General features: G+C 42.3%; 29 protein-coding genes. 16 read left to right on the top strand and 13 right to left on the bottom strand.

The genetic code is table 11. The features are described from left to right. Positions 1 to 223: 223 nt before the first annotated feature. Positions 224 to 1,234 (top strand): chemotaxis protein CheB, encoded by a 1,011-nt coding sequence (locus VB740_RS23680; RefSeq protein ID WP_323202326.1) that lies wholly within the window; start codon positions 224 to 226, stop codon positions 1,232 to 1,234. 125 nt (positions 1,235 to 1,359) lie between these two features. Here VB740_RS23680 and VB740_RS23685 read toward each other — a convergent pair whose 3' ends face one another. The 6 genes from VB740_RS23685 to xseA form a co-directional block, all read right to left on the bottom strand. After that, a complete protein-coding gene (locus VB740_RS23685) occupies positions 1,360 to 5,502 on the bottom strand; it encodes a PAS domain-containing protein (protein ID WP_323202327.1) in 4,143 nt (1,380 codons plus the stop codon). Positions 5,503 to 5,872: 370 nt separating this feature from the next. Continuing rightward, positions 5,873 to 8,758 (bottom strand): response regulator, encoded by a 2,886-nt coding sequence (locus tag VB740_RS23690; RefSeq protein WP_323202328.1) that lies wholly within the window; start codon positions 8,756 to 8,758, stop codon positions 5,873 to 5,875. Positions 8,759 to 8,760: 2 nt separating this feature from the next. Beyond that, a complete protein-coding gene (locus VB740_RS23695; RefSeq protein ID WP_323202329.1) occupies positions 8,761 to 9,234 on the bottom strand; it encodes a response regulator in 474 nt (157 codons plus the stop codon). Continuing rightward, positions 9,231 to 11,492 (bottom strand): ATP-binding protein, encoded by a 2,262-nt coding sequence (locus tag VB740_RS23700; RefSeq protein WP_323202330.1) that lies wholly within the window; start codon positions 11,490 to 11,492, stop codon positions 9,231 to 9,233. Before VB740_RS23700 ends, VB740_RS23695 begins: the two co-directional genes overlap by 4 nt. A gap of 244 nt (positions 11,493 to 11,736) precedes the next feature. Beyond that, complete coding sequence (gene xseB / locus VB740_RS23705; protein ID WP_323202331.1) at positions 11,737 to 11,964, bottom strand: exodeoxyribonuclease VII small subunit; 228 nt, start codon at positions 11,962 to 11,964, stop codon at positions 11,737 to 11,739. Next, a complete protein-coding gene (xseA, locus tag VB740_RS23710) occupies positions 11,957 to 13,225 on the bottom strand; it encodes an exodeoxyribonuclease VII large subunit (RefSeq protein WP_323202332.1) in 1,269 nt (422 codons plus the stop codon). Before xseA ends, xseB begins: the two co-directional genes overlap by 8 nt. 141 nt (positions 13,226 to 13,366) lie before the next feature. On the opposite strand from xseA, the gene VB740_RS23715 reads away from it, so the two are divergent. The 3 genes from VB740_RS23715 to recA all read left to right on the top strand — a co-directional run bounded on the left by VB740_RS23715 (position 13,367) and on the right by recA (position 15,724). Then, positions 13,367 to 13,600: a hypothetical protein gene (locus VB740_RS23715; protein ID WP_229469801.1), complete on the top strand. Its 234-nt coding sequence runs from the start codon at positions 13,367 to 13,369 to the stop codon at positions 13,598 to 13,600. 112 nt (positions 13,601 to 13,712) lie between these two features. After that, a complete protein-coding gene (locus VB740_RS23720) occupies positions 13,713 to 14,021 on the top strand; it encodes a PIN domain-containing protein (protein WP_323202352.1) in 309 nt (102 codons plus the stop codon). A gap of 623 nt (positions 14,022 to 14,644) precedes the next feature. Beyond that, on the top strand, positions 14,645 to 15,724 hold the full coding sequence (gene recA / locus VB740_RS23725) for a recombinase RecA (RefSeq protein ID WP_323202333.1): 1,080 nt from the start codon (positions 14,645 to 14,647) through the stop codon (positions 15,722 to 15,724). A 353-nt stretch (positions 15,725 to 16,077) separates the two neighbouring features. Here the strand turns inward: recA and VB740_RS23730 are convergent, their stop codons facing one another. The 4 genes from VB740_RS23730 to VB740_RS23745 form a co-directional block, all read right to left on the bottom strand. Next, positions 16,078 to 16,815: an FHA domain-containing protein gene (locus tag VB740_RS23730; RefSeq protein WP_323202334.1), complete on the bottom strand. Its 738-nt coding sequence runs from the start codon at positions 16,813 to 16,815 to the stop codon at positions 16,078 to 16,080. 1,021 nt (positions 16,816 to 17,836) lie between these two features. Then, entirely contained in the window at positions 17,837 to 19,441 is a 1,605-nt protein-coding gene (locus VB740_RS23735; RefSeq protein WP_323202335.1) for a serine/threonine-protein kinase, read from the bottom strand. Positions 19,442 to 19,834: 393 nt separating this feature from the next. Beyond that, complete coding sequence (locus VB740_RS23740) at positions 19,835 to 20,665, bottom strand: phytoene/squalene synthase family protein (RefSeq protein WP_323202336.1); 831 nt, start codon at positions 20,663 to 20,665, stop codon at positions 19,835 to 19,837. Between the two features lie 708 nt (positions 20,666 to 21,373). Then, complete coding sequence (locus VB740_RS23745; protein ID WP_323202337.1) at positions 21,374 to 22,903, bottom strand: FAD-dependent oxidoreductase; 1,530 nt, start codon at positions 22,901 to 22,903, stop codon at positions 21,374 to 21,376. Positions 22,904 to 23,382: 479 nt separating this feature from the next. Here VB740_RS23745 and VB740_RS23750 point away from each other — a divergent pair, with 479 nt between their 5' ends. The 5 genes from VB740_RS23750 (at position 23,383) to VB740_RS23770 (ending at position 32,648) form a co-directional block, all read left to right on the top strand. Continuing rightward, positions 23,383 to 24,138 carry an alpha/beta hydrolase gene (locus tag VB740_RS23750; protein WP_323202338.1) on the top strand — a complete coding sequence of 252 codons (756 nt, stop codon included), beginning with the start codon at positions 23,383 to 23,385 and terminating at the stop codon, positions 24,136 to 24,138. Between the two features lie 41 nt (positions 24,139 to 24,179). Next, a complete protein-coding gene (locus VB740_RS23755; RefSeq protein WP_323202339.1) occupies positions 24,180 to 24,329 on the top strand; it encodes a hypothetical protein in 150 nt (49 codons plus the stop codon). 153 nt (positions 24,330 to 24,482) lie between these two features. After that, positions 24,483 to 26,888, top strand: coding sequence for a glycoside hydrolase family 31 protein (locus VB740_RS23760; protein WP_323202340.1), 2,406 nt, complete (start codon positions 24,483 to 24,485; stop codon positions 26,886 to 26,888). Between the two features lie 186 nt (positions 26,889 to 27,074). Beyond that, positions 27,075 to 31,418: a PAS domain S-box protein gene (locus VB740_RS23765; protein WP_323202341.1), complete on the top strand. Its 4,344-nt coding sequence runs from the start codon at positions 27,075 to 27,077 to the stop codon at positions 31,416 to 31,418. Between the two features lie 618 nt (positions 31,419 to 32,036). After that, positions 32,037 to 32,648 (top strand): helix-turn-helix transcriptional regulator, encoded by a 612-nt coding sequence (locus VB740_RS23770; RefSeq protein ID WP_323202342.1) that lies wholly within the window; start codon positions 32,037 to 32,039, stop codon positions 32,646 to 32,648. Positions 32,649 to 33,042: 394 nt separating this feature from the next. Here VB740_RS23770 and VB740_RS23775 read toward each other — a convergent pair whose 3' ends face one another. Continuing rightward, positions 33,043 to 33,525 (bottom strand): DUF4168 domain-containing protein, encoded by a 483-nt coding sequence (locus VB740_RS23775; RefSeq protein ID WP_323202343.1) that lies wholly within the window; start codon positions 33,523 to 33,525, stop codon positions 33,043 to 33,045. A gap of 109 nt (positions 33,526 to 33,634) precedes the next feature. Then, positions 33,635 to 34,624: a DNA polymerase III subunit delta gene (gene holA, locus VB740_RS23780; protein WP_323202344.1), complete on the bottom strand. Its 990-nt coding sequence runs from the start codon at positions 34,622 to 34,624 to the stop codon at positions 33,635 to 33,637. Between the two features lie 182 nt (positions 34,625 to 34,806). Here holA and VB740_RS23785 point away from each other — a divergent pair, with 182 nt between their 5' ends. From VB740_RS23785 to VB740_RS23810, 6 genes are all read left to right on the top strand, one after another. Beyond that, entirely contained in the window at positions 34,807 to 35,595 is a 789-nt protein-coding gene (locus VB740_RS23785) for a DUF1868 domain-containing protein (protein WP_323202345.1), read from the top strand. A 516-nt stretch (positions 35,596 to 36,111) separates the two neighbouring features. Next, positions 36,112 to 36,891 (top strand): phosphate ABC transporter ATP-binding protein, encoded by a 780-nt coding sequence (locus tag VB740_RS23790; protein ID WP_323202346.1) that lies wholly within the window; start codon positions 36,112 to 36,114, stop codon positions 36,889 to 36,891. 193 nt (positions 36,892 to 37,084) lie between these two features. Then, positions 37,085 to 38,371, top strand: coding sequence for a transposase-like zinc-binding domain-containing protein (locus tag VB740_RS23795; protein WP_416290499.1), 1,287 nt, complete (start codon positions 37,085 to 37,087; stop codon positions 38,369 to 38,371). An 86-nt stretch (positions 38,372 to 38,457) separates the two neighbouring features. Then, positions 38,458 to 39,162 (top strand): SDR family oxidoreductase, encoded by a 705-nt coding sequence (locus VB740_RS23800; protein ID WP_323202348.1) that lies wholly within the window; start codon positions 38,458 to 38,460, stop codon positions 39,160 to 39,162. A 106-nt stretch (positions 39,163 to 39,268) separates the two neighbouring features. After that, entirely contained in the window at positions 39,269 to 40,354 is a 1,086-nt protein-coding gene (hppD, locus tag VB740_RS23805) for a 4-hydroxyphenylpyruvate dioxygenase (RefSeq protein ID WP_323202349.1), read from the top strand. A gap of 79 nt (positions 40,355 to 40,433) precedes the next feature. Beyond that, positions 40,434 to 41,126: an HAD family hydrolase gene (locus VB740_RS23810; RefSeq protein WP_323202350.1), complete on the top strand. Its 693-nt coding sequence runs from the start codon at positions 40,434 to 40,436 to the stop codon at positions 41,124 to 41,126. Between the two features lie 266 nt (positions 41,127 to 41,392). Here VB740_RS23810 and VB740_RS23815 read toward each other — a convergent pair whose 3' ends face one another. Continuing rightward, on the bottom strand, positions 41,393 to 42,019 hold the full coding sequence (locus VB740_RS23815) for a CPP1-like family protein (RefSeq protein ID WP_323202351.1): 627 nt from the start codon (positions 42,017 to 42,019) through the stop codon (positions 41,393 to 41,395). A 649-nt stretch (positions 42,020 to 42,668) separates the two neighbouring features. Here VB740_RS23815 and VB740_RS23820 point away from each other — a divergent pair. Further along, positions 42,669 to 43,388 (top strand): response regulator transcription factor, encoded by a 720-nt coding sequence (locus tag VB740_RS23820; RefSeq protein WP_190894864.1) that lies wholly within the window; start codon positions 42,669 to 42,671, stop codon positions 43,386 to 43,388. Positions 43,389 to 43,795: the final 407 nt, after the last annotated feature.

Raw genomic sequence — 43,795 nt, forward strand, 5'->3', positions numbered from 1 at the left:
TCTACAAGGTTTTGGGTTTTATATATGTACTTCATTTACCTGAAATCTGCTGTATCTACAGAGACGTAGCACCGAAAAACTTTGTCTAAAGTCTTATTCCTCAAATGAAGAATAAATCCTCTCAAAGCTAGGTGAGCAAATTCTTTGGCTGCGTTATTCTCGGTAGTGGCAGTAAATGTGCTTTTGTTACCTACGCTGCTATGCTAGTGAAATCGTTACATCAATGCTTGAACACAATATTATTGTCATTGGAACATCAGCAGGTGGAGTTGAGGCGCTGACTTATCTAGTCAAGCATTTGCCGCCCGATCTCAATGCTGCTGTGATTATAGTTCTTCATGTATCTAGTCAAAGCACAAGTGTTCTGCCAAAAATATTAAGTCGCGCTGGCAACTTACCAGTGTCTCACGCTCAGGACGGCGAAGTTACTGTTCCTGGTCGGATTTATGTCGCTCCGCCTAACTACCACTTACTGGTAGAACGAGGATATTTGCGTTTGACGCGGGGAGCAAAAGAAAACCGTTGTCGTCCCGCGATCGATCCATTGTTTCGCAGTGCAGCGCGAACCTATGGGCAACGAGTAATTGCTGTGCTACTAACAGGTATGCTTGACGACGGCACGGCGGGAATAATGGCTGTAAAAATGCGGGGCGGTGTGGCAATTGTCCAAAATCCCGACGATGCTTTGTATGCTAATATGCCACGTAATGCGATCAATAATGTAGACGATATTGACCATATCGCGCCACTTTCAGATATCCCTTCTATTTTGGTAGCTTTAGTTAATATACCAATGGAAATACAACCAGAAAACCCCATACCTAGCCAGATGGAGTTTGAAACTGAAATAGCGCAATTGAATTTAAAAGCAGTAGAAAATGAAAGCGATCGACCTGGTAAACCATCAACCTTTGGCTGTCCTGACTGCGGTGGTATCCTCTGGGAAGTCGAAGAGGGAAATTTGTTGCGTTTTCGGTGCCGCACGGGTCATGCTTATTCAGTAGAAACTTTGCTAGCCACGCAGTCTGATAAGGTGGAGGATGCACTATGGATCGCTTTGAGGGCATTGGAAGAGAAAGCTTCTTTATCACATCGTATGGCTTCAAGGATGGAAGCTCGCAATCAAACTTTGGCGGCAGAAAGATTCAAAGAGGAGGCACAATCTGCCTGGCAGCGCTCCGCCATTATTCGAGAAGTACTTTTGAAGGTCGATCCAAACACAGGTGTTGATTGAAGGTTAAACCGAATCATTAGACCTCTTGCAAAAGTGCTTTTTGCAAGAGGGGGAAAAGGGTAAAGGTTAAAGGGGAAGGGGACAATACAGAACTTTTTCCCCTTCCCCCTTGCCCTTTTCCCGACTTATGCAAGAAGTCTATTTTCAGGAATGTGATGGTTTAGTTTACTGTGTGCAAGTGCCACCACCGCTTGCACTAACTCTTCTGGATCGAGGGGCTTGGTAACGTGCCGTTGATAGCCACTGGTTATAGCTCGCTGGGAATCCTCAATTCGGGCATAAGCAGTTAAAGCGATCGCGGGAATTTCTCCCCCTTTTTGGGCAGTTAAAGCGCGAATCTGTTGAATCAAAGAATAGCCATCGACTTCGGGCATCCCAATATCACTGACTAAGACATCGGGTTGGAAGGACTCTAGGTTTACCAATACTTCTGCCGCAGAGGCAACAGTCAAGACTGTAGCTCCGTATTCAGTAAGCAATACAGTTAATAGCTCACGGGCATCGGCGTCATCATCAACTGTGAGGACTTTAATCCCCGTGAGTTCGAGTGCTGGTTGTGGCAACTTATCTGTCTGCTTGATTTCCGGTTCCACATTCAACAGTGGCAACTGGACTGTAAAGGTGGCTCCGAAGCCAACACCTGCACTATCAGCCGTGATGGTGCCGCCGTGAGCCTCAACCAACTGCCGGACGATCGCTAATCCTAATCCTAATCCCCCATACTTGCGAGTAACCGAGACATCTTCTTGACGGAATGATTCAAAAATATATGGGAGAAACTCAGGATTAATGCCTTTGCCAGTGTCACTGACAATAATCTCTGCCTGATTATCGAGTTGCTGTAGTCGGATTTCTACCCGTCCTCCCTTAGGGGTAAACTTGATCGCGTTAGAAAGTAAATTCCAAACGATCTGTTGCAGGCGGTTGGAATCTCCAGAGACTTGCCCAATATTCGGCAGAACCGGATGCAACAAAATTGATTTAGCAACAGCTGCGGTTCTTACTGTGTCGATCGCAGATTCAATCACAAATGCCAAATTCACGGGAGACGCATCTATGCTGAGTTTGCCGCGCAGAATCTTGGCGACATCGAGCAAGTCATCAATCAGTTGAGTTTGCAGTTTAGCGTTGCGTTCAATGGTGGCTAGAGCTTCAGCTGTTTTGGTTTCACTAAATTTCCGGGTTTGCAGCAGTTTTGTCCAGCCGAGAATTGGGTTGAGGGGCGATCGCAATTCATGGGAGAGAACGGCCAGAAACTCATCTTTGATGCGATTGGCGCGTTCTGCTTCAGTCCGCGCGGCTTGCTCTAATTGGAATAGGCGATCGCGTTCGATTTCAGCTTGTTTGCGATCGTTGATATCTTGCACGTTGCCCAGCATCCGTACTGCATTGCCCGCAGCATCATAGAAAACCTTAGCTCTAGCTGCTAACCAGCGAATCCCATTAGGGTGTAAAATGCGGTAATCAGTTTCATAGTACTCTTGCTGTTGCTGGATGGTACGACTCACTATTTCATTGGCAGAGGTGCGATCGTCTGGGTACACGAGGCTTAACCACAGTTCAAAGCTGACTTCCTCTGTGGTTGGGTCAAGCCCGAACAAATTACAGTACTCTTCAGATACATGAGCGCTGTTGCGGGTAATGTCCCAATCCCATACTCCCGATCGCGTAGCTTTATACGCCAGTTTCAACCGGGCTTCGCTCTCCTGCAATAGGAGTTCTGTCTTTTTACGTTCTGTGATGTCTCGTGAAATCAATAAGATTCGTTCTAGTTGCCCGGAGGTATCTAGAATCGGGCTAACGACCACTTCCCACCATTTGGGAGTACCTTTTGCGGTTGGGCAGTATCCGCGAAAAATTCTGATTTCACCTGTTTTAACGGCAGCGAGTGCCTGCTCTGCCTGTTGCCGATAGCCGTCTTCCCAGAAACAGAGCCATTCAGTATTGAGATAGGAATTTAAGTCGTCCATTTCCATTAAGCATAGTCCACCTGTATTCATGTACAGGAGTCGCCCATCGAGGCTTAATACCTTGATGCAGTCAGAACTACTATCTAAAATACGGTTTTTAAATTCTTCACTCTGGCGCAAAGCAAGCTCTGCCTGTTTGCGATCGCTGATATCAAGATGGATGCCTGCCATTCGCAGGGGATTGCCCTGTTGATCGCGCAAAACCACTTTTCCGTGGTTGGCAATCCATTTCCACTCCCCAGACTTGGTTAACATCTGGTATTCAAATTTGTAAGACACCGAATCATCCTGAAGATGGGCATTCAACCGTTCCATCACCCAAACTTTATCGTTAGGATGAATTAGTCGCTCCCAACTGCTAAAGTCATCCGGTAACTCTCCTTTTTCATATCCCAGCATTTCCAGCCATCTGGAACTTAAATAATCTTCATTAGTAATAATGTTCCAATCCCATAGACCGCCACCAGAACCTTCCAGTGCCATTTGCAGGCGTTCTTCACTGTCTCGCAGGGACTGCTCTACCTGTTTACGTTCGCTGATGTCTTCGGCAATCCCGGCAAACCGATAAATTTCTCCTGTTTCATCTCGCAGGGGAAAGCAGCGATCGTGAACCCAGCGAATACTACCATCGGGTAAAATAATCCGGTATTCTTCATCAAATTGACCGACGACAGCTTTGTCATGAAACGCTCTGTCTGTCGCTTCTCGATCCTCTGGGTGGATACGATCAATCCATGCTTGTTGTCCTTGATACAATTTCTCCGGGTTCAATCCCCACAGTTTTTTATATGCAGGACTGACATAGCTAACTCGATTTTCCGACACCTCTTTGATCCAAAACACCGCATCAATATTTTCTGCGAGTTGGCGAAAACGTTCCTCACTCTCGCGCAGAGCTTCGGCTGACAGTTTGCGTTCGGTGATATCTAGATCGATACCCGCCATCTGCATCGGTTGTCCGTGTTGGTCGTAAAATACCTTGCCGTGGCTGAGTGCCCACCGAATCTTACCATTGGGATATACTACCCGAAATTCAATTTCATAGTCTTCTCTAGTGGCGATCGCCCGATCAACGGCTGCTAGTAGGCGATCGCGATCGTCAGGGTGGACTCGCGCCACAAACATCTCGAAGGAGCCATCAAACTCTCCTGGTTCCAGTCCAAATAAGGCTTCTAGATTATCCGACCAAGTAATTTTTCCCGTTTGGATATTCCAGTTCCATGTTCCCATCCGAGAAGCTGATAGTGCCAATCGTAGCCATTCTTCGCTCTCCCGTAATTCTGCTTCTACTCGTCTGCGATCGGTCAGTTCATTCTGCGCCTGCTGATAGAGTTCCGCTTGGCGAATTGCAATGCCAACTTGAATCGCCAGTTCTTTGAGCAAGTCAATCTCTAAGGGTTGCCACCTTCGAGGAGATGCACAGTTATGAGCAATTATCAACCCCCAAAAGTGTTTATCGTAAATAATCGGCACCACCAGATTAGCTTTTACTTGAAACTGAGCCAACAATTCAGCGTGGCAGGGGTCAATACTGCTATCCTGAATATCAAATATTGCCGTTACGTAACCCTGACGATAGCGTTGGATATAATTCTCGACAAAGGCGGGATCGTAGCTGACATTTTCCGACGGATTCCATGCCAGGTAGTTCTCAGCGAGGCAGGGATCGTACATAGTCTGGGAGAGTAGCGATCGCCATTCTGCCCCAACTGATTCTGCGATTACTGTGCCATCCCCGTCAGGTTTTAACTGAAAAACCAAGACGCGATCGGTGTGCAGAAATCCTCTGACTTCGCCTACAGTTGTCTGGAGAATTTCATCCAGATTCAGCGATTGGTGAATTCTCTGGGTAATATGTGCGACTACGCGCTCTCGTTCAATCCGCTGTTGTAGTTGGGTGCGTAGCCGCACTGTTTCAATTGCGCCATTGACTGCTATTTGCAGCCCTTCTGGGGTGATTTGCTCTTTGACAATATAATCTTGTGCGCCCCCTTTGATCGCCTTAACTGCGATCGCCTCATTGCCCTGCCCGGTGACGACAATTACAGGTAGGCAAGGCTGTTGCATTGAGGGTTGCAATTGTTCTAGAAATTCTAGTCCGTCCAAATCGGGCAGTCGATAATCAAGCAACACAGCATCGGGCTGATGTTGCTGCCAAAGTTCTAGCCCTTGTTGTCCCAGCGACGCTTCTAGGATAGTGTAAGAATATTCGCGATCGCGCAGCAAGTACCGCCGATAGAGTTCTCGATCTTCTGGGGAATCATCGACAATTAAGAGGGTGCGCTGTTGCTGAAACATTGTGAGTTAAGCGGATAGAGTTAAAGCCCACACTCCGCAGGTTATCATAGAGAGATTACTATTTTCAAAATAGCGCTAAAATCCTCACGCACGTAAAGATTTTACCATAACGGGAGCATCTCACCTTTGCAAATATACCACTCCAGAAATTAAATATGCGTTACCCAGAACCCTTGTAGAGACGTAGCAGTGCTAGATCAAAACAATTCTTTTTCTCCCATAGTCAAAGGCGGGCAAGATGCCCACCCCACAAGATTGGATAATTTATTTCTTGGAAGTTCCTAATCTGAAATTGTACATTTCTTGTGGAGTGGGCGTCTCGCCCGCCCAATGTATGCAAGTTAAATGTGGAATAGCTTATATCTAATTGCTAATTATCAGTTTTTGAGAGTTGCTGGGCGATCATCTCCAATAACTGCTTGAGTTTTATCGGCTTGGCTAAATAGTGGTTTGCGCCCGCTTCTAGACACCGTTCTAAATCTCCTGGCATGACCAAAGCTGTCAGGGCAATGATCGGAATCGAGTAGGTTTTGGTATCGGCACGAATTTGACGGGTTGCTTCTAATCCATCCATCTGTGGCATTTGAATATCCATCAAGATCAGATGAGGCTGATGCTGTTTGGCCATTTGTACGGCTTCTAAGCCATTGCGGGCAAGCATAACCTGAAAATTATATGCCTCCAGGTAACTCATGAGTGTAGTGATGTTGGCTTCATTGTCTTCTGCTAACAAAATTTTGGGGGTTTGGGCTGATTCGGCCGCCGCCATGACAATGGCAGCTTGTGGGTTAGGCGATTCAACCTTTGCGAAAATCCGGTTCAATGCTTGATAAAACTTTTGCCGCGAGAGAGGTTTTAAAAGATATTCAGTAGATCCTAATTCTAAGCTGCGCGATCGCTCATCCACTACTGAAATGAGAATAATCGGAATATTCTCAGTCTGGGGATGTGCTTTTAACTCCCTTAACACTTCCCACCCAGAACTATTAGGCAGTAAGATATCCAGCACAATCACATCCGGCTGGACTTGTAGAGCAACTTTCAATACACCTTCTCCAACTGGGTGAATTACACTAGTTGCGCCTAATTCCGCAAAATATCGTTTAATTTGGTTGGCAGCCACACCCGAATCTTCCACCACTAAAGCTTTTTGGATTTCACCTTCGTTCAATGGGACTTCTGGTAATGGTGAGTCATCTTGTTTAAATAAGGGATGCCACGGCAACATGACACTAAAGCAACTTCCTCGTCCCACCTCGCTCTCGACGTGGACGCTGCCACCATGTAAATCGACAATACGCTGGATGATCGATAATCCTAGTCCGGTTCCTGTGTAACGTCGTGATAGGGAACTGTCTAACTGAATAAACGGCTGAAATATCTGGCTCAAATTTTTTGGGGAAATCCCAATTCCGTTATCAATTACCCGAAATTCAACGGCTTGCTGTGGCGAGTTCATCTTGACTTCAAACTTAACGCGACCTCCATCGGGCGTAAATTTCACCGCGTTTGTCAACAAATTGACCAACACCTGAAGCAATCTCCGTTCATCAGCTTCGATCTCGGTGATGGTTTGATCGATTTCGCAGGTTAGTTGAATTTGTTTTTGTCGAGCTTGTTCGTTGACAAAATTGAGACTAGATTCACAAACTGAATGAAGCGAGACTGGACTTAATTCAATCTCCATCTTGCCTGACTCAATTTTAGATAGGTCTAAAATATCGTTAATCAATGCCAGTAAGTGTTCCCCACTCTCTTCGATAGTCTGTAAAAACTGGCTTTGTTTGGTGGTTAAGCTGCCAAATACTTCCTCCAATAGGGCTTCAGATAATCCGAGAATTGAGTTGAGAGGGGTACGCAATTCATGACTCATATTTGCCAGAAATTCGTCTTTGAGTCGGGCGGCTCTGGCTAATTCGGCATTGGCTAAACTAATCCGCTCACTACTATGACGCAGTTGGGCTTCTGCCTCTTTCAGCTTGGTAATATCTCGTCCTACAGATTGAAATTCTGTACATTGTTCTTGCTGATTCAATATCATCCGGTTGATCCACTGAGTCCAGCGAATTTCCCCGTTGATAATCACTCGGTTCTCAATCGTGATAGTGGGATTTTCGGCACTCATAGAGTTTACCAACCGAGTCACCATTTCCCGATCTTCTGCAAAAATCACAGGTTGAAAACTCTTACCAATAATTTCTTCTGGTTTTAGCCCAAAATAACGACAATAAGCACTATTAACAAACTGAATGGTGCTATCTGGTAAATATCGGGCAATCAATTCTGTTTGATCTTCAACAATGGCACGATAACGCGCTTCACTCTGCTGCTCTAGTTGGGCATAAGCATTAGCTTGTTGGAGGGCAATACCCAGGTGAACTGCAAGTTGTTGGAGTAATTCAATTTCCATCAACTGCCACGATCGCGGGGCGGTACAATGATGGGCAATCAAAAGTCCCCACAATTGGTCATCTCGCAGAATGGGGACAACCAAATTTGCCCTTACCTGAAACTTTGCGAGAAATTCCACATGACAGGGAGCAAGACTACCGTCATAAATATCAGATTTTGCCATCACCCGCCCTTGCTGATAGCGTTCTATACAACTTTCGGCAAAGCAAGGGTCATAGATTTTAGCAGACATAACTGCTTGCCATTCTCCGATAACAGATTCGGCAACAACGATGCCATTTACCTCGGAATTTAACTGAAAAACGATGACGCGATCGGTCTGGAGAAACTGGCGCACTTCTGTTACAGTAGTTTGGAGAATTTCATCTAGTTCCAGTGATTGGTGGATTTGCTGGCTGATTTGTCTAGTCAATCGTTCTCGTTCAATTTGCTGTTGCAGTTGGGTACGAATCTGGACGCTGGCGATCGCTCGATTCATTGCCAGGTGTAACCCTTGTGAGGTAATTTGCCCTTTAACTAGATAATCTTGTGCGCCGGCTTTCATCGCCTGAACTGCGATCGCTTCATTGCCCTGTCCCGTTACCATAATCACCGGGAAACATGGCTGTTGCAGGCAGGATTGTAATTGAGTCAGAAATTCTAGTCCGTCCAGATCGGGCAGTCGATAATCAAGTAAAACCACATCTGGCTGATGTTGCTGCCAAAGTTCCAGACCTTGTTTACCCAGTGTCGCCTCTAAAATGGTATGGGAATATTCCTGGTCACGCAGTAAATACCGCCGATAAAGTTCTCGATCTTCTGGGGAATCATCGACAATTAAGACAGTGCGCGATCTCGGACTCATGACTAATCCTTGGGATAATCAGGCAGCGTCGTCACTTCAAACCAATATTCCACAAGCATCTGAATATCTCGTTTCAGTTGAGCAAAATTGATTGGCTTAACAATGTAGCTGTTAACACCATATTGATAGCATACTTCAATATCTTTAGGATTGTTAGAGGTAGTAAACACTACCACCGGAATCATCTTCAAGTTGTCATCCTGTTTAATCCGGCGTAACACTTCTCGTCCATCAGTTCCGGGCAGATTCAAGTCAAGCACAATCAAGCCAGGACGGGGCGCACTCTGGCGCTCCACATAACTGCCAGTGCGATAAAGAAACGCCAAGGCTTGTTCCCCATTTACACACCTCTGAATAGCGATCGCAATGGTAGAACGCCCTAGAAATCGTTGCAGTGCCTCAAAGTCTTCGTTGCTATCCTCGACAATTAAAAGTAGTGGGGTTTCCTGCATCGGGAAGGCTGAAATCCGAGTCATATATTTACCTCCGCTGACAGGGTGAAGTAAAATGTACTACCTTCAGTTGGTGTAGATTCCACCCAGATTCTACCACCGTGACGTTCCACAATTTTGCGGGCAATAGTTAACCCTACCCCAGTCCCGCCGCCAAAGTCATCCCGTCCATGTAAGCGGCGGAAGATTTGAAAGATTTTGTCGAGATGCTCTTGAGAGATGCCAATGCCGTTATCACGAACGTAGAAAGTTAGAGAAGTAGAAGCAAGTTTTCTTTCTCCATTGCCTTCAATAAAACCAATTTCGACCCACTTCTGGGGTTTATCATTGTATTTAATGGCGTTGCTAATCAGGTTGCTGAAGAGTTCATTAATCTGAGCGCGATCGCCTTGAACGCTCTTTAGGGGTTGAGGAATGCGAAACTCAACTTCGCTCTGCGGTCGAGAAATGGTCAAGGTGGTGATTACCTGGGGCACTAACTCATTCAGATTCACTGATTGCCGGCTCAGTTCGGCGCGTCCCAACCGGGAGAAATGGAGAAGGGAATTGATCAGGTCTTCCATTCGCTGCGTCAGCCGTACCAAGGTTTGCAGTTTGGCCATTCCATCGCTATCTAGTACGTCTGCATAGTCTTCCATTAAGAAGTTAGCGTAGTTGTGAATGCCCCGCAGCGGTTCTTTCAGGTCATGGGAAGCAACATAAGCAAAAGAATCAAGTTCTTCGTTACTCCGTTGTAATTCAAAATTCATCGATGCGAGTTTGTCTGCTTGCCGTAACACAACGCCCACAATCAGGCTTCGCAGTTCAGTAACCACCTCAATTTCACAGGGTTTCCAGGGTAGGGCAGCTCCTTGTACCGTTTCTTGCCATAATTCAAAGGATTTGCGAGGAGACATTCTTAAACTGCCATCTGAAAAAACTTCCACAGGCTTGTTGGGGTTGCCGCCCCAATTCACCGTTTGAATTACCTCTGGACGAAACCAGAGAATGTAATTGTGGTGAACTTTGGAAATTTCCAAGGCTAACACGCCACTAGCGATCGCTTTAAATGACTCGGCAGCAGGGTAATTTTTCGTAAGCGATCGCGTCTCAAACAAATTATTATGATGCAGTTGAGGTGTAATCCAATCAAGTAAGGCGTGAACCTCCTTCTCTGATGGCGTTTTACCCACTCTAATACACTGGTTGCCACTACATATCGCTGCTCCCGTGGCGCTGGTCAGATCGAGTAATTGAGATTTCAGTTGCACCATGCCATCTAGGAAATACTCAGCCTGAGACAACCCTTCCACAAATTGAGTTTGCAATGACTTCAATTGCCTTTTGTAATCAATGTCTTCACTGGCTTCTTTGTTTGCTAGTTCCACAGACATCACCTGTCCAATGAACTCGCATATAGTGCGGATATTATAAGAAATATATTTGGGTGACGAATGATGACAGGCAATCAATCCCCAAAGCTTTTGATCGTGCATCAAAGAAATAGACATAGAGGCGGTCACGCCCATATTTTGCAGGTACTCTAAATGAATCGGAGAAACACTCCGCAACACCGAGAGACTGAGATCCAACGGTTGATTTGTTAAAGGATTGTTCGCTGGAATTAAGGTTACAGGCTGGTAGCTAGCATCTGGAATCAGCCGCAGCCAGTTGAGAGTATATAGCTGTCGGGCTTGTTTGGGAATGTCAGAGGGTGGATAGTGTAAATCCAGATAGGGCGTTTGCTGATTGGTGTCTTCAGCTATGACTCTGCCTGCCCCTTCGCGATCGAATCGATAGACCATGACGCGATCAAAACCAGTAATTCGCCGGACTTCTGTAACCACGATCTGGCACATTTCCAGCAGTGTGGGTGCTTTCTGAATCCGGGTAATTGTTCCTCTTACCTGTTGATAGAAGTCAAAAAAGCCTGTTTTTTCCTTTGCTTTTTTCGGCTCCAATTCCAGAATAATGATATTATCTAAACGATGTAAAATGCCATCAAAATCAATTGATTTATTAAGATATTTAATAGACAAATCGAGGGGATTAACGCTCTCAAAATCCTCTGTCAAACATTGTTGAATTAGCTTAATCTGCTTGACATCGAGTAAATCTGACAGCGACTTGCCCAGCAAATCATCAGGTTTACGGCCAACAACTTCCTGGCTGTTACTGCTCACCTGAAGGATTTCCAGCGTGGGATCTTGCAAAACCAGTAAAACCCCGTGAGGTTGGATCAAACTGGGAATGTGGATTGGTTCGCGATCGCAGTTTGTCAAATCAATGATTTCATCGGTCATTCTCTGTTTATCCAACTCCTCATTAGAACTCTGGCTTAAATAATTCGTAATTCGTAATTCGTAATTAAATTTTTTTACGGGGATTTAGACGCGATAAATCGCCGTCTCTACAAGTGTTTTCTTGCTCATTCTGAACTGTATTGGTTTATATCTGAGATTTTGAGTCCTGCATTTTGTACCTTACCTAAAAGCAAACTCCTGTATTCACACTACTAGCCTAGACTCAAACTAGAGTCTCCAACTTTTACTCTTGACTTAATGTTTCAATCAACAAATCTACCTGCTGTTGTCGCTGCTGCAAAAAACCTTCGCACTGACGCAAATACTCCACAGCATCTGCAAATTGGTCAAACACAGCTTCCAATTCCAATTCACCCGCCTCAATGCGAGTAATAATTCCCTCTATTTCAGCAACCTTCGCCTCATAATTCCAACCTTCCTCAGAACTAGAAGCACCCTTACGTTTAACCATTCAACTCTCTGCGTCCTCTGCGCCTCTGCGGTTCGTTCACTTCCATAACCTTCACTTTAACGCTACCTTGCCCCAACTGAATCATTAACTCTTCCCCCACAGCCAACTCTGCTGCCGAACGAGCGATCGCGGAATCTTCCCTTCTCACCACCGCATAACCACGCTGCAACACCGCTTTCGGGTCAAGACTAGCCAACTTCTGCCGCAATAATTCTAAATGCTGCGTTGCTTGCTGCGATCGCCCCGTCGTAATTTGCACCAAATGCTGACGCTTCCAAGCAAGCTTTTCCACCTCCTGCTGCACTTGCCGATCTAGCCGCAAACGTCGCAACCGATTCCGCAATACTTGCAGTTTATTCTCAGCATTTTCTCTAAAGTCATGCACCGCCTCATGTAAAGCGACAACTCGCTGACGATGTTCAGTATACAACTCTGAAAGTGCTGGTACAACCATTTCTGCCGCCGCAGTCGGTGTATGCACACATACATCTGCGACTAAATCTGCTAAAGATTCATCTCGTTGATGGCCGATCCCAGTAATTACAGGAATGGAACAACTAGCCAGCGATCGCACCACTCGTTCATCATTAAAGCAAGCTAATTCTTCCACCGCGCCACCACCCCGCGATAAAATTAGCACTTCGGCGCGACCATCTCTTTCCACCCGCTCAATTGCTTTGACGATAGATTCCGGCGCTTGCTCACCTTGTACGGTCGCCGGAGAAAATAAAACGTGTAAACCTGGATACCTTTGCTTGAGAGTTTTTTGAATATCACCCCAAGCAGCAGCCGTTGGGGAAGTGACAACAGCGATCGTTTGAGGGTGAGTTGGGAGCGATCGCTTTCTTTGCGCGTCAAATAACCCCTCAGCCAGCAAGCGATTTTTGAGTTGTTGATAGCGCAACGCCTGTAAACCCACACCAGCAGGTAAAGTCTGCCAAACCGATAACTGATACTCTCCCCGTTGCGGATAGACGCGAATGCTGCCCAAAATGATTATCTGTTCGCCAGGAACAGGCATTTGGGCGAGTTTTGGCAATTGGCTATTCCATACTACACACTTAATTCCGGCGGTGCGATCGGGATCTTGCAGCGTGAAAAATAAACCACTGCGATGGTGGTTAGCACTGGAAACTTCGCCAGTTACCCAAACTTGCCGTAATTGTTCATCTTGCTCTAACAGCAAGCGGATATAGTCAGTTAATCCAGATACCGAAAGCGCCGTATCGAGAATCAGAGAGTCGGGAAGGTCGAGAGTCATCAAATATGTGTGATAGCAAAAGCCTAATCAAATCTTAGCAAATAACGTTAATTGATAGCTATTGTGTTGAATAATCAAACTGAAAATATCCAAAAAATCTATTAGACTTAAATTAATCACTAAACAGAGTTTAAAACCATAATGGAAAAAATAGAACTTGAACTAGACAGACTCACCTTTGAACGAGCAAAAACTCTGGCAATAGTCAATCAATCAACTTTATCAGAATTGATTAGTCACGTAATTGAACGTTTAGCAGAAGTTCAGGAGAAAAACGATCCTTTAATGGGATTATATGCTGATGTTCCAGAAATTGTTGATGAAATTGTTGCTGAGGCGATGGAAAAAAGAGGATATACTGGAACAGATGAATGAAGTAGAAAAGTCTCTACTTGATACGGATATTCTTTCAGAAATTATTAAACGAGTAAATCCTCGTATTATTGTCAAAGCCAATAGTTAATTAAATCAGTTTGATAAATATACCATTTCTGCAATTACAGTCATGGAAATTGTAGAAGGCTGGCAAAAACGTAAGCAAGAAAAACGTCTTCAGCAATTTTTAACTATACTGGCTTCACAGGAAATATTATCCTTTGACTTGACAGAAGCAGTATTAGCAGGGAAAATCTACGCTGATTTAGAGACAACCGGAAAAAGAATTGGTTATCCCGATTGTATGATTGCTACAATTGCCATCAGTCATAATATAACTTTAGTTACGGGTAATTTATCTCATTATCAAAGGATTCAGGATTTCAATTATTCACTAAAACTAGATAACTGGCGTTTATAGTAACAATGGTAATGCATGAAGTGCCATCAAGTTTTGCCATTAGCTGAATGCTCTAATGCAGATGTATTTTATCATTTAATTTTTATATCATGTATTACAGTATGGATGAGTTATCTGTCCGTTATCTACACTGTATTGGTACAATTATACGTCAAGCTTATGGGCAGCAAGTACGACTGAGCATCATCGCCTCTCAAAGCTGAAAGTCACCTCAAGCATTGAAAATCCCTTTACTACTACCCTAAAAGCCTTTTACATCAATCCCGACCCAATGAAATCGCTATAGATGATATGCTGATTGGCATGGCGATCGCTCGTAATTTAGCAACCTCCGCAAATGCTTACGAGTCCGGTTGTACTGACAGTGTTGTTTAGATAATTTATTTTTTTGTTGAAAAACCTTGCTTACCCAGCCAAAAAAAGCTATCTCTGAATGCAAGTTGGTATCATTGTGCAAGACTACCCTAATCTGGTAGCGATCGAGTTACGATCTTGTTACACCCCTTTTTTGATTTGAGAAGTCCTATTCCAGAATTTTCTGGTTAAAATAGTATATCTGTTCTACTCAATTTCCCAGAGCAACACTCCTTAAAACCATATATTTAGAGGCATTAGAGGCAAGAATGGCTATCAACACCGATACTTCAGGCAAGCAAAAAGCGCTGACTATGGTGCTCAACCAGATTGAGCGCAGCTTTGGTAAAGGAGCAATCATGCGCCTGGGCGATGCTACCCGGATGCGGGTGGAGACCATTTCCAGTGGAGCGCTCACCCTAGATTTAGCATTGGGTGGTGGTTTACCCAAGGGGCGGGTAATTGAAATTTATGGGCCGGAAAGTTCCGGTAAGACTACAGTAGCGCTACATGCGCTCGCCGAAGTGCAAAGAAATGGCGGTGTTGCTGCCTTTGTTGATGCAGAACACGCCCTTGACCCCACCTATGCTGCGGCATTGGGTGTAGATATTGACAATTTGCTGATTTCCCAACCTGACACTGGCGAATCAGCGTTAGAAATTGTCGATCAGCTTGTTCGCTCTGCTGCGGTTGATATTGTTGTCATTGACTCAGTAGCAGCACTAGTTCCCCGTGCTGAAATTGAAGGCGATATGGGTGATGCCCACGTTGGTCTGCAAGCGCGGTTAATGAGCCAAGCTCTACGTAAAATTACGGGCAATATTGGTAAATCTGGTTGTACAGTCATTTTCATCAACCAGTTGCGGCAAAAAATTGGTGTTACCTACGGTAGCCCAGAAACTACTACTGGTGGTAACGCATTGAAATTTTACGCTTCGGTGCGCTTGGATATTCGCCGAATTCAAACCTTGAAAAAAGGTACAGATGAATATGGTAATCGCGTTAAAGTCAAAGTCGCCAAAAATAAAGTAGCGCCGCCTTTTAGAATAGCCGAATTTGACATTATTTTTGGTAAAGGTATTTCTACCTTGGGTTGTGTTGTTGACTTAGCAGAAGAAACTGGCATTATTGTCCGCAAAGGAGCTTGGTATAGTTACAACGGCGATAATATCTCCCAAGGACGAGACAACGCCATTAAGTATCTAGAAGAAAAGCCCGAATTCGCTGAAGAAATTAAGAAACTTGTGCGTGAAAAACTAGATAAAGGCGCTGTTGTTTCTGCTAACTCTGTAGCTAAAGCCAGTGAAGAAGATGAAGAAGAAGATGTCGATTTAGAACCAGAAGAATAAGAAATGTTGATTTATCAATCTTCAACTTTTAATGTGTAGTGGGCTGCAAAGAAAGCTAACCCACCTTTTGGAATGTATTGATGAGTTATAGCAAGCCTAACAAAATGATTGCCGCTATATAACGAGCAATCATTTTATTTTTATGGCGTTTTTCGTTGGAATCAGTTAAAAGTAGGGGCACACCAATTAACAATGTTGTGCCCCTAATAATTACAGCAGATTTCAAGTTTATGAAGTACACAATATAGATATCAAAGTTAGGTAGAAGCCCTGTTTTCCTTCTGATTTCTGACTTCTGAATTCTGCTGTATATATATTTCACGCAATTGAAAATTGCTATAACTCCTAATTTTTTAGCTGGGATTGTATGGTACTTGTCTACTAAAAAAGCGATCTAAAATTTCTGATTTTTGTTCTGAACTAAAGTTGTCATACCAATGTTCAAGCTTTTCAATTAGTCCAGAATTTCTGAAAATTTCTAAATTATCATCTGGTTTTTCAGTTAAAGATTTTGGTCTGTCACGGAGATAAGTAAGTATTTCTGCTTGATTATCACTCTTTCGATGCATAAGTTGCATCAATAACTCCATTGCTACAGTTGGCAAAACGCGGTACGAATAATTCACGAAAAAATGAAAAGACATATTACCTAGACGGATGCGATCGCCATCTTGGAGCTTGATCGGCTCAAAAGCACGAGCGCCATTCACAAACGAGCCATTGGTACTGTTGAAGTCAATTAAGTAGAAGCCTTGCTCGTCAATATGTTGAATAGCAGCGTGGCGACGAGACATATAGCTATCAGCAATGCAAATACCACTATTGCGATTACGACCTATTGTCCATATCTGCTGTGGCTGTTCTAAACTTTGACTCTGATTGTCGCACAAGTTTGTCATCAAATAAACAGTAGCCTTATCGACTACACCATGTACGTAACATACCTTCATCTTTCTCAACGAAGGTTGAGATAGGTTTTCTAGCTGAAGAATTTCATCTAGAAGGCCACTGTGATGTTCATATAACTTGAGGAATACTTGATATAAAGTTAATCGCCGTTCTATTTCTGTTTGTGCAAAGTCAGCTATCATACGTAAACCTTGTATTTATTACCTGATTCTGGTTGTAAATATTCTGCTTCAGCCGACAATCAGGGATAATTTATTAACGTTTCACTGTCCACTGCAATCTAAAAACTTGAGTTGCTTAAGAACGTTAGATCTTACAGCTTTTAAGTGCGAACTCCCCTGTTGTTTATAGCAATAAAAAGCATGAAAATATCTATGAAAAATTATTATTATGCTTTATTGTTTATTGTAAATAATCATTTGTTATTTGTAACAGATGAAAATCATAAAGAGTTGATGAAGAATTGCCAATACTCTACGTATTTATACTAAATAATCGGATTGTTCTTAATATTTATGAGAGTGATTGCTATCGCTCAACCCAACTATATAGCGTTTCTCTGTTGGATGAGGTAGCCCGTATTTCTCACAAGCTTCAGGCGTTTGATGGAGCAGAGGGGCAGAGGGGCAGAGGATTGTTACTCTCCCCTGCTCCCCTGCTCCCCTGCACAAGCGCAGGCTTTGAGGGGTGTGGTGAGAAATCCGGGGTAGACGTATGAGTTGATCAGCTTGTTAATCAAGGGTTTTAGTGTACTTCATGCAAGTAGAAACTGCGATCGCAATCTTGAATCATTTATGATCAAGAAGATCCCCAACTTCTTTGATAAGTTGGGGATCTGCGGGTTGCAATTCTCACAATTTAAATAGGATTGCTAGATCATATATAGTTGCTCAATTTTGAATAAATCTGAGTTTGCTCAAGAATAATAAGTGCTGATTTATCAAGTTAATGAGAAAATCAAAGCCTTGTAAGCTTTATAAAATAACCCAGTTCAATTTAAGACTTGATTCTCCCTAGCCCTACCTTTTAAAAAGGTGACTAGTACCGCAAGGCGGAAGTCAAAAGTCAAAAGTCAAAAGTCAAAAGTCAAAATGAAGACAGCGTAAGGGTTTCGTTGATTGGAAATGGGTGGTTTATTTACGCCGTGCTGTACTAGTTTTGGAGCCAGAGCAAGCAACTAGTTCCAAAATCTAAACTTTAAACTTACAACAAGCCTCGTTTACCATTGGGACGGATGGTCATCCAATTTGTTTTTGCTAGTGCTAACTGCTCCTCAGAAACTTTGGCACTGCTGAGATTAGCACCACACAGATTAGCTCCTCGAAGGTTAGCATTGCTGAGATAAGCATTGCTGAGGTCTGCGCCTCGCAAGTCTGCCCCTTCTAAATCAGCATGGTTAAAGTATGCTTTGCTCAAATTAGCATCCTTGAGGTTTGCTTGAGTGAGACTGGCTTTGCCAAAGTCACTATTGTGGAGATTAGCTCCCTGGAGATTTGTTTTTTGTAATTGAGCAGAATGGAAATTTGTTTGGGATAAATCAGCACCTTGCAGATTCAGCAAACTTAAATTGTGTAGGGCAAAATCCCGTCTTCCCTTCAGATAGGCTGTTAATAAACCTTGAGTATCTAACTTACGCTCAAGTTTAGAATTTTGAACTTGTGAGCCATTGCTGTTGCTATTGCTGTTAGCTAACGTCGTTGATTTAGCAATCGCATAACCCTGGTGCATTCCAGCCGCTTCCGCTGCCTTGGCTCGTCTAGCGCGAATTGCTGCCGCTACCTGTGCTACTCCTACACTGGTAGCAGAAGGGTTGCTACATAAAACAGCAGAATTTTCTAGGTGATCGTGTGTTCGCTCTTTAGACCCAGTATCAGATTTAGTCAGTAAACCTTTTGCTAAACTTTCTAAGTACGGTTCTATTTCCAATGCTCTAAGAACTTCTGCCGCTGATTGATAGCGACTACGTACAGACACGTCTAACATTTTTCGCAATACATTGCCCAAGTGGTCACTCACTTGCACAATCTGCTCCCACATTATCTCGCCAGTGTTGGGATTGTAATCTAAATCTTTAGGAGTTTTGCTAGTCAGTAAATAAATGCATGTTATCCCTAATGCATAGATATCACTGGCGTAGACTGGACGCATAGCCATTTGCTCTGGAGGTGCAAAACCAGGAGTACCAATGGCATATGCAGTTAATGCTGTCTGTCCTGATTGACTTGCCGCATTTTGGCTGACTTGGGTCTTGACCGCACCAAAGTCGATGAGTACCATTCTGGCATCTTGAGTGCGGCGAATTAAGTTGGCTGGCTTGATATCGCGGTGAATTACCTTTTGCTCGTGGATATATTGCAGTAGTGGCAGAATCTCACTCAAAAATTGCTTGACTCCAGTTTCGCTCAAGATGCCCTTAAGCTTGACCTCTTCCTGCAATGTATCACCACTGATATATTCTTGAACTAAGTAAAATTGTTCATGATCTTCAAAATAGTCTAACAATCTTGGTACTTGGGGATGATTGCCAATCTTACCTAGAGTTTTGGCTTCTCGCTCAAAGAGTTCTCTGGCCATCTGTAAAACGTGTGGGGCGCTTCCTGATGGGCGTAATTGCTTAATTACGCAACTCGGTTCTCCTGGTAAGCCTTGATCGTGGGCTAAGAAGGTGGCTCCAAAGCCACCCTGACCTAATGGTTTGATCACCTGATAGCGATCGCGCAACAGTAGTTGCGAGCCACAAGACTGACAGCTTTGGCTGTATACTAAATTTACTGGATTGGGACAGGTAGGATTTAAGCAGTAGCTCATGCACTGTCAACTCGCTGCACGAATAATCAGGGTGAGTGTTATAATCTCTTTCAATTATTTAGATATTAATCAACTCTTGCCAGGTAGTTTTTGCTGGAAATCCTTTAAAGATTTGCTAAAGTTTAGCTAAGATTACGTAAAGTGCTTGCCAAAGTAAGATGATTATTATACTTGTACTGTTAAATAGTATACTCTACTTGGACCGAAGTTGAAGTGGCGGCTTAGACTAATAGCGCGGCGCTATCGCCCTTGGCGTCTCCCCTTTTCCCAAAGGAGAGGCTAGCACCAAGGGATAAGACCGCACTGGCTCCCTTACAGAAAATCGCTGTAGAATTTTGGATACCCAAGTTTGGAGGCAATTTAGAATCATCTCCATTAGTCTTTAAAAGACTATTAGCTGGCTTTCATGTTCACACTAATCAGTTGTTCGAGAAGTGCAAAAACATCACTGCGGCTGAGTTTCTCTTTACCATTAGCAAGGGCGTCAAGAGTGCCATTAGCTAAGGTTAAGGGAATTTGACAAAAATCCAAGGCTGGTCCGGTAGGAAGTTCTTTGGTGTAAGCTTCTGCCAGGGCTAAATTGCGCCGCGCATACTCTTGCATATTTGCTGCACTCCAACCCTCTGGAAAAAAGTCTACCCCACGCCCTAAATCCTCAGTATGGTTACGCAGAATATTCACTGCTTGTAAAGCCCGACCAAACCCAATCGCTTGGGTACGGTTAGTTTGGGTTCCATCGTACCAAGTCCATAAGTCCGATAGTAACAATCCCACTGCACCTGCAACTCCAAAGGTATAACGATCTAAATCAGATTCTGTGTGAATTTTCCAGTTTCTTTCTGCCCAGTAAGCCATCCGGTCTGCCATCGCAGCAGTGGCATCCCAAATTCGAGGTGCAATGGTCTCTGGTGCTAGTATCGACCATTCTCTAATCCTTACAGTGACTTCTTCTAAGGTATCCTCATACTCACTAAATCCTGCCAAGAAAGCATCTACCGCGAAGCCATCAACCCCTGCCTGTAATGTCAGGCTAATCATTCTTAACAGCTTGACTTTAGTAGCGTTATCTAGTTCAGGATGATCTTCAATTTCATCAATGGCACGCATACACAAATATGCTGATGCTACTGCTTCTTGTAATCCTGGCGGTAAAAGACTAATTGGGATATAAAAAGTTCGGCTAGTTTCTTCGAGGATTTGCAATGCATCTCTACGTAAATTCATGTTTTCACTCCCCGCTTGATTTTTGCACCACATGAAGTTTGCAGTTTTTTGATGATACTGGATATAGTTTTGACTAAACTTTAAAAACTATAGACTATAAGATACGCTAGTATTTCATCTAAAAATTGATAGTTTTTGGTGTTGCAATTAACAAAACTCTTAAATTTATAAAAGTTTAATTTAGTATATAGGATTTTGGTCGCAAAAATCTGTAATGTGCTGTTTGATATAGCTATGATAGACTTTTCGTCTATATATAAAGAATTATGCTAATATTTGGTTGATTAGCGTGAAATTTTTCCATTAGCAAATATCCATGTTAGGGATTTGAAAGTGTTTTAAGTCTGCGTTAATTTGACTAACAAATTGTAATTATTGTATATATAATGACAATTGAGGAAAAGCTGGTAACAGATAACAGAAACTGTACCCACCTTTAGATGCGAACGGCTGCTTTTCAAAGAGTTAGGGTAAGTTAAATTAGACATAGAGGGCTACAATGGGGAATCTACTTACTGTTTAAGGTGGCATTAAGTGACCATAACCTAGAACAAGAAGTTCCCGTATATTTGCGAAAATGACAATAAAAAAGTGGGCTGTTTGCCCACTCAATCAAATATTTATGAATATTTGCCTTCTCATCGGTCTCAAGATATGGAAATTCAAGTAGTTGTTTCGAGCCAAGCTAAAGCAATGCCTCTCAGCTTTTCATGTATTTTCTACTGCTGCTAGCCCATTAATCGCTGGGCCGTTGATTACCTTGCCCTGCGTATCAAACCGCGAACCGTGACATGGACAGTCCCAGGTTTTTTCTGAAGAATTCCAGGCGACGATACAGTTGAGGTGAGTACAGATTGCAGAATGTTCGTGCAGTGTGCCGTTTTCATCTCGGTAAGCTGCGACTTTTGTCAAACCATTCCGTACCACTGCACCTGTACCGGGAGCAACTTTTTCAACGGAATCAACATCACCTGGTGTCACCCAGTCTAAATATTGGGCAGCAACGTTGAGATTTTCGGAGATAAATTCACCTACTCCACCAATTCTCACACGTGATGGGTCATAAAGTTCTGTCCAGGTATTCTTTCGCCCTAAAATCAAGTCAGTTAATAGTATGCCTGCGATCGTGCCGTGGGTCATTCCTATCCCTGTATCACCAGTGACGATGTAGACATTTCCCTCATCAAAGGGGTTTTTGCCAATGTAGGCAATACCATCATCAGAATTCATTACCTGACCCGACCAGTGAAATATAATCTCCTCTGCCATTGGGAAACGTTCTTGCGTCCACGTTTTAAGTCTGGCATAGCGGGCATCGGCATCGTCAGCTTGTCCGGTTTTGTGGTCTTCGCCACCAACAATTAATACATCATATTGTTCGTCAATACTTTGTAATCTTACGTAGTGGTAGGGGTCGAGGGTATCCCAATAAAGCGCTTTGGCAACAGAACCACGAGGCACTTTTGCACCGATGACAAAAGTCATGTATGGAGCCTGCTTAAAATGCATAGTAGCTAAGTTACTGATGGGTGAGTTGGTTGCTACTACCACAGCATCAGCTGTCACAACTTTACCACTGCTTGTCTCAACGCGGGCAGGTAAACCACCTGTGATTTTTTCTACATGTGTTCCAGTATAAATTTTACCGCCACGCCGTTGTATGGCTTCTGCAAGTCCAGCTAGATACTTAAGTGGATCAAATTGCCCTTGTTGGGGAAAACGTAGACACACTCCTGTATCAAAGCCAGTCAACGGCGCTTCCTTCACCATTTCAACATTGGTGAGTCCAACCCGGTGTACTGCTTCTAACTCCTGCTGAATCTCGTCTATTGATTTCAAGTCTGGGGGAAAAAGATAGCCGTCAAGTCGCTCCAAGTCGCAGTTAATGTTTTCTTGGCTAGCGATCGCCTCTATAGTATTAATTGCTGTTGTATGACTTTGAGCAACCAGTTTTGCACCCTCTTTACCGTGCATTTGCTCCAGTTCGTGGTAGCGATAAGTTAGCACATTCGATAGGTGTGCCGTTGTTCTTGCCGTTTGTCCGCCACCAATGGGGCCATCATCCAGCACTACTACTGACTTACCTTCGCGGGTTAACATATAGGCAGTTGACATCCCCGCTATCCCAGCACCGACAACGCACACATCTGCATGAGTATTTTCGGTAAGCACGGGTTGATCTGGGATTTCTGCCGTTGTCATCCAAATAGAAATAGTTTTACCAGAGTCGTTTCGCATATTTTTTTAGAGTCTCAAGCCTAATTTATTCTGCTGGAAAGAAGGTTATGGAGGTAAGAGTAATGAGAAAATAAGAAGGAAAAATATTTTTGATATTTTCCCTTCGAGGATTGTGCCTTTATGTATCTTTCAACCTTGCCACAACCAAGCTAAGAAGTGTATTCCAGCTTGTTATTGTATAAGCCTAGACTATTAATTGTAAATAATGTATCTGCATCATGATAGACCTAAAAGTATGCTTAAAAGAGGATGAAATTGACAAACATTTGTATATATGAAAAATTTAGATTATTTTGTCAAACATTCGCACCTAGAACCGTCATGTACTATAGATAAAATTTTTAAAGTTAATTTACTTTAGTACAATACTTTTGAAAAATAAATAGTAAATTTAACGTAAAATATTTCGTTAGATAGATGTACAGTCTTGCTAAGATAATGACCACAATATATTGATATTGGCTATGGAGAGTCTATAAATGCCAGAAGTTCAAGTTGGAGATATTAGCATCTACTACGAGATTAAAGGCAGTGGTTATCCGCTACTCATGGTTATGGGTTTCAGCTTCAGTCTTTTAGACTGGGGAGATGTGTTCCCTGATGATCTGGCAAAACATTACCAAGTCATTATGTTTGATAACCGCGATTCTGGACGGACAAAAAGCCAGTCAACAGACAACTACACTACTGCTGATATGGCAGATGATACAGCAGGATTGCTTAATGCCTTAGGAATAGCACAAGCTCATGTTTTGGGATTTAGTATGGGTGGCATGATTGCTCAACAGTTTGCCTTGAGACATCCTACCAAGCTAAATAAATTGATATTGACCTGCACAATGGCAGGTGGTGATTGTAGCGATTTTAACCCAAATCTTCAAGGAGATTTCTTCGATCTTCTTTTTCCAGCATCTTACTTAGCTATCTCTAATAACCGGAAAAATGCAGAAGATTTTTTCAGAAAAACCTCACCCTATCACAGCCAATCAGATCGTTATATAAGGCAATTACAGGCGCACCATGCTCACGATACATGTAATTTATTGCAAGGCATCAAAGCACCTACCTTAATCATTACTGGAGATAGCGATTTGATAATTCCTCCTGTCAATAGTAATATTTTGAATAACAAAATTTCTGGTTCAGAAGTTAAAATTATTAAAGAAGCTGGACATGGCTTGGGTTATAGCCATATTGCTGAAATTACAAAAATTATCACTGATTTTTTATCATAATTCAACGGTATAAAAATAAATGTAGCTACCTGCAATACTAATTGCTAAAACCTGTTGTTCACGGTATTTTTAAACCAGGACTAGAGGCAACTATAATTGTGCTTCAGCCAAGATTAACTGCAACCAGTCTGCAATCAGGAGTTTCCACCAGCATTAGAGAGCAAATAGACGCAACGCCTTACCGGAGCTAGGTTGTGATAACTTACAGTGGTCGTTAATGAACTACTCTTGCTAAAAAAATATCTACTAATCTTTCACCCAACTTATAGCGAAAGAAAGAGTTTTAGGCTGAGTATCTCTGTAATCATGAATGCGGACAAGTTTTAACCTGCTGAATAACTAATATGCCGCAATATTTCGGAAAACTACCCACTACTAACCAACCTTGGACAACTGTTAGCAATGTCAAAGCTGTAACCTCCGACAATAATATTATTAATTTTGACTGTGGCGATTCACGCCTTACTATCAGAGTACTTGCGCCCAATTTACTCCGCGTGCGTTTCGCACCAACTGGGGAATTTATGTCTCGGCGTTCTTGGGCAGTGACGCCAGATGATACAGAATGGGCAACAACACCTTTTACGGTGCAAGAAAATGAAGCAACGGTAGAAATTGAAACAGCGCAGATTCGTGTGTGCGTCCAGCGAGAAAAATGCCGCATCGTCTGTTTCGACAAAGCTAATCGCCCTTTTGCCCAAGATGCAGAGATGGGTATAGGTTGGCGGATGGGTGCAGTTGCAGGATGGAAAGAAATTGCAGCCGATGAACATTTCTATGGTTTTGGTGAACGCACAGGCCTTCTGGATAAACTCAGCGAAGTAAAAACCAACTGGACAACGGATGCTTTAGATTATGATGTACTGACTGATGAAATGTACCAAGCAATTCCATTTTTTATGGCTTTGCGGCCAGAGTTAGGCTATGGCATCTTTTTCAACACTACTTTTTGGAGTCAGTTCGATATCGGTGCTGAACAGCCAGGTATTTGGAAGATGGAAACTCGTGGCGGGGAGTTGGATTATTACATTATCTATGGCCCCGAACCAGCCCAAATCCTGGAGGCTTACACTCAGCTAACTGGAAGAATGCCATTACCGCCGAAATGGGCGCTAGGTTATCATCAATGTCGCTGGAGTTACGAATCAGAAACCGTTGTGCGGGAACTGGCGCAAGAATTTCGTCAGCGTCGCATTCCCTGCGATGTTATTCACTTGGATATCGACTATATGCGGGGTTATCGGGTGTTTACCTGGAGTCCCCAGCGTTTCCCTAACCCAGCAAAACTTATTAGTGATTTAGCAAAGGATGGTTTCAAAACAGTTACAATCATTGACCCTGGTGTGAAGTATGAACCAGAAGCCAATTATCATGTTTTTGACCAAGGATTAGAAAACGACTATTTTGTGCGTAAAGCCAATGGTGCATTGTTCCACGGCTACGTTTGGCCTGAGAAAGCTGTTTTTCCTGACTTTTTGCGCCCTGATGTGTCTAACTGGTGGGCTGATTTACACAAAAGCCTAACTGATATTGGTGTAGCGGGAATTTGGAATGATATGAACGAACCTGCCATAAACGATCGCCCTTTCGGCGATGATGGTGAAAAGATTTGGTTTCCCCTAGATGCACCGCAGGGGCGTGAGGAGGCAGGGGGAGCAGGGGAAGCAGGGGGAGAGGAGGAGAACCAATCCAAAATCCCAAATCTAAAATCTAAAATTGGTGTGACTCATACGGAAGTGCATAACTTGTATGGGTTGATGATGGCTAAAGCTTGCTATGAGGGGTTGCAACGACATCGAGGTTCAGAGCGATCATTTGTGTTAACGCGATCGGGTTATGCTGGTGTGCAACGCTGGTCTTCTGTGTGGATGGGGGATAACCAATCGTTGTGGGAGCATTTAGAAATGTCTCTGCCGATGCTTTGCAATATGGGACTTTCGGGTGTGGGGTTTGTGGGTTGCGATATTGGCGGGTTTGCTGGTAATGCTACAGCTGAATTATTCGCTCGGTGGATGCAGGTAGGAATGCTCTACCCATTGATGCGCGGTCATTCGGCAATGTCTACTGCTCGTCATGAACCTTGGGTATTTGGCGATCGCGTTGAAAATATCTGTCGAGAATACATTAATCTACGTTACCAATTACTTCCCTATATTTATAGTCTTTTCTGGGAAGCGGCAACGACGGGCGCACCAATTTTAAGACCATTATTATACCACTTTCCCAATGATCTGACAACCTATAGCCTCTACGATCAAGTATTGCTAGGTGCGTCGCTGATGGCTGCACCAATTTACCGCCCTGGAGTTGAGCATCGATCTGTCTACTTACCTGCTGGTACTTGGTATGATTGGTGGAGTGGCGATCGCTACGAAGGCCCAATTCACATTCTTGCTCATGCACCACTGGAAAAAATGCCACTGTATGTCCGTGGTGGTGCGATCATTCCCATGCAACCTGTTAGGCAATACGTTGATCAAGCGCCACTAGACGAGATCCGATTACGGATTTGGCCTGGTAATAACAAATATCAACTATTTGAAGATGATGGACAGACAAACGAGTATCAAGATAAAAAGTTTTCGCTAGCAACTATCAGCGTATTTGCTAACTCTAATCAAACAGTAGTTGAAATTGGAGCGAGAATGGGAGAATGGACACCTCTACCGCGTGAAGTGATTGTAGAACTTTTTGGTGTTGGAGAACAACGTTTCCAAGATGATGGTAAGCGACATACTCTGCAATTTTAAAATACTCGCAAAGGTGGTTTTTTAAACCACCCTTATTTCCTACTGTAAATTGTGCAATAAAAATATGCATAGAGGTAGATGAAAAGCAAGTCAAGGAGGAACATACAATACAAAAGGTAGAAATAGTTAAAACGTAAGAAATACGTAAGTTTACTATCCTAGATAGATGCGGTTAGAGAACACTAAATGTTAAATATTAACCGCTTGCGGCTGCAAGATATGTTTAAAATGCCTACAAATTCACTTGTGGCAAAAGTCGCGAGTGCGATCGCTGTTTTTGTTGCCAGTTTGGTACTAATTGGTTGGTGTCTTGACATTGAAGTTCTTAAGCGCGGATTTCCTGGTAGTCCTGCCACAATGAAAGTCAACACTGCGCTATGTTTTGTCCTGTGTGGTATATCGTTGTGGCTATTTTCAACAGGAGGGGGAAACAATTCAAAATTCAAAATTCAAAATTCAAAATTATTTCCTACTGTTCTAATTTCTAGGGTCTGTGCAATAGCTGTCACCACAATAGCTGCACTTACACTTTGTGAATATCTGTTTGGCTGGAATCTCGGCATTGACGAACTAGTGTTTCGTGATTCGTCAACTAGTATAACGACATCACATCCAGGGCGAATGGGGGTGAACACAGCACTGGACTTTATTTTGGTGAGCGTCGCCCTACAACTTCTAGTTCATCCAAAAAACCACCACAGTTATTGGTATGGCCAGATTATCACTCTGATCGCTACTTTAATTTCCTTTCAGGCGCTCATGGGCTATGCCTACAAAGTGAAAGTTTTCTACGGACTTGCCCCTTATACAACATCAATGGCTTTACATACAGCGGTGTTGTTCAGCTTACTAAGTATAGGAATTCTATGGGCGCGGGCAGACCAGGGATTAATGAGGGTAGTTACAAGTGATACCAACGGCGGCTTACTTGCACGTCGTTTATTAATTGCCGCGATCGCAGTACCCTTTGGACTAGGGTGGTTAATCGTTGAAGGCCAACGGGCAGAAAAATACGGCCCGGCGTTTGCAGTGTCACTGTTTGCGATCGTCCTGATTGTGATTTTTACTATTTTGATTTGGGAAAGTGCCAGGGTTATTGAACGCCTCAGCCATCAACGCGACTGCGCCCAGGAAGCACTGAGAAGCTACGAAGCTAAACTGGGAAGTTTTGTTGATGCTAACGTCATCGGCATTCTGTTTGGTAACGTGCATGGCGGTATCCAGCAGGCAAACGACGAATTTCTCAGGATGATAGGTTACACGCGGGAGGATTTATTAACAGGTAGGTTAAGCTGGAGAAATATCACACCATCAGAGTATCTATACTTAGATGAGCGAGGTGTCGCCGAAGCGCAAGGAAATACCAACGCTGCTTGTACCCCCTACGAGAAAGAATATATCCGCAAGGATGGTAGCCGCATCCCGGTTTTAGTTGGTTACGTGCTGTTAGGAGAAAACCGGGAAGAGTCAGTAGCCTTTATCCTCGACTTGAGCGAACGCAAGCAAGCAGAAGCAGAGCAACAAAAATTGGTATCGCTGGTAGAAAATAGCTCTGACTTTATCGGCATCGCTACCCTTGAGGGTCAATTACTCTACATAAATGATGCAGGTCAAAAGTTGGTAGGGCTTGCAAGCCTTGATGAAGTGAGGCAAAAAGCAGTATTAGATTACGCTATGCCCAAAGACAAAGCCTATTTTCAAGAATATATACTGCCGACTGTGCTATCACAAGGGCGTTGGCAGGGAGAATTCTGCTTCCGGCATCTCCAAACAGGTCAACCGATACCAGTTGATTACAATATCTTCACTGTTACAGACAAAAATACAGGTCAGCCAATTGCTTTAGCGACTGTGACTCGCAACATCAGCGAACAAAAACTGGCTAAGGAACAAATTCTACAACTAAATAAGGATCTACAGCGCCGCATTACTGAGTTACAAACTCTGTTGGAGGTAATTCCTATTGGAATTGGCATTGCCGAAGATCCAAAATGCCAAAATATCAAGGTAAACCTTGCTTTTGCCAAGCAGTTGGGGATATCGCTAGATACAAATGCCTCCCTCAGCGCTCCCTTAGACGAAAAACCAACAAGTTTTAAAGTCTACCGCGAGGGAAGGGAACTCTCAGCAGAAGAACTCCCAATGCAATACTCTGCAACTCATGGTGTTGAAGTTCTGGGTTTTGAAATTGATGTCGTCCATGAAAAGGGAAAAATCGTCAAGCTGTTGGAGTACGTTGCACCCTTGTTTGACGAAGAGGGTAAAACCAGAGGAAGCGTTGGTGCATTTTTAGATATTACGGAACGCAAACAGGCAGAGGAAGTACTCCTAAATCAGCAAAAATGGTTGGAGGATGTGTTAAATATGATGCCAAGACCGTTGCTGTTTATCGAACCAGGAACGGCGCGGGTCACTTTTGCCAATCGTTCTGCTGACGAATTAGCTGGGGGCGAATTTCCCAAAGGTGTACCAGCCGCAGAGTATCACACAGTTTACCACTATACAGATGCGGCTGGCGATCGCATCCCCAATGAACAAATGCCAGGAGTGCGGGTTGCTAATGGTGAACACCTGAATGGATTGGAGGTAGACTGGCACACTCCAGCTGGTGTGCGCTCTCTACTAGTATTTGCCGATACCCTGCCAGCAATGCACGGTCATCCAGCTACCTGTATTTTGGTGTTCCAAGATATTAGCAACCTCAAACAGGCAGAAAAAGCCCTATCGTTAGGTTACAAAAGACTAAAGCTACTATTTGACACAGCCAACGATTTACTATCAAGCCAGGAACCAGTACTACTAATCGATAGCGTCTACCAAAAACTCTCACAGCAAATTGGTTTAGATATTTATTTGAACTATTTGGTTCAGGATAACTCTCAAGTAATGCGGTTGAGGTCTTACAGTGGTATTTCCCTGGAAATAGCAAAGGAAATTGAGTACTTGCCATTTGGCGAAGGGGTTTGCGGTACTGTAGCGCTGTCACGCCATCCCTTAGCTCTAGAGAATGTCCAGCAATCCACTGACCCGCAAACAGAATTGATTCGCTCTTTAGGTATTACTGCTTATTATGCATACCCATTGATCGGCCAAGGACGGCTGTTGGGTACTCTTTCTTTTGGCAGTCGCACTCGGTTAAGCTTCACCGAGAATCAAAAGGGGATGATGCAAGCAGTATGCGACCAAATAGCGATCGCAATGGAACGAGCTAGTTTAATTGCTTCTTTGCAAAAACAAACTGAGCAGTTGCAAGAGGCTAACCGCATGAAGGATGAGTTTCTGGGAATATTGTCTCATGAGTTGCGATCGCCTCTCAATGCAATCCTTGGCTGGGCGCAATTACTGCAACGCAGCAAGCTTAGTGAAACCCTAATGGCTAGGGCTACAGAGACAATTGAGCGCAATGCTAAGGCGCAAACCCAGCTAATTGAAGACCTGCTGGATATATCGCGGATGATTAGAGGCAAGTTACGCCTTAATGTTCGTACTTGTAATTTGATTCCAGTGATTGAGTCGAGCCTAGAGACTGTTAGTCTAGCCGCCCAGTCCAAGGAAATCGATTTAAGATTTTCCCTTATTTCTTCAAAAGAAACGCAAAATTCAGATTTGGGATTAGAAATTAATCACGAAAATCTAGAATCAAGAGAAACACAATCCCAAGCCAGTCAACGCTCAGAAGACAGCTTGCTAGGTGAAAATTCTCAATTCTTAGTATCGGGTGATTTTGAGCGCTTGCAGCAAGTAATCTGGAATCTGCTATCCAATGCCATCAAATTCACACCCATAGGAGGACGGGTAGAGGTGCAATTGTCTGTAGTCAATGGCCAAGAAAAACAACAGACAACAGATAAATATGCCCAGATTCAAGTGATTGATACAGGCATTGGTATCAGCCCTGATTTTCTACCTTACGTTTTTGATCGCTTTCGTCAAGCTGATAGTTCTAACACTAGAACTTATGGTGGATTAGGACTAGGATTAGCGATCGTGCGTAATTTAGTAGAATTACATGGCGGTACTGTCTATGCAAATAGTCCAGGTGAAGAACAAGGAGCGACATTTACAGTCAAGCTACCACTTCTGAAGAGTCCGCCCCTCCACGCCTTTGCCCCTCCACCCCTGTTTCCCTCTTCCTCTCTGCGCCTCTCCCTCCTTGGCGTGCGCGTACTGGTTGTAGATGACCAAGCCGATAGCCGTGATTTCATCACTACAGTCCTGGAACAGTACCAAGCCGAAGTTCAGGCTGTAGCCTCAGTTTCAGAAGCATTGCAGGTAATTACACGGTGGAAACCAGATGTTTTAGTCAGTGACATCGGTATGCCTCAAGAGGATGGTTATTCTTTGATCCGCAAAGTGCGATCGCAACCACCAGAGCTAGGGGGAAATATTCCGGCCGCAGCGTTAACAGCTTATGCTAGGGCAGAGGATCGGATGCGAGCCATACAAGAAGGTTATCAGCTACATTTACCTAAACCTATTGAGGCAGATGAGCTAGCTACAGTAGTTGCCAGGCTTGCTGGACGGGCTTAGAGGATGTTTGAAAAGTATTAGGCGAATAGAACTACTACACAAACATAGACGCTTTGCGGCTTCCCGCAGGGTAGTCCACCTGCGTGGACTAATACAAAATTAAGGTTTTTTAACCCACGGAGGTGGGTTTTGTCTGTATAGCCGCGACTTCTAGTCGCCCGGTGAACTACCCCATGGCCCATTCTCTTTGTTCAATACTTGTATTATCAGATGTATATTTATATTCCAGTATGAATAATTTTTGTCTTTTGGAGCTATTTAGAAGAAGCGGCTTCAATAGACAAAGTAATGACTCCCTTTAAAAAGGCTGGCTCTTTTTCTGCTTTAGTCCAGTTTTAAGGGAATCACTAGGCGGGGAAGACTTATTTAAAGTTTATTGGAAGCGGATTCCGAAATAAGCAATTTCAGAGTTGTATTTAAATTATGTAGCCTAAATTAATTCAAACAGACTACATAAATGAAAAATTGGGTATTTGAATAAAATAGTATAAAAACATACTCGTGGTTGCTGCTATTGGCATGATTAATCTATATTATTCACCCAATTTATTCAGGGTGAATCATTCATCCCCATAAACCTAAGTAATAAGCAGTATTTTGTACATTACAATCTCTAATATGATCGCCTTAACAAAAACATTAGTAAAAACAGTAGCTGAACCACAACAGCTAGATGATATTGACTTATATGAATCAAAGCGAGCTGATTTCTTACAAGAAGTAATTGAAGGCTTAGAAGACGGTATATTAATTTTAAGCCACACTGGTGAAATAGTTCATGCTAATGAATCTGCTCGTCGCCTTTGTTATCAATTCAATCAAGACAATTTCAACCATAATTTTGTACCCCCAGCCATTTGGAACCTTTGTGAATCGTTACTCAATAATCGGTATTTTTTTTATGATAAACTTCTAATTCTATCTGATGAGATTGTGCTTGATAAGTCCAATATTTTTCGGATTAGAGTGAGACTGCTAAATTTAGATAGGTTTGAAGTGCCTTGCTTATTGGTGACTATAGAAAATCAATATGAATCTGTGAAAAATGTAGCACTCACTGAAGTTAAAAAATTTGACCTGACGCCACGAGAAGCTGAAATTTGGTTTCTCTATAGAAGCAATTACAGCTACAAAGAAATTGCCACTAAGCTTTACATCACCATAAACACAGTGAAGAAGCACATGAAGAATATTCACACCAAGCGGCAAGCAAATATGTCTTATGATTGAATAGTAGTATTGCCTGGAAAAATAATTAAGAAGCGAGAATTCAGAATCAATGAGTGGGAAACTCCAAAGAGCCACTAATTGTTCGCGCTTGCGTCTCGTAGAGAAGACCACTAAAGATACAGATTTAGTGGGGGTCTTAAAGCCATGAATTCAGACACTTTTTTGTTTAGTTCAGAATGAGCAAAAAAAACCTCATGTAGAGACGCGATAAATCGCGCCTTAAAATATCAATTATCTACACCAATAACTATTAACCCAAGCGTATTGATACTAATCCTAACTATGCACAAATAATTATTTCATGAATCAATGCTCACAGAATTTTGTAGAAAAGCAATACTAGCCTTACTAGCTGTCCTTTTCATGCGGGTGGATTGTTTTATGCAAATTTTAACTAGGGAGAGTCAGGACTTTTTTGCAGGCGTAATAAGGTATTGTAAACCTGCTGTTTTAAGATATCGTTATTTTGTAGCTCTATAGTAATTTTGTTGAACTGAGCAATGCTCAACCCATTATCTTGAACAATTTTTTGAGAGCGACTACAGTAATCAACTGCAATATCTTGAGCCTTTCTAGGAAGACCATTTATGCTGTTAGAATCATTACAAACAATTTTGGGAATTTCTCCATTGCCAATAAGTTTTTTAATTTCTTCAAAAGCATTTTGACGTGCTGGTTCCATTGCTAGCACGGCTTGAGCATAGCTGTTGATTTCAGTATTGTTAACTATTGGTGGTAGAGTTTGACCATAAGCTTTTGAACTCAATGAAAAAGCGTTGGAAATTACACTCACAGTAGCGATCGCGCCGAAAAACAATGATTGGGAAAGGATTCGCTTTCGGCTAGTTCGGGGCAATAAATCAGAAATTTTCTTCATATAGTGTGTAACACAGAACTAGATCAGGGATATTATAAGGACTCTGAATTATTTTCAGAGTTGGAAGTTCCAGCAACTGTTCAATACTTCAAGATTTTATATTTTATGGTCAATTCCCTCGGCAGACTTGACAAAGTTCGATGACTTTAGTCTGGAGTGCTAGCATTTCTGATGCTCCTTGCTTAAGACTCACTTCTAACTCCAATAGTAGGGGTAAGCAAGAAATTAACTGTTGCACAGAAAGAAGCTTGATTTCTTGCTGTAAGAAGTAGATCCGTTTAGGATTACCGATATCAGCAGCTTGGGCGATCGCTTGTTGATTGCGCTCCCCACTTTCCATCATAATCTTGACCCAAAGCCAGGTGCGAAATTGCCCAATCAGCGTAGCGATTATCCGTAATCCCGGCTCGGAAGCATTGTTTAAATCTGCCAAGGTTGTCAAAGCTTTAGATGTATCTCCTGTTCTGATTGCTGCTGCTAATTGTAAGCTATTCTGAGTAGTATTCCTTACTAACTTGGTAACAATATCTACGTCTAAAGGCTTATTGCTACTTTGGGTATATAGCCGCAATTTCTCTAACTCATTGTAGAGCAACCGTGTATCATTCCCTACAGACTCTGTTAACAACTGGGCAGTATTGGCAGTTAATTTCACACCGACACTCTGAGCTGCTTGATTAACAGATTGCACCAGCAATTCGGTTTTCCAAGGGGGAATGAGGGGAAATTCTCGGAACTCGGTAGCAAATTGTTTTAACAATTTTGTGGATTTGAGACGTTCATCTGGCTTGTTCCGGCTGGTGAGCAATAAAAATGAGTTTTCGGGAATGACTGGTAGCGATCGCACCAGTTCTGCTAACACATTCTCTGGACAGTGCTGGCACAGAGTAGTGTTTATCAGCCATACCAAGCGTCCACCAGCGCCAAAAGTGGGTGTCATGACCTGATTTAACGCCTCGATAGCAGCATCAGCCTGATCTGGGGTAAATGAAGTGTAATTAAAACTTATCCATTGGGGATCAAGAACGCGATCGCGCAGCATAGCGATCGCCTTTTCTATAGCAAAATCATCCTCACCCCAGTAAACATAGATTGGCATAGACTAACCTCGTCGAAAAATGCAGGAGAGAGATAAGGAGATGAGGGAGCAGATTTTACCTTGTCCTCCTCATCCCTAAATCAGCTTCCATTACAACAAAAATTAAATACTTTTGAAATCATTCTGTTAATCAAGGTAATTTTCCCTAAAATCTATCAAGTGAGAGCATGAGGCTATAAAGATTGGACGACAACTATCAAACTTACTTAAATCGGTTAGCACGGCTAACGCTGCCAGAAGCTTACAGATCCCAAGTCCAGCATATCCAGGAATCTTCTAAATTTCAGCCACATTCTGGGTTGAGACAAGCAGCATCCTTTCCTGGCTATACGCTAATTACCCCGCCAGCAGAAGAAGAATCACTAAACTCTGCTTTCTATGCCAAATTACAGACTTACCAACAGGAACTTTTGCAGTTGCCTGTAAGCCGTGATTTGATTGTGCCTCTAACTCCTGCTAGCTTCCACGTGACTTTAGCGGATTTAATTTGGGACAGCGCTTACCTTGACGCCTGCGAAAAAAATCCCAAATTTGACGAGGAGTTACACTCTTGTTTAGCCGAAATTTTTCAGCAATATCAACAATTGATGACAAACAGGAGCCATCCGATTAAATGGCAAATGCTGGGATTGATACTGATGCCAAGAGCTGTAGCCGTTTGTTTAGTACCCCAAGATGAACGCTGCTATGAGGAAATTATTAAATTTCGCCGAATAATTTATCAAAATCCCAAGTTAATTGCTTTGGGTATTGAGCAGCATTATCACTTAACAGCCCATGTTACATTAGGCTATTTTGGGGAGGTTTCATCTGACTTAGACCGCACAAGTTTCAGCACAATGCTTTCTCAATTGAATGAACAATGGCTGTTAGATTTGCCAGAATTTTTGATCAATCGCGTTGAATTACGAAAGTTTGACAATATGACACGCTATTATCGTGAACCAGACTGGCCGATTTTAGATTTTTAAGTCATTAATAAGTAGTTAGTTGTCAGTGTGTATAAAATCCTGACTACTAACTACTCATTATTAGTTATGTCTTCCTGAAAGAACGAAACTTTTTGATGAGGTTACACTAAAGTAATGAGCAAATAATGTAGGCTTACGAAGCTTAATAATTATATGAAATAAGATTTGAATTTAAACAACCTTTACTCTTTACTGATAATATTTTTATCAATTTGTCAGAAAGGTTAAGTCATCAAGACATGACGAATAAGGGTAAGAAACCTTGCTCTTTCTTCTTTTAACTAATAACCAAAAGGTATTAGTCAATGTAGTAAAGGTGAGTATAAAAAGTCTAGAAAAAATAAATTTTCAGGCACAGCATTATGTAAATACCTGCTAACCACTTATCTGCTGGATGGCTACTGTATAGCTACGTAATTTCTATGAATATCTCATTTTGGGAGTAACATAGTGAAACAGCGTTGCTGATTTGTACAGTTTTACTAAATCAAGTTTTATTTCACACGTTTTGGGAATATGAGTAAACTAATTCCAGCCATCAGAGTCAAAAACTTCAGCTTCTATTACGATGCTCAAAAGATAGTTGAAGGCGTGTCAATGGATATTTATCAAAACCAAGTCACGGCAATTATTGGTTCTAGTGGTTGTGGCAAGTCTACTTTTCTTAAATCGTTAAATCGCATGAGTGAACTAGAAGGAGATGTGAGGGTTGAAGGAAGAGTAGAATTTTATGGACAGAGTATTTATGAGCGTCGTGTAAATATCAATCGCTTACGTCGTCAAGTTAGTATGGTTTTTCCCAAGCCAAATCTTTTTCCCATGAGCGTTTACGATAATGTTGCTTATGGGGTGAAATTAGTCGGGTGGCATCCGAAAGTAGAATTAGATGGAATCGTTGAATCTGCCATCAAAGCCGCCGAACTTTGGGATGAAGTGAAAAATAAGCTGCAAAAATCTGCTTTAGAGCTTTCTGGTGGTCAACAACAAAGATTATGTATTGCCCGTGCTTTAGCAGTCAAACCGAATGTTTTGTTGATGGATGAACCTTGTTCAGGTCTTGATCCTGTCGGTAGTACGAAAATAGAGCATTTGATCCATAACTTACGCTCTGAGTTGACAATTGTGATTGTTACTCACAATATGCAGCAAGTTACTCGCCTATCTGATTTTACGGCTTTCTTTCATAATAATGAAAATCGTATTACTCAAATGGTTGAATTTGGTACTACAAGCAAAATCTTTACTAACCCTGTGGATTCTCGCACCCGTGACTACGTTTTCGCCCGCGTCATTTAAGGTGTTTCTAAAATTCTAGCTATTCAGAGAGCTATGACATAGTGCAAGCGGAAATTAAGAGTTAAATTTAATTTCCGCTTGCTTTGGTTTTTCTTGTGTTAGGCAATTAAGCAATATGAACTGACGTTGACAGTCTTTTTTTATACTATATACTTAAAGACAGGTATCTGTTCTAGACCACCTAAATCACAAGATGAAATGTCCTCGGTGCGAATCTACTTCATATCGTAAAAATGGTCGTCGCAATGACAAGCAGAATTACCTCTGCAAAAATTGTGGTAAACAATTCCTTGAGTCTGCATTCCCTCATTCCTTGGAAAGTGACTTGCTTGCTAACAGCAACGGGCACAGTCAAGTATTTATGACTGAAGCGACGGAACCTTCTTTAGTGAAAAACCTGCTAGAAGAAAAAGTCACAGAGCAAAATCTTGGCTCTTTTAGTTTTAAATTAACTGAAGAACTGCTGCAAACTATATTATCGTCTGATTGGCTACAATCTGCTGTGTTCAGTCAACTTATTCAAAAATTTCAACAACAAACTGAAATTAAACATCCATTACAAACAGGGATCTCACTTCTACTTTTAGATGCAGAAAACTTAAAATTAGATGTTAATTCAGAATTATTTTTAGCTAATGTCTGTAAGTATCCTCTCCAAGTTAAAATTGCATTTGCTAACTGGAGAAATCCAAGTATTGGAAAGCAAGATATTGAACTATATAACCGTGGCTATCAACTTGTCCATGTACCTGGAGGTAAGGACAGCGCTGATGCAAAAATGATCGCTTTTGGTGCTTGTGTCTTACGTTCTTATCCAACAGTTAAAGAAATCTTGGTTTGTTCTAGCGATGGAATTTTAATTCACCTTTGTAACGAACTCCAAAACCAGGGATTGATTGTTTATTGGGTACGCAGAAAAGCACAAGATTTGCATATAGAAAATCTAAATACTGGCAAATTAACTCATTATTCTTTACCACTGGCAACAGAGGTTCCATCCCTTGAAAAAGTGGTTGATACAATTCAAGATTTAATTAAAACTGAACAGGAATCAATCAATGTTCGATTAAACAGTTTAGTAACTGTTGCAACTTTATTTCAAGAAAAATGCGATATAGATTTTAAAAATAATCCAAATAAACCAGAAAACGAAAAAATAATTCCTGTTTTAGATAACACTTTTACACAATGTACTCCAGAAGCAAAAAAAGGGAGTTTTGCGAAAGTTTCTAATAAAGAAGCATTAGATAAATTACTATTAAAGATTATTCAAGATATACAAAAAAAATCTCCTAAAGCTAAATTATGTTTGCCTAAGCTAGGTTCAGAGTTACAGAAGATAACCGGAGAATCTCCTAATTCGATTATTAAAAAATTAAAGTTAGGTTCTAGTTTTCTTAAATATTTAGAATCATCTCCCACATTTACATTAAAGAGGAGTGGCAAGGAATACGAGGTAACAGCACTACTCTGCAAATAGATACTTTCTAGATGTCTACGTACAACTTGAGCCTGTAATTCAGTATTGTATTATGTAAACAGATGTAAAGAAATGTAAATAATACAATGCAAGATAAAGTCGTTGTTATTGTCGGTGCTACTGGTGGTATTGGTTCAGCTTTAACACAAAAACTTGCGCCAACCGGAGTCCGGTTGGTACTGGCTGCGAGAGATGCGGTTCGTTTAACAACACTGGCAAATGATTTACCAGGGCAAGTTTTGAGTGTTCCCACCGATATTACTGACCCCCAACAAGTAGATACTTTGATAGAAAAGACTATCGCTGAGTTTGGTCAAATCGATATTTTAGTGAATGCAGCTGGTGCTGGTATACTCAAGCCCTACAACAGCTTAGAACCCGCTGATTTAGACAAGATGCTAGATGTCAACTTAAAAGGCAGTTTTTACACCACTCAGGCGGCTGCTGAAGAGATGCAAAAGCGCAAGTCTGGTCACATCTGTAATGTGGTTGGAATTCTGGGTAAGCATTCGATGGGGATGGCAGCGGCTTATTCTGCTTCTAAGTTTGGTGTTGTCGGTTTCAGCAAGTGCATGGCAGAAGAACTCAAGCGTTTTGGTATCAAGTTCACGCTATTCTACTTTGGTGGGGTAGATTCTCCTTTCTGGGATAACGTCAACCTAAAAGTAGACCGGAAAAAAATGCTTAGTGCTGAAACTGCTGCCAATGCGATTTTCTTTGCCCTTTCTGCTGAACCGCAAGCTGTGCCAATGGAAATTAATATTCAGCCTGATAGTCATCTGTTCTTTTAAAGTGGGAGTCAGCCTACATATTTATTGCCTAGGAAAGACCTGAAAATTTAGCAGAAAAGGCAAAATTTACAGAGATATAAGCTGTTATGCTGGATTTTCAGTATCTATGAAAATTGATCACGTTCATTTCTATGTAGAAGACGCCAAAGTATGGCGGGATTGGTTTGTACACCATCTTGGTTTTCAAGCAGTAGCCGATCGCATCAGTTCATTTCATACTTGTACAGAAGTAGTAAAAAATGGTGCCGTCTGTTTTTTCCTGTCTTCACCACTGTTACCCACAAGTCCGGTAGCTGAATTTCTGCGTCAATATCCGCCTGGTGTAGCAGATGTTGCTTTTGCTGTAGAAGATGTAGAAGCAGCGATCGCACTAGCTCAAAAACATGGTGCTACAATCCTACAACCCACCCAGGAACGCCAGGTGGGTACGGAATTCCTCAAGTGTGGCAAAATTGCCGCCTGGGGTGGACTGACTCATACATTGATAGAAAGGTCATTGGTCATTTTTCCGTCGTCATTTGTAACTAACACCAATGACAAAGGGCATAAGACAAATGACAACAGTTTTAGCGCCATAGATCACGTAGTGTTAAACGTGGCAGTTGGTGAATTGGAAAATGCTGTGGCTTGGTACGAAAAAATCCTAGATTTTCAACCCCAGCAGGCATTTAAAATTAAAACTAATCGCTCTGCTTTACACAGCCAGGTGATGGTTTCGCGCAACGGTAGCGTCCAATTGCCAATTAATGAACCGGCTTCCAAAAATTCCCAAATTCAGGAATTTTTAGATGTCAACCAGGGCGCAGGAATTCAACATATTGCCTTGCGGACGACTAATCTTGTGAGTGCGATCGCTAAATTTCGTGCCAGTGGTTTATCCTTACTCTCAGTTCCCCAAAGCTATTACTCGCAGCTAAAGCAACGTCCAGGATTGCCTCTATCACTTTTAGAACTAGAAGCGATCGCTCAACAAGAAATTCTCGTGGACTGGCAAGAATATACTCCTTTAGAAGGAGAATATGCCGCGCCCTTATTACTACAAATTTTTACCCAGCCAATATTTGAACAGCCCACATTTTTCTTTGAGTTTATTGAACGCCGTTTTCAAGCTCAAGGTTTTGGCGAAGGTAACTTTCGCGCCTTATTTGAAGCCATTGAAAGCGAACAAATCAAACGCGGTACGCTGCAATAAAATGCTGATACTAAATTTATCTCTCGAAAAATAGCCATACATCTGAGATAATTGTAATAAAAATTAACTTTTCCCGCCGATGCTAAGACTTATTACTGACTTCGACGGCCCAATTATTGATGTTTCCGAACGGTACTACCGTGTTTATCAATTCTGCTTAGAGAAAACTCGTCGCCCAGACCAAGTAGTGCAAGAACTTCCGAAAGCGGAGTTTTGGCAGTTAAAGCGATCGCGCGTTCCCGAAAAACAAATCGCCTTCAATTCTGGGTTAGATGAAGCCCAAGCCCAAGAATTTGCCCAACTGCGGCGGCAAACTGTACATACAGAACCCTACTTTGACTATGACACCCTCGCGCCTGGTGCTGTGGATGCACTGTTAAAAATTCAAGAAGCTGGAATTGATTTAGCAGTTATGACCATGCGCCGAGTTCGGGAACTAGATTATGCCTTCAAAAAACACGATTTAGGCAGATTTTTCCCGGAAAATCGTTGTTATTGCTTGAGTAACGACTATGTAAAGACTCGTGATATTGAAGATAAGCCCTTGTTAATGGCTAGGGCTTTAGAAGAACTTCCCCCCGCAGCTGATACCTGGATGGTGGGAGATACGGAAGCCGACATCACCGCAGCTAAAAATTATGGGATTAAGGTGATGGCTGTGGAATGTGGCATCCGCGATCGCACCCAATTGGAACTTTACTACCCCGACTTAATCGTTAAGGATTTTAGCGCTGCTGTAGATTTAGTCCTAAAACCTAAACACCTTATCTAAACAAGCTCTTTAGCAGCAACAGATTCAATTAATCGGCATTCGTTTATTGTTTTAGGTAAGTGGGTAAGAATAAATTATATTACGTAATATAAACTTAATTAACTTTAGGTAACTTACCTTTTACATTAATTTGATCACATAATCAACATCCCGGTTATAAACCAAAGTAGGAGCCAGAATATCTATTCTGACTCCTGGCTCTCTTATTTAAGAAGAATACGTATCAAGCACGTTTTCTTTATAGAAACTTCCTTACGGTTATTGATTTAGCGTAGAAAGCTACTAACCAACCACAACAATATAAAAGTTAATACACTAGAGAACTGATTCGATGACAAATTGAGGAATGATATTTGTGGTGAAAGCCAGCTAGCAACTAGTCCCCCAGCGATTAAGCCAATTATTAAACTGACTAGGGTGAACAAAACTGCTCGGCCAAATTTGCTTTCCTTGCGATTGAGAAAGTAAATACTAGTGCCTACCCCAACCACTAATGCTAACTGCAAAACTTGATCGCCTCCCTCTGGGTAAAACACACTGATAGAACTCAAACCAAGAAACCAAGCTCCTGGTAAGAATATATCCGCAGGTGTCGGCTGATCCAGCATCCGTTGCAGCCATGCAGGTGACTGCTCACGAGGGGTTGGACTTTCTTTAGGAACCGATTGCACTCGCAACTCTGGAAACCGGATACGCTCAGGGACTTTAATTTTACCTTCCTGGCGCATCCGTAAGCGATCCATTAAAATCGCATCGTAAGCTGCTTCAATTACTTCTAAATGCTTGGCATCGCTACTATGTTGCTCGAATAGGCGATTACGAGCATCCTGAATTTCATCGAAGCTAGCCTCTTCTGATACCCCAAGTTTTTCGTAGGGATTTTGATCGCTCATGGGAGTTTATTACTTCAGCCTCAGTCAGCGGCAGTTTTTTGTCGAAGAAAAAACAGCTTTAGGTTTTATTTTGATCGAAACTAAAGTCTCGACCTATTTTATGCCCTACCAGGATAATAGTAGCACGGGTTAGTTTGATCGACTTTGTAATTTCAACTATAGTCACTTTAACATATCGCTATAACTCCGTGTATACCCTCATGTCGTTGCCTAATTCTGGCTCTAATCTAGAATTTGAACGGAGAGTACCTAAAACACATAGTTTTTATGAAAAAATCAACTTTACTGTTTCAAATTTGGCAACTTACAGTGCCTTAATAGAATTTTTTTAATTATACTGAATAATCGCTTGTGGTATATATCCGCATATCGATTTAAAATTGAAACGTTTTAAGTTACCACTTAACTGGGATCAAGAACGTGTCTTGGTGTCAAGAACTGTTGCGGCTAAAGTCAGAGCGCCTATATACTGTGCCTAACAGAAATTTAGCGTTCTCATTGCCCACAATCCTGATTAGAGTATTTATTTTTGAATAATCAGGAATCTCATCCCGTAGACATGTAGATTCTTAGTTAGCCCCTAAGTGGCAACTGCGTGTTTACGCAACCCTTTTGTTAATCTTACGAATTTTTGTGCAAAGTAATGGTCATGGCTCCTGCCAAGATTCTTGTAGTTGACGACGATCCTGCGGTTCGGAATTTAATCCAACGCTTTCTGATTAAGCAGAACTATCAGGTAGAGGCTGCCGAAGATGGAAAGACAGCCTTAACTCTATTTGAGCAATTTAACCCTGATTTGGTAATTCTAGATGTGAATTTACCAGATGTAACTGGGTTTAACCTCTGCCAAGAGATGCAAAGTCGTAATGGTGTTTTTGTTTTGATGTTGACTAGCCGTGCTGACGAAGCTGACAAAATTCGCGGCTTTGCTAAAGGTGCTGACGACTATCTCACCAAGCCTTTTGGGCTAGGAGAGTTAGAAGTCAGAGTCGGAGCTATTTTGAGGCGTCAACGAGTGATAACTACAGCCGAGCAGAAACGCTTGGTATTTGAAAAACTTATGATTGACCCAGTGCGACGGGAGGTGGCACTGAATAACCAAGCAGTACCTTTAACTGCTCTGGAATTTGATTTGTTGCATTTTTTAGCCAGTCATCCAGGTCGAGTTTGGCGGCGTGCGGAGCTAATCCAAGAGGTATGGGACTATGAATATGTCGGCGACCAACGGGTTGTAGATGTCCATATCGGCCAAATTCGCAAGAAGATTGAAATTGATGCTAGTCAGCCAGCATTAATTCAAACTGTACGTGGCGTAGGGTATAAGTTTGAATCTCCTGCTCATCCCCAGCAATTGGAAGCCAAGTCCTGAGTTTATAGTCTAGAGTTAAAAACTCTTGACTATAAATTATTGGGGGAGTAATTAGTGAATTTCTTTGGCTTTAGTAAAAGACAAATTGAGAGAGTCAAAATAAATATATATTCCTCAAATACAGTCCAGGCAGTTATTTGAGATATTTGTTTATCCGTTTAAGACAGTGGACAGGGAAGAGAGCGCACTGGAAAATATTTCTTTGCATCTGGCCGTTTTGGTAGATATAACGATGCTTATTTTGGAGTTAGTGGGGCGCACACATGTGCGCCCCACTAGCGTGTTTGTATCCAAAATAAAACCGTTATACAACAAGTACTAACGGTTAACTAATATATTTAAGTCTTGCCTCCTATAGGAATCATATTTGATTTCTGAAAATATTTCAGTAGGGTGTGTTATGCCGT

This window comes from Nostoc sp. UHCC 0251, from assembly GCF_034932245.1.
Taxonomy (GTDB): domain Bacteria; phylum Cyanobacteriota; class Cyanobacteriia; order Cyanobacteriales; family Nostocaceae; genus Nostoc.

Bases quoted from the DNA above. Each gene is read 5' to 3' on its own strand.
- VB740_RS23700 (WP_323202330.1), bottom strand. From the start codon at position 11,492: ATGACCGATGAAATCATTGATTTGACAAACTGCGATCGCGAACCAATC.
- VB740_RS23765 (WP_323202341.1), top strand. From the start codon at position 27,075: ATGTTAAATATTAACCGCTTGCGGCTGCAAGATATGTTTAAAATGCCT.
- VB740_RS23730 (WP_323202334.1), bottom strand. From the start codon at position 16,815: ATGATAGCTGACTTTGCACAAACAGAAATAGAACGGCGATTAACTTTA.
- xseA (WP_323202332.1), bottom strand. From the start codon at position 13,225: ATGACTCTCGACCTTCCCGACTCTCTGATTCTCGATACGGCGCTTTCG.
- VB740_RS23775 (WP_323202343.1), bottom strand. From the start codon at position 33,525: ATGAAGAAAATTTCTGATTTATTGCCCCGAACTAGCCGAAAGCGAATC.
- hppD (WP_323202349.1), top strand. From the start codon at position 39,269: ATGAAAATTGATCACGTTCATTTCTATGTAGAAGACGCCAAAGTATGG.
- recA (WP_323202333.1), top strand. From the start codon at position 14,645: ATGGCTATCAACACCGATACTTCAGGCAAGCAAAAAGCGCTGACTATG.
- VB740_RS23820 (WP_190894864.1), top strand. From the start codon at position 42,669: ATGGCTCCTGCCAAGATTCTTGTAGTTGACGACGATCCTGCGGTTCGG.
- VB740_RS23795 (WP_416290499.1), top strand. From the start codon at position 37,085: ATGAAATGTCCTCGGTGCGAATCTACTTCATATCGTAAAAATGGTCGT.
- holA (WP_323202344.1), bottom strand. From the start codon at position 34,624: ATGCCAATCTATGTTTACTGGGGTGAGGATGATTTTGCTATAGAAAAG.
- VB740_RS23770 (WP_323202342.1), top strand. From the start codon at position 32,037: ATGATCGCCTTAACAAAAACATTAGTAAAAACAGTAGCTGAACCACAA.
- VB740_RS23735 (WP_323202335.1), bottom strand. From the start codon at position 19,441: ATGAGCTACTGCTTAAATCCTACCTGTCCCAATCCAGTAAATTTAGTA.
- VB740_RS23815 (WP_323202351.1), bottom strand. From the start codon at position 42,019: ATGAGCGATCAAAATCCCTACGAAAAACTTGGGGTATCAGAAGAGGCT.
- VB740_RS23685 (WP_323202327.1), bottom strand. From the start codon at position 5,502: ATGTTTCAGCAACAGCGCACCCTCTTAATTGTCGATGATTCCCCAGAA.
- VB740_RS23715 (WP_229469801.1), top strand. From the start codon at position 13,367: ATGGAAAAAATAGAACTTGAACTAGACAGACTCACCTTTGAACGAGCA.
- VB740_RS23760 (WP_323202340.1), top strand. From the start codon at position 24,483: ATGCCGCAATATTTCGGAAAACTACCCACTACTAACCAACCTTGGACA.
- VB740_RS23810 (WP_323202350.1), top strand. From the start codon at position 40,434: ATGCTAAGACTTATTACTGACTTCGACGGCCCAATTATTGATGTTTCC.
- VB740_RS23740 (WP_323202336.1), bottom strand. From the start codon at position 20,665: ATGAATTTACGTAGAGATGCATTGCAAATCCTCGAAGAAACTAGCCGA.
- VB740_RS23680 (WP_323202326.1), top strand. From the start codon at position 224: ATGCTTGAACACAATATTATTGTCATTGGAACATCAGCAGGTGGAGTT.
- VB740_RS23745 (WP_323202337.1), bottom strand. From the start codon at position 22,903: ATGCGAAACGACTCTGGTAAAACTATTTCTATTTGGATGACAACGGCA.
- VB740_RS23800 (WP_323202348.1), top strand. From the start codon at position 38,458: ATGCAAGATAAAGTCGTTGTTATTGTCGGTGCTACTGGTGGTATTGGT.
- VB740_RS23690 (WP_323202328.1), bottom strand. From the start codon at position 8,758: ATGAGTCCGAGATCGCGCACTGTCTTAATTGTCGATGATTCCCCAGAA.
- VB740_RS23790 (WP_323202346.1), top strand. From the start codon at position 36,112: ATGAGTAAACTAATTCCAGCCATCAGAGTCAAAAACTTCAGCTTCTAT.
- VB740_RS23695 (WP_323202329.1), bottom strand. From the start codon at position 9,234: ATGACTCGGATTTCAGCCTTCCCGATGCAGGAAACCCCACTACTTTTA.
- xseB (WP_323202331.1), bottom strand. From the start codon at position 11,964: ATGGTTAAACGTAAGGGTGCTTCTAGTTCTGAGGAAGGTTGGAATTAT.
- VB740_RS23750 (WP_323202338.1), top strand. From the start codon at position 23,383: ATGCCAGAAGTTCAAGTTGGAGATATTAGCATCTACTACGAGATTAAA.